Origin of the sequence: Microbacterium sp. NPDC064942, assembly GCF_049545525.1 — a bacterium.
GTDB lineage: Bacteria > Actinomycetota > Actinomycetes > Actinomycetales > Microbacteriaceae > Microbacterium > Microbacterium gawkjiense.
In genome coordinates, this window is sequence record NZ_JBMWDR010000012.1 from 1 (window position 1) to 53,590 (window position 53,590).

Here is a 53,590-nt window from a genome sequence, read left to right on the forward strand (position 1 = left end):
GATCAACGCCCAGTCCTCCAAAGTGATCACTCTCCAATCGTTGAGTGTTCACTTTTCAAGCGCCGCTACTGTCCAGTTTTCGAGCGCCGTCGACAGCCAAGGCCCGTCAAACGTACGATAGGCCCCTGAAGCTTTGTCCCCCTTTTGGTGGACAAAGCTTGCAAGAGGGTAAACAATTGTGGTGGGGGAGGGCGCAGGAGCGGTCCGTGTTTGGGGCCACGGCTGCTTCCTCGTAAGGGGGTAAAGATGACGGAAGCTGTGCAACGCGCGATAGACGCTGCCGAGCGAGCTGATCCAAACATCCGGATCGTCTACACAGAAGCGATCGCGGCCGACACGTATTACCTGCGGCCGCAACGGTCCAGCGCAACACTATTTGTGAACCTCGCGTACGCTCCGCCAGGCAGAGCTAGCTGACAGGTCGCATCCGCAAACTCTTCGCCGCTGGTGGTCCCAGCCTGGCGGCAGATCCCTAATCAAGCCGGCGCATCGCCACCCCATCCCCTCAACCCCCAAACCGCTCCCACCGTCCTCGCGGGCGGTGTTGGTCCGACGTTCCCGCTTCCGCCGAAACGCCCTCGACAATGGCGCCAGCGCGGCTGCAATGGCGCCGCCGGTGGTTGCACCGGCCGTTCAGCTCGTCATCTGGTGCGTTCGAGGCCGAGCCGGGGACCCACGATCGAAAGGAACGCAGCTGCAACGAGAACTGCTACTCCACCTGCCGTGGTCCCGCCAGGTAGCCCGGACGTGATCGGATTGTCCGCGAGCGCGGAGACGTAGATCACCAGGGCAGCCACAATCACTAGCAGTGTCAACAGCAAGCGCCCTATGTCCGGGCGCTCGTCTCTTGCCAAGACCGCGCGAGCGTCGACCCACGTGAGCACGATGATGAGCGAGGTCAGGGCAACAGCAAAGATCAAGCCTCCGACGACCAGCCACGGGGTATCTCCCGCGAACGCGGCCACCGCGATGTATAGGGCTAACCCTTCGGCCGGGATGTACCGCGCAAGAGAAGCGAGCGCATCTAACACGGGACGTTGCGGACCGCCAAGCTGTCGCGTTGTCGGTGGGTAGAAGGCGCGTTCGGCATAAGACAGTGCACTCATGAATCACCCCAAATTGATCCAGACGGCGTCAACTTTGACGCCTGCCATTTTGTATACCCCTATCTGCTGTCATCCATAACCCTCGGAGCGACCGGTGAGCGGATGCCGACCGGTTCGCGCGCAGCTCCGTGGTTGCGACCACGGCGACGCTCTCCGCAGAGGAGGAAGCTGTGCGTCGCGCTCAACGCGGACTCGTTACGTAAGAGACCCCGTCACTGCTGCCGACTACGCTCCCACGAAGCCCCGAACCACGTTCGACACGTCGCGTCAGCTCGACGGCCAAACAGTGGAGAGGAGGAGACAAGGATGAGGGTCGATGACACTGACGGCGTAGGCGAAACACCCTGCGGATCGCACTTACGGTCGGCGCCGCAATTCGGGAGCGCCCGCGACCCGCCTGCCGTTAGAGGTACTGGTCCCGGGCTGCCTGGCGGATGGAGTGATCCCGGATGTCCTCCCAGTCGAGGACCACGACGCCGTGCTGGCCCACCGGGTCATCGCACCGATCCAACAGACGCTCGGTGAGGATGGACACGTCACCGCACTCACTGACGTCGAGAAAAGTGACCGTGACATCGCGCGCGTTGTCGCGTTCGAGCTCGGCGTGGACGCGCGCGCCCAGCGACGAGGCGATGCGATTGAACGCAGATGCGTGCCGTGGAGCCAGCATGACGGCGAAGACGAGATGACGGATGCCGGTGTGCCGTTTCGTCTCGACGGCCGCCAGGGAAGCGATGGCGCGGAGCCTGTCCTTCCCACTCTGCCGAGTGTGGTCTCGCAGATCCGCGAAGGCGAGGACTGCACGAGGACGCTCGCTGCCGCGTCCGTCGAGAGCGTGCTGAGCATTGGTCAGCGCGGTGATTCCCCGGGCCACGGAGGTATCGGTGTCGCCGAGGGTGAGGACCGAGTGTTCCATCACGAGCTTTCGTTCGAAGGGAACGGTCGTCCGACCGCTGCCGACCAGACTTCCCGGCTCACCATTCGTTGCCCGAGAGACCCTACTCCGCTGTCCTCGGTTTCGCGTGAGGCGCGTCCTGGTAGATGTCCGGTGTGCCGTCGGCATCCTCATCGATCGTCTCTTCCGCCTGGATCTGGCGATAGCGACGATTGCGGGCGACCAGGATGGCGGAGGCGATCAGACCGGCGACGACCGACGCGATCATGATCGCGATCTTGGCATCATCGGCCTCGGTCGACCCGGCCGGGAAGCTGAGCTCGGCGATGAGGAGCGACACGGTGAATCCGATGCCGGCCAGCAGCGCAACGCCGAGCATGTCGATCCATCGCAACGCGGGGTGCAGGCGGATCTTGGTCACGAGGGTCAGGGTGCGGACCGCGAGGAGGATGCCGATGGGCTTGCCGAGCACGAGCCCCGCGACGATGCCGAGCGCGACCGGGTCGGTCGCGGCCCGGAGGATGCCGTCCGCGCCGCCCACGGCCACACCGGCGGCGAAGAACGCGAACACCGGAACGGCGAAGCCGGCGGACAGCGGACGGAACCGGTGCTCGAACTCATGCGCCAGGTCGGTGGCACGCGGGCCGTCGGTCGCGCCGCGCGCGGGCTTGACCGGGATCGTGAAGGCGAGGGCGACGCCCGCGATCGTGGCGTGCACCCCGGACGCGTGCAGGAACCCCCACGCGACGAATCCGATCGGGAGCAGCACGAGCCAGGCGGCGAAGGGGCGGTTCGCGAACAGCGACCGGTAACGCCGTGCGACGAACCCGTAGCTGGCGACGACACCGGCCGCCACGAGCAGCGGCACCACAGCGATCTCATCGGTGTAGAAGATCGCGATGATGCCGATGGCGATGAGGTCGTCGACGACGGCGAGGGTCAGTAGGAAGATGCGGAGAGGGCTGGGAAGGTGCGAACCGACGAGAGCGAGCACCGCGACGGCGAAGGCGATGTCGGTTGCGGTGGGGATCGCCCAGCCCTGGGCCAGTCCCTCCTGGCCGCGGACGACCGCCACGTAGATCAGTGCCGGCACCGCCACGCCGCCGATCGCGGCGGTGACCGGCACGACAGCCGTGCTGAAGCGTCGCAGGTCGCCGACGACGATCTCCCGCTTGAGTTCCAGACCCACGAGGAAGAAGAAGATGGCCAACAGGCCGTCAGCCGCCCACGCGCCCAGGGAGAGCTCGAGGTGCCACGGTTCGTAGCCGAAGCGGAAGTCGCGCAACGCGAAATAGCTGTCGGATGCCGGTGAGTTGGCCCACGCGATGGCCACGACCGCTGCGACGACGAGGAGTGCACCCCCCACGGCCTCTTTACGGAGGATCGCCGACACTCGCGCGGCTTCGGCATAGCCGCGCCACCGGGGCGCGCGCAGCTCGGTACGGTCAGAGCTGGGCGCAGTCACAGGAGATCCTCCGGAGGGTCGACGAATGGTGATGTCGACCAGGCTTCCCGACGCGCCGTTCCCCATTCTATCGGACAGGACCGGGAGAACTATGCGAGACCCATCCGCTGGGCTACGGTGAGCACCCATGACTCTCGGTCCCGATCCGCGCAGCGATGCCGCGCTTGCCCGCGGTCGGGCGAGGTCCAGCCTCCGAACTGTCGAGTCATTCCTCAGACGCTCTCCGGCCCAGGCCGCGGTCGCCATCTTCGTGGCGGCCGCCGTCATCTTCTCGTCGTTGCTCGCGCTTCCGATCGCGACCGTCGACGGCCGGTCGATGCCGGCGCAGGATGCCGTGTTCACAGCGGTGTCCGCCATCACCGTCACCGGTCTGACCACCGTGGACACCGCAGCCGTATGGTCGCCGTTCGGACTCGGTGTCATCCTCGTGGCCATCGAGGTCGGCGGACTCGGCGTCATCACCCTCGCTCTCCTGCTCGCTCGCGCCGTGACCCGGAAGCTGGGACTCGGGGGACGGGTCTTCGCGCAACAAAACATCGGGGCACCCGAGCTCGGCGAAGTGCGGAACCTGCTGACCATCGTCGTGGTGACAACACTGACGGTGCAGGGCGTCCTCGCCGTCGTGCTCGCGCCGCCGTTCATCGTCACGGAAGGATGGGCGGAGGGTATCTGGCACGCGGTCTTCTACGCGGTCTCCTCCTTCAACAACGCCGGCTTCACGACCCATGTCGGCGGTCTCGGCGTCTACGAGGGCAACCCGTTCGTCCTCGTCCCGATCATGGTCGGTGTCTTCGTCGGCTCCTTCGGGTTCCCCGTGTTCCTGACCCTCATCAAGAACCGGTGGGACCACTCACGCTGGACGCTCCACGCCAAGCTCACCCTGTCGACCACGGTCATCCTGATGCTGGTCGGTGCGGTGGCGTGGACCGTGTTCGAATGGTCGAATCCAGCCACCGTCGGCGGAATGTCGCCGGGGGAGAAGATCTTCCACGGCCTGTTCGCCTCGACGATGATGCGCTCGGGCGGCTTCGCTATCACGGACTCCGCGGCGTCGACGACGACCACCCTTCTCCTCAGCGACGCGCTCATGTTTGTGGGCGGCGGATCCGCATCCACCGCGGGCGGCATCAAGGTCACGACCCTGGCCGTCCTCTTCCTCGCGATCGTCGCGGAGGCACGGGGCACGAAAGACGTCCGGGTGGCCCGTCGCACGATCCCCGACAGCATCCTCCGGGTCGCGATCAGCGTGACGTTCCTGGGCGCCTCGCTCGTGCTGACGGCGACGACGCTGCTCACGCTGACGCACGACGCGCCACTGGACCGCATCCTCTTCGAAGTCATCTCGGCCTTCGCGACCTGCGGACTCTCCGTCGGGCTGTCGGCTGAACTCGACCCTTTCGGCAAGTACGTGCTGTCGGTGCTCATGCTCGCCGGCCGCATCGGACCGATCGGCCTCGCCGCCGCACTGGCCGTCCGGCATCGCAACGTCATGTACACCTATGCGAGCGAGCGACCCATCATCGGGTGATGCTCACGAGGGTGCGGTGAAGCGCTGCATCTCTTCGCCCGATCTCGCTTACGGTCAGCCGTCGGCGGTCGCCTCACGCCGACGCCGGAACGGCAACGGTCTGTGCGATCACGATCACCCCGGCGATCGCGACGGCCGCTGCGACGGCGATGGGGTCGTCACGGACCTTCACGATGGTGAAAGGAATAAGGATGATGAGCGCAGCGACGACACCACCGACCAGGAGCGAGAGGGGGAACCACGCACCGGCCAGGCCGGCGACCTGACCAATCAGGGCGAAGATGCCCGCACCGATCATGACACCGGTGCCGAGCGCGACAGACCCGGGGAGCGAGATTCGTGGAGTGTTCGAGGATGTCTTGGTCATCGGTTCCAATAGTCAGTTCGCGGCGTCCTCGAACAGGGCGCTGTTGTCGACGTGGCTGAGGGTGTAGGCGGGCGCTAGGACAGCGCCGACCGCACCGCGCGCCGGTCGGATCGGTTGAGCTCGGATGCTGCGCGGCTGAGCGCGTCGTGGGCCATACGTCGGAATGCGGCTGCCTCGTCGGGCGCCGTGTCGCGCAAAGCCCGTAGGCACTTCTGCAGTCGGATCTGCACCTCGACGAAGCCGGCACCGTCGCGCGCGATGGGACGGAAGGCATCCGTCACCAACTCGTCGACATTCGTTCGTGCGGTCCACACACGCGAATACTCGACGTCACGATTCTGCTCGCGTGCCTGGAGTGCGGCGGTGAGCACCCGCTGCAGAGCGGCGATCACCTCAATGGCGGTGCCGGGGTCGTTCGTCGAAGGCGACAGTGCCCGGCTGCCGATCTCGGCCAGGGCGATCACACCGAGGCGTGGGTCCTGGTCGTAATCCCGGTGGCGGCCCAGGATGAACGCGCTCCGAACTCCGCTGTCGACGTCGTCGGTGACGTTCCCGCGGATGTGTACGAGCGGATGCCGGACATCGGCAACCGTGCCGGGGATTGCGGTGACGTAGATCTCGCAGTTGTGTTTTGCGGCTAGGGCGTCGAGAGCCGCGACATCCACGTTGAGCACGTACTCGCCCTCGAGCGCGGTGATGGGGGTGGCGTCGGCGGGCATACTCCTGAGCTCACGGGCGCCATAGGTCGGGTGCTTCGCGAAGTCGACGAGGGTGCGTGTCGCGGCATCCTCGACCCGGTCGATGACGTCGGCCATGCGTCCGAAGCGGGCGAGGTGGCCGATCCAGCGGAGGAGTGTGACGACGATGATCGCGATGACGATGAGGGTGCCGAAGAAGAGGATCGTGCGTCCTTGCTCGGTGTAGTACCCCGTCGACAGGGCGATGATCCCGACAAGCGCGAAGACGAATGCGCCCACGAAGGTTGACAGCGCGTTCTGCGATGTCGGGTCGGCGATGAGAAGTTTCGTCGACCGGGGCGTGGCGATGGTGGTGGCCGACGAGTACGCCGTGACCATTGCCGTGATCGAGAACGTCGTCGCCGTCAGCATGGCGGTCGCAATGATCTGCAGGAGGGAGTCGACCGAGTTCTGCCCGAGCTCGACGCGTAGTTCGAAGGGGATGACAGATCCGACGACACCGGCGGCGAGGGCGAAGAGCATCGCCGCCACAGTGAAAACGACTGCCCGGACCCAGACGGTACGCATGAGCCGCCGGAGGAGCGTGAGGGCGGTGGGGGAGGACACGGTCATGGCGACAGTCAACCGTGTTTCAGTAGTCCCCGGTCGCGTCGTGCGGTCTGCTGCGGTGGAAGCGGCGCAGGTGCACGTGGCGTGTCAGTCGGATAACCGGGCGGATCATCAGCTGGATGCTGCCGAGCAGGAAGAACCAGGTGCCAGCCGTCGTGGTGTTCTCGGAGAAGAAGAGGATGCTGCCGATGACGAACCATCCTGCGACGAGGATGTCATTCAGGATGCTCGCCACCTCGTACTTCCGGCGGATGACGACCTCATCGGGACCCAGCGGAAGGCGAATCGTCCGGTCGTTCGAGGAGGGTTGCGAGGTCATCAGACAATGCAACCACCCCGGCCGATGATCACAACCGCCCGGCGTGAGCGATGGGGGTCATCAGTCTTCGGCCCCACTTCGGCCCCGATCGCGAAGCGCGCCGTTCCCGAATGATGGTTCGACGTCACCGAGTGCTGAGGCGTTCCCCATGTTCGCGCAGGGGATGACGCTGATGGTGCCGTTGCTTTCTAGGGTCACCGCACCGACGGATGCGAGGTCGCCTTGTCCGCTCGACCGGATTGCCTGAAGGACATCGGCTCGCGCGACGCGGTGTCGCTGGAGGGCTTCGTCGTCGATGACGCCGTCCTTCACGAGCTGGGCTGGCTTCGCGGTGACCATGCGCCGAAGAGCCGGGACCCGTTTGGTTGCGAACGCCACGATCACCTGAAGTGTCAGGAGGAGCGCGAGCGCCACTGCTCCGTCAACGAACGCGACATCGGACGACAGGAGGATGGTCGCGAGAGTGGAACCGAGTGCGACCGTGACGACGAGGTCGAACGCGTTCAGCTGCGCCAGCGCACGTTTTCCGGCGAGGCGGATAAGCGCCACAACGCTGACATAGGACGCCAGTCCCACCAGAAGCACACGGGCCACGCCCGGCCAGTCATCGAACCACATGGGCGTCTCCTCCATGGCACGACCGCTCCGCCTTGCGAGCAAATGCCGGTGTCTCGCGTTCGGCGGCCTCCGAGGCGGTGCGGGCCGGTCCGTTCGCGCGGATGTCGTCGATCAACCAGGACATCTCCAGGATCTCCTCGCGTTGTGTCTGACTGATCGACACTGCGAGCTCGCACACCCGTACATCCGCGAGATGCGCTCGTTCGGATCGCGTGATCGCGAGCGAATGATGGGGAATCATTCCGCTCATATAGGCGGTGTCGTCCACGGTGGCTTGTGAGCGGTCCAGGGCGACACCGCCGCCGATAAGAAGCACGCCGATCGCGACGAGGACGACGTTGGCTCGCGGGCTCCTGTACATCCCCGCCATCCACGCGAACATCACCAGCACCATCGTCCCGCCCATGGTGAGGGTCATGAAGATACGACTTTCGCTGAGGCGGACATGCCCCAACTCCCAGGTTCCCGCGAACATTGCCCAGTACATGACCACCATGCCGGTGACGGTCATCGCGGCAAACTTGAGGTAGGGCCTCCATCGCGAACTCCGGCTGGAGTCGGTGTGCGCGTTCTCGGGTCCCTGTCCTCGAGCGCTCATGCGCCTTGCACGTAGGGAGGAACCTCCACCCCCTGGGAGTCGACGTCTTCCGACGACTCGACGACGTGCGACGAACCGAGGTTTTCCGCGATGCGTTCCCCGTTCGCGACCGCCTGGGCAGCGTCGGTGAAGACCCACTTCAAGTCAAGTTCACCCTCGACGATGTTCTCCCACACGCCGTTGCGCTCTCGGGTGTGGACGTCGCCGACCGTCACTGTGAGATCTCCTCGACGGTCGCACCAGTCGCCGCGAACGAAAGAGCTCTGGCCACGTCCGCCTGCGCGATGATCCCGACGAGGTCGTGTCCGTCGATGACCGGCAGCCGGCGGATCTGGTGCTTTCGCATCGTCGCCAGTGTCTCCTCAAGGCTGTCATCAGCGCCGATGGTGACGGGCTTTCCTTCTGCGAGGTCTCCCGCGGTGGTGCGCGTCGGGTCGCCACCCCGCGCGACGCACATCACCACGATGTCCCGGTCTGTCAGCATGCCTTTGAGTCGCTGGTCATCCCCGCAGATGGGCAAACTTCCGACATCCAAATCCTTCATCAGCCGTGCCGCGTCGACGAGTGTTTGGTGCTCCCCGACACACTCGGGCGTCGTGGTCATGATCTCTCTTGCGGTTGCCATCATGGCCCCTTTCAACGGTGATCCTGTGACGAGTCGGCGACGATACGAGCCGTCCCCGGGACGCGGGAGGGGCCTTGACAAGCCGACAGATAGGTTGCTGGAGCCGCCTGACGTCTACGTCATCATCAACGAGCAGCCCATAGACCTTTCGCCGCGACGCTGTTACGGTCGAAAACCGTTTGCTCTGCTCACTACGGATCGTCCGGCACGTACCTGCCGGTGAAGGAGAAGAAACAATGGCGTCCGTCACGTTCGACAACGCAACCCGTCTGTACCCCGGTGGAACCCGCCCCGCGGTCGACAAGCTCAACCTCGAGGTCGCCGACGGCGAGTTCCTCGTCCTGGTCGGCCCGTCCGGCTGTGGTAAGTCCACCTCGCTCCGCATGCTCGCGGGTCTGGAAGAGGTCAACTCCGGCTCGATCCGCATCGGCGACCGCGACGTCACCGACGTCCCGCCGAAGGACCGCGACATCGCGATGGTGTTCCAGAACTACGCGTTGTACCCGCACATGACCGTCGCCGAGAACATGGGCTTCGCGCTCAAGATCGCCGGTGTCGGCAAGGAGGAGCGCGCCGCTCGCGTCCTCGAGGCCGCCAAGCTCCTCGATCTCGAGCAGTACCTGACCCGCAAGCCGAAGGCCCTCTCGGGTGGTCAGCGTCAGCGTGTCGCCATGGGTCGTGCCATCGTCCGTCAGCCCCAGGTCTTCCTCATGGACGAGCCGCTGTCGAACCTCGACGCCAAGCTCCGCGTCCAGACGCGTACGCAGATCGCGTCGCTGCAGCGTCGCCTCGGCGTCACCACGGTCTACGTCACGCACGACCAGACCGAGGCCCTCACGATGGGTGACCGCATCGCGGTCCTCAAGGACGGTCTGCTCCAGCAGGTCGGCACCCCGCGCGACCTGTACGAGAAGCCGAACAACGTGTTCGTCGCCGGCTTCATCGGCTCGCCTGCCATGAACCTGTTCCCGGCGAGCCTCGCCGAGGGCGGCATCCAGTTCGGCACCGAGGTCGTCCCGCTCGACCGCGACACGGTCGGCCGTGCCAACGGCAGCCAGGTCACCGTGGGTGTGCGTCCCGAGGACATCGAGGTCGGTCCCGCCGACGGTCGCGGCCTCGCGGTCCAGGTGGACCTCGTCGAGGAGCTCGGCGCAGACGGCTACCTCTACGGCCACACCGAGATCAATGGCAAGCGCACCGACGTCGTCGCCCGTGTCGACGGCCGCAACCACCCGAACGCAGGCGAGACGGTCACCCTGGCCGCCAAGCCGGGCCACGTCCACGCGTTCGACCTCGAGTCGGGCGACCGCCTCAACGACAGGTCCCAGGCCGGGCAAGTAACACGTTGAGGCGTTGTGAAGCCGTTGTCTGGCCCGAATCGGAGGGCGTGCTCGCCGGTTCGCAAGCGTTCCTCGGGCCAACCGGACACTTGCCCTAGCCGCTGCGAAGGGTGGAACCGACGCTACGGCCGCGATCGCGGCTTCAAGTAGCTCCCTACCCAATTACGCTCTCGAGGGAGAGGCTCGCTGACATAACGGTGATTATCGGTTGGTCGGGGAGTGGCGCGGAAGTGCCGAGTCGGTAGCGTGAGCGCAGGCATCACGGTCGCGCGCACATCCACGAAAACCCGCGCGGTGCGCTGACGTGAAAGCCACGCCGTTCGAGCTGGTCGCGCGCCGCCACGGCGAAGTCGAGACTGCACCTGGACTGCGAAGTCACTCAGTAGTACGAGGCCGTACATCGAAAAGGACGCCCGCAGAGGCGTCCTTTTCGGTTTCCATCTCATGGATCAGCTCTGGTCACCGATCTTCGAGTCGGCGGCGTCTTCGCCGGCGTTGATCTTGTCGTCGAAGTTCCCGCCGGACGCGGAGCTTGCCGCGTCGCCGGCTTTGTCGATCGCGGCGTCGGACGTTTGCTCGCCCTTCTCACTGTTGACGACGTCCTTCGCCTTGTCGCCGAGACCTCCGAGGTCTGCCATAGCGCCTCTCCTTCCTGAGCCCGGATATTGCTGAACAGCCGCAGTCTCGACTCCACCGTGCGCGAACGCGACGGGGGTTGACAACGGCACGCAGCCGGATGCAGCTCAGCGAGCGTCGACCCGAAGGCCGACAACCATGTCGCCCGAGCGGCGCGCGCTATGCGGCGTATCAAGTCGTGTGCGCATCGGACCGATGAGCTAACACGCCTTGTGGCCGTCTTGCGTTGCGGGTACAAACTAGGAAATGCAGGCTGCCGCTCCCCCGGGTGCGGTGGGTGAAGCGTCAGTCCCTCGACGTTTCACGTGATCTCGGGAGGTACCGAGGTCGCACTTTCGGGCAGGTCGTTTTCGGTGCGACCTGCCCGAACAGCCCGTTCGAACTCGGGGTCTTTGCGGTTGCCACCCGGGCGAACAATCTGAAGCGGTGACAGGAGATCTGGTGAGTCGTGAGCTGAAGCCTCACCCGGTAGCCAGCTCGGTGAGGCATCGGGTGAGTCACGCCGCGCGCGGTAGACGAAGAAGCGCAGCTGCGGCGTTCTTGCACCCGTGAGGTGAGGGCAAACCGTACTGCACGGTCACCAGTTCATGCAGGTCGCTCGCGAGTTCGTCGAGCGCCGGCTGGTGCTCCAAAGCGTTGACCAGAGGGGCAATGAGGTCGTCATATTCGCTACTGGGCCAGGCTGCGCTGATGGCTCGGACGCCGATGGGGTCCCAGTCCCACAGCACGGACCGTACGTGCGCCGCGGCGGGGTCGGTGTCGTGCGAGTCGGTCATCCCACCAGGGTGTCACCGTGCGACGACCGCTTCGTGAACGCGGAAGACGCGAACGTGACAGCTGGCTGAAGATTCGCCGAGCAAGCTGAGGAGTGGTCGTGCACAGGTGGACGGTTAGTTGGCGTCTTCATCTTCTTCGGCATTGAAGTGAGAGGGGGTGTCTGTGTAGCCCGCGGCGAGACCATCGGGATTGGCAGGAATTGTTCCGTCCTTGCCGAGCCCGTCGGGCTCGTTCGCGAGTGATGTTGGGGTTGCCGTGTTGGCGTTTTCGGACGCGGCAACGATCTTGTCTTTGAGGCTTTCGGCCGAGATCCCTGTGTGCGTGCGCGACGGCTGTGCAGCGTTTTCGTCAGTGGTGGCCAATTCGTGCTGACCTCTCATGGGTGTTCTGTGGATGCCAGGGATCATGGCTCTTGATGCGCGGGCGGGTCGTCGCTGCCACTGTCCGGGTCGGCGGTTTGCGCCCGTTCGGCTCTTCCGAAGAGGCGCCCTCCTAGGACCCAGGATGCGACCGCGACTGCGAACAAGACGGTCCCGGCAACTCGCCAGCCGACAGCATCGGGAACGATCCAGCAGTAGATGCCGACTGCTGCGGCTACGAACCCGGCGATCAGGACGATCACTGCTCGTCCGTGTGAGGTCATCGCGTGGGCTCCGTTCATGGTGGCGCCGGCCCACACCCGGACCGGCGCCGCACAGTTCTTTCCTGGGCAGTAGCCCCAGCCATGGTGCGCCGTGTGATGTCGGCGCGAGACCGCCTTACTGCGTAAGCATGGGCCACGTCGTGCTGCTCATGAACGGGGATTGACATGGGTGGGGGGCGCCCACGCGGGTAGGCTGCAGCGTTGCCGAGGCTAGCGACTCGGCAATACGATCGTCGCTACAGGCGGGCAGGGGGTTTGTGCTGGACAGGGTCAGGTCGATCTCTGTGACCGTCGCGCTACTCGGGGGGCTGACCCTTGGCCTGTTCTTCACCTGGTGCGGGATCTTCGGCCCCGATGGCCCTCAAGACGTGCAGTGGAACTGGGGCGTCATCTTTCCCGGGGCGGTGTTGACCGGGATATGCGCAGTGCTCCTCGTGCTTCTTCCGCGGCACCGGTAGCTTGTGCGGCGCCGTCGGGGCGCATCGTAGTGACCAGGGTCGCGTCGACGCTAGGGCTGCGGGGTCGCCAGCCGTGCTGCTCAGAATCTGGGCATGTACGCCCGGTACTTTCTCCAGGTGGGCCGCTCGACGGGGAGATGAGTCGGGTGTTGCCCGCGAATACGTCCTGACCGGGCGCCGCGTGCTCAGTGCCGGCTGCAACGGAGGGTTGTCTGTCGCGAAGTGGGGGGATATCGAGTTCGCCGCTCTCCTCATCGAGAAGAGCACGGCGCGTACCGCGTTCGAGTCACTGTTGGCCGAGCGCAGCCTGCCGGTGGATGCTGCGATCGACGCACTTCCCCTCGACATGGAGATGCGGCACGCGTTGTCGAAGTTCCGGTGGGCTGCTGCTCGGTACGAGCAGTGGTTGCGCCGGTGACGACTCGCCTGGTGGTGCTATTGAGACAGTTCCCCGTCGAGTCGGTCCAGCAGAAGCTCGAGCGCGATTTCGAACTCTTCCTTGCTGCGATCCTCGCTCAGCAGTGAGCGGAGGCGCCGGACCTCGGGGACGTCGTCGAGCGTCGCGCGGCCGTCCTGGTTCGGGATGGATGCGCCGCCTTCGTCGAGCGGGACGTCGTCGGGGCCGAACTGTGCTCCGCGGATGGTTGTTTCTAGGAGCAGCTGGCCGAGGAGGAAGCTGGTGAAGGCGCGGTACGCGCTGACGGCCTGGGCGTCCGTGAACCCTTGAGCGATGAGCGCACGAAGGAACGTGTTGACGACTTCCACGCTGCGAAGCGGTGGACGAAGCCACGGGGCGGCGGGATGGCGGGTCGCGATCAGCGGGAATGCCTTGGGGTGTTCCACGGCGATGTCCCGGATCGTGTGCGCGAGCTTCTGAAGGAATGCCTGCCAGTGCTGGTCGAGCTCGTCGTCCATCGTGGCGGCGAGGTCTGCCAGGAGCGAGGCGACGACGCCTTCGAGGAGGTCTTCTTTTCCGTGTACGTGTCGGTACAGCGACATCGCTTCAACGCCTAGTCGTTGGCCGAGGCTGCGCATCGACAATCCCTGCGGCCCGGACTGATCAACCAGCTCCAGGGCCGCGTCGATGATCACCTCGCGGGTGAGTTTGTTGGACGTGGTGTTGGACTGCTTGGTCATGTGAAGCCTCCGCCTCGATCCTCCCCCGTCTTCCTGGGTTCATGGTCACATTCGGGTACGCCAATACGCATGCTTACACCGTAAGCTAGTGCCAGCCCCGCGCCGTCTCGACGCCCAGAACGAAACGATGCAAAGCCCTTCCGCACCATTTCGAAACCCTTTTGCCCTTCCAGGAAGACGCGACGATGAACGGCACCTCTCTGAACGATCACGCCCGGAACCCTGCGACGCTGTCGACGGCGTCGGCAGCACCTGCTCCGGATCCCGCTCGTGATGGTTCCGGACTGGCGAGCACATCCGGAACGTCGTTTCACAGCCACGCCACACTGCAAGGGTGGCTCGCGGAATTCTTACTTCCCGCGGCGACGGCGACCTCATCAAGGTGGTCTTGCAGGACAGCTCCCGCGCGCTCACCGCGGAACTCGACACCGCGGCCCCACACGGAACCCCTGCCCCTCCCCTGAATAGTTCTCGCCGGTCGTTTCGACCCACGCCGGCGTCGGAAAGGAGTAGCAGCCGTGGGACGGTTGACCATCGGTACGGACGTCATCAAACTCGATGACCGCGTTCTCGCACACCTTGAAGCCGTGATCGTGACCAAGCTCCGCCGTCACGAGCCCTTCGTGTTCACGTGGCCGATCGACGTGAGCCTGGGCAGCGGTCGCGTCGCCAAGTGGGTGAGCGCGTCGACCAGCTGGGACATCCGGTTCGACAACCGACAGTCCGAGCCGCTGAACCAGGCGTGGCTGAAGCAGCTGATGTCGACAGCAAACTCGCCCGGAGGACTGAAACTGGTCCCCGAGCCCTCACAAGACCAAAATCCCGTCGACCGCTGACAGCGAGTTGTCGATGTCGGTCGAACAGTGACCGAGACCCCTCCTCCGCCGCACGACGACACCGACTCCGGACCGCCACATTCAAGGAGCATGCGCATGGCCTTCCACAGCAAAGAGACCCTCGAGAGCTGGGTTGCCGACTTCGTCGAAGCCCGGACCGCTGGCGACGAGATCCGGGTCGCGGTGCAAGATGGCTCCGACGGCGAGGACACGGGGTTGGTGCTCATCCCGCTGGAGAATGCGCCCAACGCGGTGTGGATCGAACCTCGCGACTCGGGCGACGAGCTCAGCTGGCACGTGTTCATCGAGCCATCCAACGACACCATCGAGCTGACCAGCTTCGAGCTCAACGCGCTGACGCACGAACTCCAGATCGCTGCCGAGCTGTGCGCCTTTCTGCAGGAGCGATCGCTGGGGCACTACGAACCGGCAGCGGAGGCGACAGCAACAGCGGCCGACTGACGTCGACCGCTGAGCCTCGTCCTCACCACTCGGCGCGTCCGCCTGGCGCCGGCTTAGATGTAGCCAAGGCCGAGATCAGGGTCGACGTCATACCTGATGTCGAAAGCAAGCGAAGAGTCCGAGTCGAGTCGCACAGGCTCTGCGCTGACGACCACACGCGACGCGGCCGTGATCAAGACGTGAATCAGACGGTCACCCAACAGGGCCAGTTCGACGAAGTCTCCGCCGGAGAGCACGGCGGCACGGACACGACCCAGCAACCGGTGCACCGTCTCCCCCTGTGCGAGCTCGAATCGGTCATCGTTGATCGTGATGACCGTGCGGATGATCGAGTGCGGCTCGCTCATCGCGGCATCGTACGAACCCGATTCCGAAGCATCAGGCGCCTTGACAGGGCGAGGAAGCAGCGACAGGAACCCACTCACAGCCCGGTCTCCGCCTCCCCGGAATCCGCGCCAGTGGTGAAGTCCCTGGAAATGTAAAGGCCGCCCGGCTGGCTCGCTTCAAGGACCATGCGCTCTACGCTCTCTCTGTTTACCGGCGGTCGCTGCTTGGCTCTGAATTTGAAGACGAGCGTGCTGGCTGCGTTCACCCAGATGCTGGTCTTCCCATCGCCCAGGGAAGCGTCGTTTCGCCACGTCAGCATGAATGCCTCTCCGCGCCGCAGCTTCATCCCCACCACGGCCTGCAGGTGAGCAAGCACATCATCGGTGAAGATGACGCGCGCTGACGCGTGGTACTGGAAGCGACCCACGACCCAGAGCCTACTCACCGGGCATGGAAGGTGGTTCCGCCGCCCAAGTCATCGGCGGAACCACCCGAGCTGCTGCAGCCCACCAACGACGGTAGGGCCCAGACCCGCCGACGCTGTGGGCCTTGCCGCAGGCACAGCTGTCAAGTAGGCGGCGACCGCCCCGATGCGGATCTCCGATCTTGCGCATGGCTTCGGCGCACGACCTGAGCGGCAACCTGAGAACTGGAATTGGTACTCTCACGCTTAGTTGTTCGTCTGTAAGAAAAGGACCGCCGTTTCGATGCCGTACCGTAGCCGCGCTCTCCTCGAAACCTGGCTCACTGAGTTCACCGCTGACCACGCGCTTGGCGGTCTCGCCAGGGTCATCCCCCAAGACGGCACCCTCGGAGGAGACACGGGACTCATCGTCTTCCCCCTCGGTGGCGGCACCACCAGCGTCTACATCGAGCCGGTCGCCGTCGGCGACCGCAGATGGCGCATACACTTCGAACCCCGCGAACAAGAAGCCGTCATGAGCAGCGCGCAGGTCCACACCATGGCAGCCGAACTCGAGATGTCCGCAGCACTATGCGACTTCATCGAAACGAAATCAGCGGCACACCTCGCCGGCGTGCACTCCAACTAATCAGCTTGGTGGGGTGCTCGGCGATATAAGGCTGATTATCGGCGTTGCGCTCAGTGCACGTCCAAGCTGCGCCATAGTGCTCCGACGCACCAGCACTCCTGCTTCTGCGGGCTGCGCGCCTAGGCGCCGCCCGCAGAAGGCCCACGTTCCGCGGGGCCCCACCGCTCGCTCAGCCCGGGGAGTAGCGATCGGTCACTCACGAAGTCAGTCTCACATCGGGAAACCAATTCTCGGGAGGCATCGTGTAGGGCAGTGGCTCACCGGGTTCGCACGAGTCCTTCGACTTCGCGAAGGGTCCGTCGGGGCTGAGCAGCAGATGCATGTGGTGGTCTGCGTGGTCACGCCACCAGACGCTCGCGCCGGTCGCCGGGTCTAGCCGCAGGTGCTCCCAGGACCGCCACAGACTTTCGAGGCGGGCGACCGCCTCCGGGTAGCGCCACCAGTCCGCCGCCCACCGGTAGCGGGCGTTTCCGGGACCGACAGGGCGCGTGTACATGTGGCGCAGGTACTCCCGCACGAACTCGTCGACGGAGCCGTAGACCAGCTCAGGTGTCGGCTCGTCGACGTCGTCGTCGCGGAAGTCATCGAGCAGGTCACTCATCGCGCGGCTCGCTTTCTTCGATCACGGCAGCTCGAGCAGGGGCGACCGTGGCGGGAGTGCTGTGCGAGGGATCGTGCGCGGCGATCGACGCGCGCAACGCGGCCGCATGTGGCCCGTTCATCCACGGGATCGTCTCGACGAGGGTTGCGGGGGCGCCGGACGCGAACACGACCGCGCGGCCGCGCGGCAGTGCGCCGAGATCCGCGACGTCGAGGGTGCGTTCGCGTTGCACTCCATGGGAGGTGGACCGGGTGCGGCGGCCGACGCTTGTGGAGATGGTGCGGCGGTCGTAGTCACCGATCATCTGCGAGAGCTCGTTGAGGAACTCCGGTTCCTTCACTCCCCCGCCGTAGACGGCGACGTTCGAGGCGCTCCACAGTTTCCGCATCCCGTCACGTCCCCACACCTGCACCCCTTGAGACCAGGACTGCAGGATCGTCATCAGGACGATTCCACGGGACCCGTAATGGCTGTAGAGGTCGGGGAGGTCGTACCAACGGCACACGTTCGCGGCCTCGTCGAGAACACCGAGCATCGGCACCTGCAGGCGACCGCCCGGCTGCGTGGTCGCGTACTCCTCGGCCGCTTCAACCGTCGCCGCTGTCAGCGCGGTCACCAGCGGGCCGGCCGTTCCGCGGCCCTCCTTGGAGAGGCTGTAGAGGGTGTCGCTGGAGCGCACGAACGCGTGCGGGTCGAACTGCGGCCGCGAATCGAGACCGCCCTGGGGTGTCACCCATTGCGCGATCGCGCGCACCTTGAGGCACGACGCCATCTGCGCGGCGGTGCCGTAGACACTGTCACGACGGCGGGACTCGCCGTTGACCTGCCCGGAGACGGCATCCGCCATTTGCTCGTAGCCGTGTCGGCGGAGGATCCGCACCGGCTCATCCTCGCCGGGCGTGGTTGTCCAGGTGAAGGCGGTCGTGATCGGCAGGCCCTCGAGCGCTGCGGCGAGCAGGAAGCCGGCGAGGAGATCCTGACCGGCGTTGTCGAAGTACGCATCCCCGCGGCTGTCGGCGGAGCGTGAGCCCGAGGCGAAGTGCGCGGCCAGTTTCGCGGCCTTCACGTCGTCGGTCACGTAGCTGAGGGGGTTCCACCACCAGGTGGGAGCCTCGAGGGCGATGCTCTGCGGGTCGAAGGCCCACACCTGCCCCTTGGTCGCGCGGAGCTCGCGAGTGGCGTCCAGGACGTCTCGCTTGTTCGACGTCGTCAGCACAGCACCGGGAGCGTCCGCGATCGCGGGAATGACGTATGAGGTGGACTTACCGATTCGTGGGCCGGCAATCAGCGTGATCATGTCCTCGGGAGAGGCGTAGATGCGTTGTCGGCCGGCGACGGTGATGCCGATGAGGACACCGACCCAGTCGCGGACGCCGAGACGCTGCGCGGTCTGGCGGGCGCCCGAGGCGGAGAGGGACTGCAGCTGCCGGCCCTTGCCCATGTGCGTCGCGGCGGCGTCGACAGACGACCGGCGCCCCCGTGCTCGAGCAGCCGCGACAGCGACAAGGATGCCGAGCGCAAGAACGGCGCCGACGAGCACCGTCACGATCCAGGTGGCGGATGCCGGCCAGACAACGTTGCCGCGGAGCACCCCGAAGAACACCTCGAAGGGGTCCGAGGTCTGCCCCTCATTCACGCCGTCGAGCCGCGAGCCGAGCGCAACAGCGCCCCACACGACTCCGAGCACCAGAAAGACGGTCACCAGCGTGATCAGAAGCGCGATGGTCGACCCGTCGACGCCCTGACCGCGCTTGTTGGTCGCACTCACGCGGCGCCCTCTTCCAGCTCATCGCGAACCTCTTGCACCGCGTGCGCGGCGTCGTCGAGACCGATCATCGGATTCGACTCGTCCGGTTCCGGGAACGCGGCTGTCGCGTGCCACAGCTTGTTGGTGTCGTTGATCGAGCGCTCCGCCTCGACGAGCTCCACCTTGATCGGGATGCCGGGGTGCCCGCCGACCTTGATGAGGAACTTCCCTCGCCCGGGAGGTTCCGATCCGGGGCCGGACTCCCACGTGCCGGGGTCCTGCCAGGACGTCAGGAGTTCTTGCTCCGCGTTAGACAGCGGCACCGCTGTCGTCAGCTGCGGCATCTCAGCCACGGGGAGTCCACCGCAGACCACCATCCCGGAGCGCTCAACGAAGCCGCGAGCCTTCATCCGGTCGTCCTCGCTGGGCAGTGCCAAGAGGTCGCTCATGGTGTGCGAGATCATCGCCAGACCGACGCCGCGCTGCCGGTTCAGGCGGGTGAGGGCGTCGACGCGGTCGACCATGCCCCGCCCGGCCCGCAGGGCGCGCCAGAGCTCGTCGAGGATGACGAAGTAGTGCCGACGGGGCTCGAGCCCGGCGTCTGCGAGAGCGTTCGCGACGTTGACGGTGCCGAATCCTGCGGACCAGCAGGCGAGCAAGATCGCCGCCTGCATGTCGGTGTCGGAGTCGTCGATCGACGAGACGTCGTAGACGACGGGACGGTCACGCAGCATTGGAACGTCGGTCGCATGGGCGAAGGTCTCACCGAGGCGACCGCCCGAGGTGAGACTGATCAGGGATGCCTCGAGGTTCTCCGTGATCGCCTTGTAACGGCCGAGGTCGCCACGGTCGAGGGCGACGTCACGGACCTCTTGCGGTGCCTCTTGGATGACTCGCAGCAGATCGCCTAGAACCGGCACGCCGTCGTGGTGCTCGTCGAGCACCCGGAGCGCGCGGTCGATGATCGACTCCTCGCGATCGGTGGGCGGCTCCTTGCGAAGGATCGTCAGCAGCGCCGACACCATCGTGTGCCGGCGGCCGTGAGCGTCCGCGAGGACCTGCGCGCGTTCCTTCTCTTTGCCGGCTTCACGGAGTCGTTCGGCGGCCTCGAACGCCTCGCCCGGGTCGAGGATGTTCAGGTGCCCGCGGCCGCGGCCGAGGGTGATGACCTGCCCGCCCAGAGCGCGGATCATGTCGACGTAGTCCGGCTTCAAGTCACCGAGCACCAAGGGTAACGTCCCCAGGCCCGCGAGACCGGCCGCGGTTCGGCGCGTGTACGTCGACTTGCCGAGACCGGGGAGGCCGAGGACGAACATCGACGGGTTGTTGATGAGATCCGCGTCCTGGAACCAGGAGATGGGATCCGCGCACACCGTCGCGCCGGTGAATAGCTGCAACCCCATCGGGACACCGATCATCGGTGTCCCGCTGCCGACCGAGAACGGGTGGAGACCGCACACCTGAACGGTCGTTCCGCGCCACTCGTCGACCGGGGCGACGACGTTGACCTCACCGCGGCCAGGTCCCAGCCACCCACGGGGGCCGGGACGCTTGATCGCGGGCTTCTTGTCCTTCTCCGTGCGCGTGTTCTTCGCGGTCGGAGCGAGCTGCTGCGGCTTCCGCTTCTGAGGCCGCCGGCGGCGCTGGTCATCGAGTGCGGGCATTACAGCTGCTCCCTAACCTCGTTGGGCACCTGCAGGTGCTTCGGCAGCACGAGACCGAGGGGCAGAGCCGCCGCGAAAGCGGAGTCCTGCGAGCCGTGCACCAAACGCAGACGGAGGCGCGCGGTAGCAGAGAGGTTGTCGATCGCCGCCCTCGCGTCCGCCTCCTGAGAGGCGTCGAGCACCGTCGCCGTCACGAGCATCCCGAACTGGACAAGGCCCGCGCCTGCGGCCTCCTCAGCCGCCGTCGCCACAGCCGCACGCGCACTGGTCAGATTCCGAGCCGTGGGCTTGTCAGAGCTGGCGAGATTGAACGAGGAAGCGCGCACGTCCGCTTCCACGATCGCCGCAGCCTTGGCCGCGTCGATCGGCCGATACAGCAGAGTCACCCGCTTCCGCGCGATATCGCGGTGCGGGGCAAGCAGACGGGACAGGATGCTCGAGGGCACGTTGCCCCGCGGGGCGCCGCTCATCATCCAGGTCACAGACAGCGCGGAATCGTGACGGTAGGTGTCCCACCCCGCCTGATGCGCCGTAGGGCCGACCTCAGGCCAGTAGAGCTCGGGCGGTTCGCCGGCCGCGTTCGCCTCGTCGATGAGACGTGCCGCCGCGGGGTCGTAGGCCACGCGGATCACTTCGCATAGTTGCTGAGCCGTGAGAGGGCGCGACGTGCCCGCGCCGGTCGCGGTCAGCCCCTGCGTGAGGCCGGGCAGACGGGATGCGAGTTCGCGCCCCATGTCCTCAGCGCTGCGCTTGCGCCCACCCACGCGAGAAGCCGCGTTGAAGGTGAGCGCCACATAGGCGCGAATCGTCGCGGAACCCGCAGGGTACTGATCCACCAAGTTCTCGAGCAGCTGCTTCGCGAACGCGGGCGCGTCGTCGTCGATACGGCTGGCGACCTCGCGCCGTAGCCGCGTGCCGGAGTCCGGGGCCGTCTCAATGGTCACCGAGACGGCTTCGATGCCGGGCTCGTTCCCCAGACCGGCAAGCCACATGCCCCACTCGGCAACCCATGCGTCGATCTGCTCACGGTCGACGAGAGCGGCGCCGTCAGGCTCCGTGCCGATGACGACCGTGTAGTGCGACGTCGACGGGATTTGAACCAGGGCGAACGGCCGGTTGTAGGAGTCGCGCCATTCGGTGAGGCGCGATCCGGCCGCGAGGCCCGGCAGCTGCACGGTTCCCCATTCGGCTCGACCAAGGGGGCCTGAGCGGTAGAGGTGTGCGCCCTTCGACTTCGTGAACATCCATCCCACCCTCGTTGCGGCCCGCGACAGCAGGCTCCGTCCGTGCTTGTCCTTCGCCGCCACAGTCAGGAGGAACAGCCCGAAGATCAGTCCTGTGATGACGCCGTTGCCGATGTTGGAGACCATCGTCACGACGACGGCGAACCCGGCGCCCGTGAAGAGGATCCCCGTGCCGAGTGCGCTCAGCCCGAGGAGCCCCGCGGTGGTCGGCTTCGTCCAGTTGCCGTAGCTGCGCGGCGCGCTGGTCGCCGTTTCGCTCGTCATGGTCATGTCCGATCGCCTCGCTTACTGCGACCCTGACGGGCCGTTGGTGGAATCGTCTGCAGCGGACTGTGCAGCCTGCTTGGTGGCTGCGGCGGCACCCTTCGCCGCCTTCACGCCGGACTCGGCGACAAGCACGGCAGCGCCAGCGGGGCCCGCGCCCGCAGCGGAACCGCCGCCAGCAGCGGCACCGCCACCCGCGGCGGCGCCGCCCCCGCCTGACGCGGCGCCAGCGGCGGCTTTCCCACCGGTCGGCGTGGCGCCGCTGGCAGCGCTGTTCGATCCGGCCGTTGGTGTCGCTCGAGGTCCGGTGTCGTTCCCCGACCCGGTGGGGGCAGATCCCGGACCGTTCGAGGGGGAACCTCCGCCGCCACCAGAGGACGAGTTGGACGAGCTGGACAGACGACGAATCGCGCCGGTGGCAATATCGCCGCCGATCGCGCCAGCGGCGCCTGCCAGTGCCATGCCCGCGCCCCCGCCGCCCGCGACGGCGCTGGTCATGGGAGCGACGAAACGCAGCAGTGCCGGCAGAGCGACGAGCGCCATGAGCATCAAGGCCATGCCGGTCAGAATCGACCAGAGTCCTCCACCGTCGTCCTGGAACGCATCCGTTCCGACGAGCTGGAATGCTGCGGCATAGATGAGCGCTGCAGCGGGCTTGTAGAGAACGAAAGCGATCGTCCAGCCGATAACGCGACCGAACCACTGCTTGCCCATCTGGGTGTTGGTGAAGCTGGCGGCGAGCGGCAGTACGCCGGCAAGGATGACGAGCAAGCCTGCGCGCACAACCATGAGGGCGACTTGCACGAACACCATCAGCATCGCGATCGCGGCCAGGATGAGCACCCCAATGACCCCGATGGGAGAGGCGGCGGTAAGCGCGATCATCGCAGCGACGTTTGTCCCGAAGCACTGCGAGTTCCCGCCGGCGGAGACGTCGCAGTCGGTCGCATTGTTGAGCACCCAGACAGAGAAGGCGTCTGCGGCTGTGACGGCGAGGGTCAAAATCGCGAGACCCGCGCCCGATACGGCGAGGAGTGTCAGAAGAGATTGGATCAGGTCTTTGCCGGGCTGGGCGCGCTGCTCCCACGCCATGCGGATGCCGCCCACGATGACAGACAGGACTGCCAGGCCGCCGACGTAGAACCAGAGGGAGTTCTGCAGGAAACCGACCGCCGACGACGAACCCTCCGGGGCGGAAGAGCTCAGGAGGCCGCCGACGAGTGCAGACGCCCCCGAAATGAGCATCACGGCGAAGAAGATGATTCCCAGAGCTCCGACACTGCGAATCCCCTCACCGCGACGGACGCGCACGGTGACGATCGCGCCGAGCGCGATGAGGGACAGCACGGCAACCGTCAGTCCGATGTACGTGACGTAGTTGAGGATCGTGCCGAACGCTTCACTCCCCGGCGGCGTCCCGCCCCCGGTCGTCGAGCCGTCGCCGGCCGTCAGCACGGGTGTAGGAACCTGCACCCACATGCTGCCCATGCTCGCGACAGCGGCGCCGAAGCCCTCAAGCGTGCGATTCATGAGTTCCTGGATCGCATCGTTCGACGCTTTCGACACGATCTCAGCGGCGCCGTCAGCGATACACGCGGCAGAGTGAGTAGCCCAGTAGACGGGGTTGTTGCACTCGCCGCCCGCGGTGGCGGCCTCGACGATGGTCATACTCCCGCCCAGGGGATATAACCCCCCAGGTTCTCGAGGGGCGACGGAGCGAATGGAGGGCCGTTGGTGCCAATGTCCACCTTCCAATCGCCGTCCTCCCACTTGAGGACGGTCGGGAAGCTGACGAGCGAGCCGCCTTGTGAGGTGATCGACCAGGCCACGTCGACGACCGCCTCTTCGGCGCTGTAGGAGTTGATCTTGAACCCGGCAACCTGCAGACGATCGGCGCCTGGTTCGGCAGGCATCGGCGTCGCCCTGAGCTGATCTTTGACCTCGCCATTAGCGAGGAGCTCGTAGAGACGGTCCGTGTTTCGCGCGTCCGAAGCAACGGCGAGATAGCTGACTGCGGCAAAGAGTGCACCCTCTGGGGTGTGCGCGTAGCAAGAACGGAAGCCGTTCGACTCCACCTTGCCCGGGCCAGCGCCTTCGGGGTCGGTGGGGGCTGCCACGGTGCCCAGGAGCTCCCATTGAGTCTGAGGAGGAGCCTCGATGGTGCCGGAGTCGGCGTAACCAGGGAGTCCGCAGATGCTCGCGGCATCCTCCGCCACAGGACTTGTCGATTCTGCGGGTGTCGAGGTGGGCGTGGGCGGTGTCGCGTCGTCGTCGCCGTTGAAAAGACCGGTGATGAGAGCGACAACGGCGATCACCGCGATCAGGCCCACCACGGCAGCCGCGACGATGAAGCCGCGGCTGCGGAACGGGCTAGGAGTGTCCGTGCTCACTTGAATCTCCCCCGAGGGTGCTTATGCGCCAGAGATGAAGCCGACGAGCGCGGTTGCGGCGCCGATGATCATGACGCCGATCAGGATCGACACGAACGTCTTGATGTGCTCCCCACCTTCACCGCGGCGGGAGTTGAACATGAAGAGGACGGCCACGAAGATCAGCGCGAGAACCGCGGCGATCAGACCCACCCACTTTGCCCACCCGAGGATCGTGCCCACGGCCTCGAATCCAGGAGGGGCGACCGGTTCCGGGTCCGGGAGCGCGTAGTAGACGACGTCGTGTCCGAGCTTCGAGAGCGACATGGGGTCCTTTCAGTTCTGAGCAGGGCTGCTCGAGTGCAAATGCAGGTCCGCGAAGAGCTCGCGGAATGCCTTATGCAGAGGGGCTGAGGGGTCTGCCGGGCCGAGCCGCCAGGCATCGACCCACGGAAGTGTCCATACGCGGGGAAGGCCACCGCTGAGAACCTGCTGCAGGTCGCGCAGAGGCTTCGGGAGTCGTCCGGGGGCATCCGCGATGAGCACCAGACCGGCAAGGGTCACCGAGTTGCCGAGGGTGCCGGATGCCCACTCGGTCGCGGCGCGCTGTGCAGCGGTGAGGCCCTGATAGTTCGAGCGTGCGACGAGGACGACGTTCGTTGCGATGTTGGGTGGGTCTGCGATCGGCCAGCCATGTTGAGCCGCACGGGTGCTCTCCGCCAGTGTTGCGAGAGTCGACTCCCCCGCGCCGCCGTGGACGCCCAACCACCACACCTTGGCAGGCCACGTCTGCGACCAGCGCGGCAACCGATCAGCCATGTCGGGCACCGGGACTCCGGCCTGAGGGGTGAGCGGTGCTCGACTGCGCCGGGTCCGCGAAGTGTCGGACGCTACTGGCGCATCGGTTGTTGCCTCCACCGGTGGGGTGATCCATGGATTTACGTTCGACATTCGTGCTCCCCTTGGGTGTTCTTCATCCTGAATGGCGTGCAGTGTGGCGACCGCACCAATCCTGAAGATGGGAAAACTCTAACGACGTAAACCTACCTAAAATGAGTCAGAACCGTCGATATAACTTCATTACATCCCTCTAATGAGTACCTTAAAGAGGGTGACGGACAGCTCGGGATGGTGCAGGCAGCGAGTAGCAGGAGCGTTGATCGTGGTTCTCGCGGCGGCGCTCGCGGGGTGCGGGGTAAGCTCCGCACCTTCCGAGGCAGGGAGCCCAAGCGCGGCGAGCACTGGCTCCGCGGCCCCTACCTCCCCAAACGACACGGGCGCTATTGTCGCGCCCGTCCCGGAGGCTGAGAGCGACAGTCAAGTCGCCGCAGTCGAAGCGGCCACGGCCGCTCTGACCGCCTACGCACAGCCTGAGCTCCCCTATCAGGAGTGGGTCAACGGTCTGTACCCGTATCTCACCCAGGCCGGCGCATCCGCCTATGAGGACACCGACCCCGCTCGCATTCCTGTCCGGGAAGTCACGGGACAGGGCATCATCCTCCCCGCCTCCACGGAGGTCGCGCTGATCGTCCAGCTTCCAACCGATGCCGGCAACTACAACGTGAGCCTCAGCCGCCCCAACGCCGAATCGGCGTGGCTGGCAGACCGGATCCGACCAGCAGACGGCTGACATGGCACAAGGGACGAAGAACCTCACCGGCGCGCTGATCATCGGCACGCCGATCATCGTCGTGGTGAGCATCTTCGCTCTCGTCCTGCTGTTCATGACCGGCGGTAGCGCGTCCGCCGCTTGCAGCGGCGGTGTCGGCACCGCCGACCCCGACAACGTGCCCGAGGAGCCTGTCGCCGGCTACTCCGGCGAGCAGCTGCAGAACGCCGCGCTCGTCATGAACGCCGCCGTTCCTCTCGGCCTGGATCGTCAGGCTCAGGTGATCGCCGTGATGACCGCAATGGGCGAGAGCTCGCTGCGCAACATCGACTTCGGGGACGAAGTCACCAACCCGGACGGGACACCGACGTGCTCCCTCGGGCTGTTCCAGCAGCAGTGGTGCATCGGCAGCTGGGGAACCAAAGAGCAGGTGATGGAACCCACCTACGCCGCCACCCAATTCCTCACCCGCCTCGCCGCCGTCGACGACTGGACGTCGCTCGAGCCGAGCATCGCCGCGCACAAAGTGCAGCGCAACGCCGACCCCTTCCACTACGAGAAGTTCTTCGACGCGGCCAACCAGGTCGTCACCGCCCTCGCCGGAGGCGGCGGATGCACAGGCGCCGGAGCTGTCCAGTTCCCCCTCTCGGAGGGCTACAACATGACGTCCGGCTTCGGCCCTCGCAGCGTCAGCGTCCCCGGCGCACCCTCCTGGCACGCCGCCGTCGACCTGCAGCGCTGGCCCAACCCCTGCGGTGACCAGATCTACTCCATCAGCGCCGGCACCGTCACCTACAAAGCCGGATACCAACTCACGGTCAAAGCGCCCGAGGGATGGAGCGTGTCGTACCTCCACATGAGGATGAATCAGGTCTCCGTCGACGTCGGGGACACCGTCACCGCAGGGCAGCCGATCGCCCTCGTCGGCAACGAGGGACCGTCCAGCGGATGCCACCTCGACTTCCGCATCAATCAGATCGGCAGCACCGACCAAGCAGTGTTTTCCCTGCCCGACGCGGTTTCGCTCGGGTCGCCTTCCCGCTACGCCGGCTTCGTCCACCCCGAAGAGTTCTACGAGCTGTTCGGCATGGAGCTTTGCGCGCCCTCATCGTGTGAAAGGCAGTGATGACCGCAGTCCCGCCCTACCCCGTCATTCACGTCACCGTCGCCGCTGACGGAAGTGCCCACGCCAACGTCGCCGGTCGCCACGACGACTTCCCCGCCGCAGAGCTCACCGACACCCGCCAGGCGGTCATCAGCTACGCGACGACAATCGCCGCCGAGCTACGCCGACCCGTCCGCATGAAGATCGTCGACCCCGACGGCGAGTGGAACGTCGCCGTCGAACCGACCGGCAACGTCATCGAGGATCCACACGCGGCCGCCCGCCGCTCGCGCCCCCGGAAAGCGCCCACCACCGCGGCAACACCGACGCAGCAAATCCCGCGAGGACCGGTGCCACCCACCCCGCCTGCGGAGCCGGTGGCATCCGCGTGGGCGGCGCCGAAGGCACCGGACGAATACGACGAGCCGGACCCCTACACGCGACTCTCGGAGCGCAAGCGCCCCGCCGTCCCGACCGCGCGCATCCACGCCAGCACAGGCGAGTCCGGGGCCTTCACGACCACGGCGCTCATCGGCCGGCGGCCTGCCCCTGAGCCCGGCGAGGCCGTCGAACTCCTGCTCACCACCGACGACGGCACCCGCCAGGTCTCCCGCACTCATCTGCGCCTCGAATGGGATGAGGGCGCACTCTGGGCGACCGACCAGGCAGCCGCGAACGGCACGCTCATCGAACGCACCGGAGCCGTGACCGTGGAGCTCACACCGTGGAAGCCGTACCGGCTGCAGAGCGGCGACGTCGCCGTTCTCGGTGACGTCCGGCTGACGATCGCGCTCTCAGGCGTCGAGGACGGAAACCTCGCATGAACGTCGCCGCTTGGAATACTGGTCCCTCAACAGCTCCACCTTCCGAACCCGATCGGAACAACTATGAGGACCACCCCCCGTTGAGCGAAGAGGACTACTGGGCGCAGTTCCCCGACACCCTCACCACTGCGGACGTCGCCAAGATCATCCGCACTGGCGCTCCCGCCGTGCGCGCACGCCTGCGTGACGGCATCATTCCCGGCCACCGGATCGCTGATTCGTGGGTCATGTTCAAGGCCGAGATCCGCGCATGGCTGGCCGCGACCAGCAACCGACCCATCCCGGCCGGCGAGCCCGTCGACGTCCTGGCGGACTATCCCGACGAACTCAGCTACCGCGACCTAATGCGGCTGTTCCGCGTCAAGTACAAGGGCACCATCTACATTTGGCTCGAGCAGGGGCACATCCCCGGCTCCTTCGTCGGAAACCGCTGGATCGTGCACAAGTGGCGCCTCCGCGAACTCCTCGACGAGACGAGCAATCAGCGCCGCAGCGGTGAGGACGTCGAATGACTCCGACACGCCGCCGCGCCTCACATTTCGTTAACGCAAACGCGGTTAGCGTTCGAGGCATGGCACGCAACGGCATTGGCCGCCCCAGCAAGGGCGAGCGCGACGCGATCCTGGCGAAGCCTCCCGTCACCTTCGGCGCGATTCTCAAAGAGAACGCCGACAAGGAGGGGCTGAGCTACGGCGACTACCTGCTTCTTCTCGCCGCCGAACAGCTCAACATGCCGCAGTACGCCCCTAAGCCCCCGCGCGATCGCGCGGCCGAACTCGATATCCCCCGGGAGGCCAGTTCCGCCGCCGCATAAACGAAAGAGCCCGCCGTTTCCGGCGGGCCCCTCAAGGATTCGTTGCTCTGAGTCCAGGTCGCCAAACTCACGACTCGAGAGCTTCCACATTCCAAGTCCGGTGAAGCCGGAGGCTTCGTCGTTCCCAGAAGGAGTTGGGACTGACTATACCAAGCGCGCGCCTCGGCGCCAGCGTTTCCCTCGCACACACCCGCGTGTCGGAGCCCGATCGGGCCTCCGCGTGGGCGACTACCCGCGCCCTCACGCTGCGCGACGTCGTGCGCGCAGCAGCGCAGGACGCGGGCGGCGAGATCCTGAACGACTACAGCCGCGACTGGTCCGTGAACGCGATGCCCCCACGGACCACCTGGGCGATGTACCTCTCGGCCGACAGCCGCACGTACACGTACCTCTGCTTCGACCTCGACAGCAGCCGCGGTAACGCGCCCTACGACGCCGGCAGACTCTCCCTCTGGCTCGATGAACTCAATGTGCCCCACCTCGTCTGCGAATCCGGCCCAACCGGCGGCCGTCACGTCTGGATCGGCCTCGCAGCGGCCGTCGACGGCGCAGCCGTCCGCGACCTCGCCCTGCTCGCCACACAGCTGCTCCCCTCCCTCGACCCCACTCCCCTGCTCAACCCCGCCACAGGATGCGTGCGGCCGCCCGGAGCCCCCCACCGCCTCGGCGGTGTATCCGTGGCCCTAGGGCCGCTCGCACCGTTCACCACGCAGCCCGTCCCACCCGAAGCGGTCACCGACCTCGCCGCATTCCTCGTCGACGCCGGCGCCGAACTCCCCACCGTGGAGCTCGCAGCCCTGCACGGCATGGCCGTCGACCAGGACGGCCACCCCTACATCGCAGGCCCCAAGCGCGCCCTCAGCCCGCGAGTGGCCGCACTCATCGACGAGACCCCCGCCCCGGATGCGTCCTACACACTGGCATCCGTCCTCGCCGGCTGCGCGCACTCCCGCTGGCGGTACGCCGACGTCCTCGAGCTGGTCGACTCCCCCGCGTTCGAGCACGTCCGCACCATGCGAACCAAGCGAGGCCAGGAACGCACGCCACGCACCGCGACAGGCCGCGTCCGCACGCTCACGAACGCATGGGACAACGCCGTCCGCTACGTCGCCTCCCACCCCCTCAACGGAGCCGGCGACGACGTCGACTACCTCGCCCGCTCCAGCCGTGCCGTCGCGGCCGTAGAACGCGCTCAGGAGCGCGCAGACGCCATGCCGGGGCTTTGGGGCGCAGACCGCGCCTCATCAGCGGCACGACGCCGCACCGGGACGCACAGCACCCGCGCCGTCCTCGACGCCCTCTGCCTCTACATCGCGCAGTCCGCGCAGCTGATCGTCGAGACCGACGTCCGACGCCTCTCCGCCGACACCGGCTACGGGCGCACCACCGTGCACACCGCCCTGCAGCGGCTCTCACAGCCCGTCACCGAAGACCCCGACTCAGCGTGGATCGTCCGCGTCGGAGATCCCGAAGGACCCCACGGACAGCGCTACCGCCTCTCCAAAAAGTTCTCCACAGAGAACCACCCTCACGACCGGACACAAGTGCCTGCACGCCCCGCCGGCGACCCTCCCACCCCCACACGCGCCTACTGGCTAAGCCACCTCCACAACCGCCTGCGCCCCCTTCGCCACGACACCTTCGCTGCCCCCCGCAGCCTCGGCCGCACTACAGGGATCATCTACGCCGCGCTGCACCCCGACGCGATCGCCACCGTCGACGAGCTCCGCACAACCACCGGCCTCGACGCCGGGCGGATCAGGAAAGCTCTCGACCGCCTCTCCTTCCACGGACTGGCCCACCGTGGATCGGCCGGATGGATTCGAGGCGAACACGATTCCCTCGACCAGGCCGCCGACGCCCTCGACGTCGCCGGCTACCTCGAGCGGCGACGCGCCGCCTACGGCAACGAGCGAGCCCGGTGGGAATGGTGGAACGCCGAGCTGACGTGGATGAGGAAACCCAACAAGAAGCGCCGAGGGCGTCGAGCGACCACGGGCGTCGCACTCTTCGCGCAGAACGATCGTCCCGACTACGCGCGATATCCACGAGGCCCTGACGGTCGAGGCGACCACAAACAGGCCCTCCAACTCGTGCGAGCCGGCGTCCTCTCCCCCGCTACCGTTCTAGGCGCAGCTTGACGTCATCAACGAGTCCGCACAAGCGCGAAGTGCTCGGATACGAACATTTTCGAGCGCTGTGGAAACGTGGGACCGGGCTTGAGCCCGCGCAACTGGACCACGACGACGTGGCAGAGTCCGGTGTTCGACAGCTCGTGAAGCGTTTCGTCGACCTTCAACCGGTCGGTTTCCTCTCCGTAAGGACGAAGATCCACTGCCGCGCAGATCGCATCGAGTAGCTCCGCAGAGATCCGTATATCTTCCTTCCTCGAGGGCAGGACGCCGCTGCGCACTCCCCTCAGCTCGACGGTGCCGGCGGGGCGCTCGCTCTCTTCCCCATCGTCTTCACTCCACTCCCAAACCTGCGCTCGTAGCGTCCATTCGACTGTCATGCGGTCATACTGCCGGGCCTCATGAGCCGACGTCGATACAGGCTCAGCGGAGCTGCGCTTCGGACGGTCGAGCCGCTCCGCGGCCGGCTTTCTCGTTGTCCGTCTGCCTGGCCGCCGAATCGTAGTTCGCTCCCACGGCTGCTGTGCGGGGCTTTCGCGGCATATCCTCCCTCGCTGCGCTCAGTCCGGTATTCCACGACCCCGCACTCTCGCCGCTCCGCTCTCAAACGATCCTCTTGCCAGACAGGCGAACAAAAACAGTTGATCGGGAGAGAGAAGATCATGGCTGAGACCACCGCCCACACCGGGACTATCGAGCACATCGACCCGCAGAGCCTCGTCATCGAGGCCAACGTGCGCCCCAGTGCACCCATCACCGCCCCCTTCGTGCAGAGCATCCGGGAGAACGGCGTCCTCACGCCCGTCCTCGCCCGACGCGACGACCACGGCAACGTCCTGGTCCGCGCCGGTCAGCGACGCACCCTCGCCGCCCGCGAGGCAGAACTGAGCACGATCCCCGTCTACGTCGTCGAGGCCGCAGAAGCCACCGCCGAGCGGATCATTCAACAGATGGTCGAGAACGACCAGCGCGAAGCACTCACCGAAGGCGACCGAGCCGCCGCGTTCCAGCAACTCGCATTCGAGGGCATGAGCGTCACCGCAATCGCCAAGCGCACCGGCACCAAGGCCAAAGAGGTCAAGACCGCCCTCACCGTCGCGGAAAACCCCGTCGCGACAGCGGCGATCACCGAGCACCCGCTCACCCTCGACCAGGCAGCCGTACTCATCGAGTTCGACGACGACGCCGACGCCCGCGCCACCCTGATCGAGGTCGCCACCACCAACCCCAGCCAGTTCGAGCACGCCGTACAGCGCGCCCGCGACGAGCGCGAACGCGCACAGATCAAGGCCACCGCCGAGGCCGACCTGACCGAACGCGGCTACACCGTGCTCCCCCAGGAACCCGGATACTACGACACCGAATACACCGCGATCCGCGACCTCGTCACCAGCGACGGCGACCGCGTCACCGTCGAGCACATCGAGAACCTTGAGCGGTTCGCATCCGTGCGCGTCTACTACGGCGGCGAGCCGACCACGACGTACTACCTCCGCGACTACAAGAGCGCTGGGTTCCGCAAGGACAGCGGCGCAGGAGCCAACAGCGGCCCCATGACCGACGAGCAGAAAGCCGAACGCCGGACCCTGATCGCCAACAACAAGGCATGGGCATCCGCCGAGGTCGTGCGGCGCGAGTGGCTAACCACGTTCCTCGCACGAAAGACGCTCCCCAAGGACACCGCCGCGGTGATCGCCCGAGGACTCACCATCCACCGGAACGCCGTCAGCACCGGCACGCGCGACGGGAACCGGCTCGCACACGAACTCCTCGGCCTGGAACCCTCCGGCTACTTCGAGGCCGACAAACTCGCCACCCTCGTCGAGCAGAACCCCGCCAAGGCCACCCACGTCGCCCTCGCGATCATCCTCGGAGCCGTCGAGAGCATCACCAGCAAGCAGACCTGGCGCTCACCGTCCCGCACCGACCGGGACTACTTCACCCAACTCGCCGCATGGGGATACGGGCTCAGCGACGTCGAGCAGATCGTCACCCACGATCCCGCAGACACCACCGAGACCGACACCCAGGACTGAACCGCGCGGGGGCCGCACAGCGGCCCCCGCCACTCCCCCAGGAGGACGAACCATGCTCACCCTCACCACCGACACCGGCCACACCTTCACCGCCAGCACCGACGTCGAGCTCGCAGCCCTCTGGGCCGATCACGACAACGGCGAAGGATGGGACGACGATCTCAGCCCGTTCGACGAGCACACCATCATGGGCGAATACATCGACGCGATCCACGAGGCGAAAGCCGGCCCGATCGCAGGGTGCACGGTCAGCGAGGGGTGACCCCCTCGCGCTCCCCCGGTGATATCAACTCGATAGCACCAGGAATGCCATCCAGTACCCACCGCTCGGGGTGCTTTACTCGTCGTTCCGTGCGCTTCGCAGCTCGTTTCGCGGCCCGTTTCGCCCGTCCTTCGACCCACATTGCGGTTAGCCGAGCTGCCCACCAACGCCACAATCTGATCCAGTGAACCGCTCGGATGTGCCACGCGCACGCTGCGAACGCGCAGAAGACGACGAACCAGCCCAGTCCTGCCATGATCTGCTGCCACAGGAAGCCATCGACACTGGAGGAGGTCGCCATCACCGCAAACATGAAGGCGGAAGTCGCGAGCAGCTTGCCTAAGAAGTCGACCGCTTTCCATCCCTCTTGGCGCCCATCCGCCAGCGCTCGAAACACGGTGCCGATTCCAGCGATGATGATTCCCACGACGGCTACCGCACTGATATGGACAGTTGTCCTCGCAGTCGCGGCCGCGTCCGCAGCAGCCTGAGCCGAAGCCGCCGCGGCCCTTGCAACCGCTGCGTCAGCGGCATTCGTCGCGGTATTCGCGGCATCCGCCGCCTCCGCCGCCAGTGTCACGAGCGCTGTTTCTTGTGATCGATCGTTCTCTGCGGTCAGGCCGAAGAAGAGGGCTGTGAGCACCCCGCCCACGATGCCGAGCAGTAGGGCCATGACGGTCCAGAACGTTCGAATTTTTCCGACGGACTCGCTATTACCCACGCAACGAACCTATTCGACCGGCTACGCCGGGCTGTCACCCCTTCGGGACCCTTTTTGCCGTGAAGCCTTCGGCAGCATCCGGTCGGCCGTCCTCCGCGCAAGTGCTTTCGCGGCATATCCTCCCTCGCTGCGCTCCGTCCGGTATTCCACGGTCACTTGCACTCCGGTTGGCGCTCCCTCGCGGCGACAAGTCGCCTTCACGGCAAAAAACGAGAGGGAGAGAGAACCCAACATGCTCACGATCACGCACACGCACGAGGCCGGGACCATCATCGAAGGGACCGCCAAGGGCGACGGCACCGCCGAAATCCTGAAGGCCAACCGCTGGCGCTGGGGCCGGAGCATCGGCGCGTGGTACGTCCCCAACAGCCGCGATCGGCTCCCCCAGGACCACATCATCACCCGCACCGCCGCCGCGCTCGAGGCCGCAGGCTTCCCCCTCGCGCCCCTGCAGATCGACCGCACCAGCCGGAGCACTGCAGAGGTCGAGGCAGGCAAGATCGCACGCCAGGCGGACCGCGTCGACGCGCTCGACGCCAAGGCCGACCGCAAGACAGCCACCGCCGACGCGCTCTGGGGCGCGCACATGCGCGACGTGGCACGCCTTCCCGAAGGTGGCGAGCCGATCAAGGTCGGTCACCACTCCGAGCGCCGCCACCGGAACGCGATCGACAAGGCGCACAACAGCGCCCGACGCGGCATCGACGCCCACCACGAGGCCGAGGAAGCCGTCAGACGCGCCAACGCGGCCGCTCTGACGACCGACGCACGCTACAACCCCGTGACCGTCGCCAACCGCATCGAGAAGATCGCCGCCGAAATCCGGTGCGTCGAGCGGCGCATCGAGGACGACGTCTACGACTCCGAGACCGGATACCGCCCCGCAACCGCAGAGCAGAAGGCGAAGCGGGCAGCGCACTACGCGCCGCAGCTCGACGAGCTGCGCGACCAGCTTGCCTACTGGGAGCAGGTGCGAGCCGATCAGATCGCAACGGGTAAGGCCACCGGCTACTCCCCCGCCACCGTCCGCAAGGGTGATGCCGTGAAGATCCGCGGCCACTGGCGGCGCGTGGCCCGCGTGAACACCAAGACCGTCAGCGTCGAAACCGGCTACAGCTGGACCGACCGCGTCGCCTACGCCGAGATTCAGGACCACCGAACCGCAGACGCGACGGCCGAGGAGGTCGCACGATGAGCCAGCGAATCGCCGTCATCGAGAACCGCGTCGGCAAGACCGGCGACGTCGTCGCCCAGGGGCGACAGATCGGCTACCGCTCGCAGGAACTCGACGCCTACGCCCAGCGCGGCTACAGCCTCGCGCACACCGCCACCATCGACGGCCCCGATTACGTGACCTTCGTGGACACCCTCACGGTCCACCACCCCCAGTGACAGGGGGAGGGGCGGCTACGGTCGCCCCTCCCCCACACGGATTGCGCCGGCCTCCCTCCGGTCGGCCGGCCGGCGAGGGGCGATCCCCTCGCGCTCCCCCAGTGATATCGCTTTGAATGCGACTTGATAGCGAACAGTGTTGATGCCATAGTGATATCATTACGGTTTCACTATGAAACCGATAGCACATCGACACCATTCCAATACCGGTGCGATATCACACTGAAAGTAGAGTGAAACCATGATCATCCTCATCGGGAGTCAGAAGGGCGGCCCCGGCAAAACGACCATCGCCGTCAATCTCGCCGTCGAGTTCGCCCGCGAGGGCAAGGACGTGTGCCTCGTCGACGCCGACCCGCAGCGCTCCGCCGCCCGCTGGCACGCCGACCGCGAGGAGCAGCGGCACACGCCCGCGATCGCGTGCGTCGAGAAGCTCGGCAACATCAACCAGACCCTGCAGGACCTCGCCGGCCGCTACGACGTCGTCGTGGTCGACGTCGCCGGTAAAGACAGCAGGGAGATGCGCACCGGCATGGTCGCCGCAGACACCCTCGTCGTCGTCGTCCGCCCCAGCCAGCTCGACCTCGACACTCTCGGCCACATGAGCGAAGTGATCGACCAGGCCGTCGACCTCAACCCGAGCCTGGACGTGCGAGGGCTCATCACGCAGGCGCCGTCGAACCCGAGCATCACCGAACGGCACGACGCGGGGGAGTACCTGGCCGACTACCCGCGCATCCGTCCGCTCGACACCGTCATCTACGAGCGCAAGGCATACCGCGACGTGATCGGGGAAGGTCTCGGCGTCGTCGAGTGGAACAACCCCAAAGCCAAGAACGAGATCCAGGCCCTCGCAGCAGAGTTGGTGTCCTAATGGCGATCAAGAAGCGCACCCCCATCGACCCCGCCAAAATCGAAGCGTTCGGCGCAGCCGCCGACGCGCCCACGCAGGAGGTTGAGACGCCAGCACCGGCGCCCAAGGCGCAGCCGGCATCCCGGCCCGCCACGCGAGCGACAAGCGCGGGGGAGTGGCCCGAAGGCACGTCCAAGACCTTCCTGCTCCGATGGGGCAAGAACCCCGAACTTCCCGCCCTGCTCGCAGAGGTCGCAGAGCTCGAGGACCGCACCCAGCAGAAGACCGCGCTCCGCGCGCTGCAACGTGGCCTCGAGGTCATACGAGCAGAGCACAAAGCCTGACGCTCACCGTGGCTCGCTTTCAGAGTGATATCAACATGAAAGCACGCCGCCCTACGGGCAGTTCCCGCCGGCACGGAGACCGACGCTCAAGAGGCGCCGCTACGCGGCCTGCACCATATCCCGCAGTCTTTGACCTGTCCGGCTGTCGAGGATACGTCGGCTCCACGTCGGGCCAACGGCTTTCGCGGCATATCCTCCCTCGCTGCGCTCACTCCGGTATTCCACGTCCGTTGCTCCCTCCCGCTCCGCTCGCCGTAAATCCCTCGATTGCCGGCAGGCAAAGAAAAACGGTTGGTTGAGGGAAGGGCAGAGCAATGGCTGAGCGGATCACGGTCTACACCACAGGCCCCAGCTGCGCGCGCTGCACGCTGACCAAGAACGTGCTCACCAGCAAGGGAATCGAGTATGACGAGGTGAACATCCGAGACAACGAGGATGCCCGCGCCTACGTCGTCGATGACCTCGGCTACACCGAAGCACCCGTCGTCGTCACCGACGAGGATCACTGGTCCGGGTTCCGTCCCGACCACATCAACCGCATCGCAACCCACTGAGAAGGAGAACGACCATGTCCATCCGCACCATCACCGGAAACCTGGCAGCCGATCCCGAAGTTGTGCAGGCGGGAACCATCCAGATCACCAAGCTCCGCGTCATCGAGAACACGGGGGAGTACCGGCAGGGCAAGTACCAGCCCCACGACACCCCCACCACCCACTTCGTCGAAGCCCGGTTCGAGCTCGGCCAGAACGCCGCCGCCTCACTCCACCGAGGGGATGCCGTCATCGTCATCGGACGCGAGCACACCACCAGCTGGGGCGACGAGGGTAACAAGCAGTACGGCCGCGTCATCGACGCTGACAGCATCGGCGCCGACCTCACCCGAGCAACCGCCGCGGTCACCCGCAACGCGCGCGACGACCAGCCGCAGTGATGTCCGCGACCACTGGGAAAATGGGGCGGCAATCTGGCCGCCTCGCCAACGGGTTGACCATAGGAGGGAACTACCAATGACTACGCGCACTGCCACCGCTGTCATCGTCCGAGTGGCCATGCTCACGAACGAAGGCGACGAGAGGGCGGTTCACTACGGCCCGTTCCTGCCCCACGTGGGCAGCGCGACGACCTCTTTCATGAACAGGATCGAGCGCGAGCTCGAGGAATCGGGCCGCTACAGGCACTGGGACGTGACGGTTGAAAGTGTGTTCATTGCGGAGGACGAATCGGACTGCGAGGTTCGCGCGACACGATAACTGGCCCGACACTGACGATGCCCCGAGCCGACCTCTCCCGGCCCGGGGCATCGCTGTGCCGGGAGAATGAACACATGCTCGGGAATTCGCACACCGCCCCCGCGATGTCGACGAGTCCACGCGCGTGGAGCTCGAGGCGTCGTCCTCCGGCGTCGCGATCCAACAGCTGCGATCAAGGGCCAAGGCCCGGTCGCACACACCACCGCGAAGGGCGGGGTCATCGCGATGACGAAGTCACTCGCTGCGGAGGGCGCCCGCTACGGCGTCCGCGCGAACTCGATCTCGCCTGGCTTCGTCAGCACCCCGGCGACGGACAAGGCGGTGGACGCGGAGGGCAAGGCCTGGCAGGTCGGCAACGCGCTCATTCAACGCCCCGGCGCGGGCGAGGACATCGCGTACATGGCGCTCTACCTGGCCTCCGACGAGTCCTCTTGGGTGACCGGACAGAACTACAGCGTCGACGGCGGCGCGACCGCCGGGTGGCGGAACGACAGGGAGACGGACCGACTGGCCGCGAAGAACGGCTGACACGCGGGTCGCGGCGCGACCGGTGACGGACGGGAGGCACGGTGCCAGCTGACACCGTGCCTCCCGTCCGTCGTGGCCACCTCGTCTAAATCGCGAGGTACCCGCCGTCGACGGCGAACTGCGAGCCGGTCGCGAAGGCGGCCGCGTCGGAACCGAGCCACGCGACCATCTCGGCGATGTCGTGCGGCGTGCCGAGTCGGCCGATCGGGTGCTTCGTCAGCAGCGCATCCTTGAAGCCCGGGTAGGTCTCCTCCAGCGCGTCTATCATTGGCGTCTGGATCACCCCGGGCAGCACTGCGTTCACGCGGATGCCTTTGTCGGAGTACTCCACCGCGGCGGCTCGGGTGAGGCCGATGACGCCGTGCTTCGACGTGACGTAGGCGGACTGGTGAGCGATGGCGGCCTGCCCGAGGGACGAGGCGGTGTTGATGATGGATCCGCCGCCCTGCGCCAGCATCTGCGGGATCTCGGCCTTCATGCTGATGAACACTCCGGTGAGGTTGACGGCGATCACCCTGTCGAACTGCTCCACCGTGACGTCGGCGAGGTCGGGGCCGGTGATCTCGATGCCGGCGTTGTTGTGCGCGATATCGAGTCGGCCGTAGCGGTCCACCGTGGCCTGGACCAGGTGCTGCATCGACGCGAGGTCGGTCACGTCCGCCCGGACGAACGCCACGGCGTCTCCGCCGTCGATGTACTCGAGCGTCCCGTTGCCGGCATCCTCGGACAGGTCGGCGACGACGACCCGTGCGCCGTGGTCGACGAGGACCTTCGCGGTCTCGCGCCCGATCCCTCCGCCACCACCGGTGACGAGTGCGACCTTGCCATCGAGCGAGTTTGACATTGTGTGCTTCTTTCTCTGGGAGCGGCGTCGGTCGGCGTCGCTCGTTCAGTGCGGGAGCTGCGACGCGGTGTCGGCTGTGAGCCGGCGGACGTCGCTATCCAAGGTGGGGCGGTCGATGCCGAAGAAGGCGAATGAGATCGCACCCATGAACGCGAGCCTAGTGCCCGGTAGGCGACGAGAGGGCGGTTCACTACGGCCCGTTCCTGCCCCACGCGGGCAGCGCGACGACCTCGTTCATGAACAGGATCGAGCGCGAGCTCGAGGAATCGGGCCGCTACAAGCACTGGGACGTGACGATTGAAAGTGTGTTCATTGCAGAAGACGAATCGGACTGCGAGGTTCGCGCGACACGATAACTGGCCGACACTGACGATGCCCCCGAGCCGACCTCTCTCCCGGCCCGGGGCATCGCTGTGTCGGGGGAATGACCACATGCTCGGGAACTCGCACACCGCCCCCGCGATGTCGACGAGTCCACGCGCGTGGAGCTCGAGGCGCCGTCCTCCGGCGTTGCGATCGAGCAGTTGCGGTCGAGGATCCCGGCAGATGAAGTCATCCTCTTCGTGCGCCAGATCGGCTAGAACACGCGCACCAGGCCGCAATTCGGGCACCGCCAGACCGGGGGAGTCGGCGGGTTCCACGACGGTTGCAGCTGCACCAGGCAGCGCTCACAGGTAGGGGAGAAGCCCGGCCACTCGTCGTCATCCACGACGCCAGAAAACCAGCAGGCCGGCGGCGTCGCAGAAACCGTCCACAGGGACGTTCAGCGTCTTCCAGGAGAGGCCGGCGTGACCGCCGAGGCCCATACCCATGCCTTCCTCTCCGTCTCGCCCACGCGGAACCTGATGGCGCAGGCATCCGCTGTCCACCGGCAGACCTCTGCGTCGACGAGCGCCGGCGTCGCGCCGAAGCGCACCCACGCCTTCGCAGGCTTCGGCCGCGGGTCGATAGTCACCGGTTCCACGTCTAAGCGCAGCTCAGCGCTCGAGAGCGACTGCAGGGGGCCGGCCTCCGCGGCGATCCGCTCGAGGATGCGCGTATCCATCAGGTGATCGACCGCCGCGGCGTAGCGCTTGTTCGTCCCCACGGCGACCTCCTCCTGAAGGTGACACGCTACCCAACATCGAAGATACGTTCTATTCTCGGATGCCATGACCCACACCGCCGCCGCCACGGAAGTCACGCTCTGGCTCGTCGACGAGGCGCCGGCGCGCATGTACTACGCGGGGCAGAGGTGGACGGTCACGGACACTCCAACGCGGCTCCGGGGCTCAGTGTGGTCCGTCGACCCCGACGACGTCGGCGGTAGGCGTGGGCTGTTTGGTTGGCGATTCCAGGCCACGAACGAGACGCATGAGTCCATCGTGTTCGACGTGACCGGCGGCGCTTGCGAGCGCAAGCGGCGCGCTACTCGCCGCTGATTCGCACAGCCGCGTTGGTTGGCACAGGGCCGCGCTGACGACCACAGTCGTGACGCTTACCCCTTTGCGGTACCGGCTCATCATCAAACACATCAACTCAAGGCGAGCCCCTTGACACGTGGTTACTGCGGGCGTTCGCTGTCACGCGGAGGGCCGGCGTTGTCGTGGCCCTGCCGAAGAAATATCGAGCAACACATCGGATCGGAGTGGACATGAAGGCAGTGGTGTACGAGGGGCCCCGTCAGGTCAGCACGAAGGACGTTCCGGACGCGAAGATCGAGCGCCCTACCGATGTGCTGGTCAGGGTGACGACGACGAACATCTGCGGCTCGGACCTGCACATGTACGAGGGGCGGACGTCCTTCGAGGTAGGCCGGACGTTCGGTCACGAGAACATGGGGGAGGTCATCGAGGTCGGTAGTGGCGTGGAGAAGGTCAGGGTCGGAGACCGGGTTGTGCTCCCGTTCAACATCTCGTGCGGATTCTGTAAGAACTGCGAACGCGGCCTGACCAACTACTGCCTCACCACCCAGCCCGACCCATCATTCGCCGGTGCGGCCTATGGGTTCGCCGATATGGGTCCCTATGGCGGTGGCCAAGCGGAGCTGCTCCGTGTGCCGTTCGGTGACCACAACGCGCTGCGCTTGGGCGAGGATGCGGAGGAGAAGGAGAACGACTACGTCATGCTCTCTGACATCTTCCCCACTGGCTACCACGCCACCGAGATGGCCGGCGTGGTCCCGGGCGACAGCGTTGTGATCGCCGGTGCAGGTCCGGTCGGGCTCATGGCTGCCCTGTCCGCGATGATCAAGGGCGCCGCGAAGGTGATGGTGGTCGATCGTCACCCTGACCGGCTCGCGTTGGCCGAGCAGATCGGCGCGATCGCCATCGATGACTCCAAGGTCGATCCCGTGCAGGCCGTGCTCGACGAGACGATGGGGCTGGGAGCTGACCGGGGCTGCGAATGCGTGGGTTACCAGGCCCACGATCCTCAAGGCAACGAGGACATCGCCGCCACGATGAACATGCTCATCAACGCGGTGCGTTTCACCGGAGGAATCGGCACCGTCGGCGTGTTCGTCCCCCAGGACCCCGGAGCCAAGGACGACCTCGCCAAGCAGGGAAAGGCGGCCATCGACTTCGGAACGCATTGGTTCAAGGGTCAGACCCTGGGGAGCGGTCAGGCACCGGTCAAGCGGTACAACCGCCAGCTGCGGGACTTGATCGCCGCCGGCAAGGCGACCCCTTCGTGGATCGTCTCCCACGAGATCTCGCTGGACCAGGCTGCCGATGCCTACAAGAACTTCGACGCCCGGTCCAAGGGTTGGACCAAGGTCCTCATCAAGCCCGGGATGTCGACCGAGAAGAAGGCGAACTGATATGGCCGCCCAGGAAGAGGTGACGTCATGAGCGTGACGAAGGGACTGCTTGTCAGGCTGGAGGCCCTGCCCGGCAAGGAAGACGAGGTCCAGGAATTCCTCGGCATCGGGCGAGGACTCGTCGAGGAGGAACCGGCCACCGTCGCGTGGTTCGCGATCCGTCTCGGCCCGTCCTCCTTCGGGATCTTCGACGTGTTCCCCGATGACGCCGGCCGCGACGCGCACCTGTCTGGCGCGGTTGCGACCGCTCTCGGCGAGCAGACCGGCAAACTGTTCAGCGAGCCGACGATCGAGAAGCTCGACGTCCTGGGCTCCAAACTCCCCGCCTGACACCACAGACCGGGAGTACTGGCCCAGAAAGGAGGGGTCGCTGCGCGCGGTGACTTCGGGCTTACACAGCCCGCTGACGTCGTGGCAGCGGCCCCTTCTCTTGCGCCTATCGCTAATTGTGATGTCCGGGGACGTTGTTGAGTCTGCTGAGGGGCGCGCCGCCGATCGCGGAGTGGTGTCGGTGATGATTGTAGAAGTGCAGCCAGCCCGGCAACGCCGCTGGACGTTCGGCCTCTGACGGATAAAGCCTCGCGTAAGCCCAACCATTTCTGGCTCCAGCTGTCGTAGTTGCGTGGCCCCACTGTGATCGACCGATCGCTGATGGAGCTGAACCCGGTTCGGTGGAGACGGGTTGTGTGTTGAATTATGCCGGGGTTGCATCCAGACAGAGTTGGGTACCGCTCTCCAGCGGGACCAAGACCAAGCCCGTGTCGTCACCACCGGAACCGTCCTGAATCGCCACGCGGATCTCCTCTCCGCCGCTGCGAGCTTCGATGAAGCCGGCCACCCAGTGTTCGAGCGTTTTCCTGCTGTGGAAAACCATGCTTGTTGTCCTGTCCGTGCTGTCCCCAGGTCGGCCTCGGGATCTGGCCCCCATTGTGGGTGGTCTTGCCGGCCTGTCTTACGGTGTAAACCTGTTTGGTGTGGGACGTCTGATCTACGGGAAAGAGTTTGCTGTCGAGCTGGAGGACCGGACCCTCGCGCACGTGGAAGCAGCAATTGAAACAAAGCTGCGCCGCGGTGAGCCGTTCATGTTCACCTGGAAGATCGATACCGCTGAGGGCAGTGGGCGAACGTCCGTGTGGGTGAATCGAAGCTCGACCCTCGTGTGCAAGTACCGGCAGCCTCGCCAGCAGATCAACGGCGCCTGGGTGAACGCGATGCTCTCGACAGCAAACACACTCACGGGGTTGTACGTCGTGCGTGAGCCTGAGTGAGTGTCATCTAGCCGACGGGGGCGGCTCAGCGTGTGTCATCGATTTGCGTTCGAGGAACTCACACAGATCCGCCGCGATATTCAGCTCTGCCGTCAGCGCACGGGTCTCCTCGTGCGCTAGGAGTGTTTCTTCCGGCTGCGCTTCGAACACCACCCGCCATTCTCTTGACCTGCATACGTCCCCACCGAAGACGATCGTTTTCGACGGCACCCCACCTGGCTCTTCCTAGGTCGTGTTCCTGAACCTCGGTGGCGCGTATATCGAGGCCAGCGTGTAGACGTTGCGTCCGCGGAGACGCGTTGCGGTCGCTCCGGTCTCCTTGCTGGTTCTTTCGTTGGCGAGCACCCCAATCTCGACAAGGTTCCGGAGGCCGACCTTTCGGGTGGACTCGCTGATACCGTATTCCGTGGCCTCGCGGGCGGGTTGAGGGAAGACCGCATCTGGGCCGCCGCGACCTGTGATTGGGTCACACCATGACATCCCACCGCTCGGCGCGCGTCGATTACACAAGCCAGTGCACCGTGATCATCACCTACCTCGACGGCGACCGCCAGGACCGCATGGTTTATGAACGGCCGCAGACGCAAGTTCCCGACGGTCCACTCAGCATATTCGATCGCATTCGCATCTCACAGTTTCCGACCGACGATGAGCTCACTATCGAGGCTCGTCGAATCTTTGCCGACATGAAGCTCAACCTCCGCATCGGAGAGGGCGCATCGTTGAGCTCGGTATTCATCGCTCGCACCGCCGCAGCGGCCCTCGAAATGGAGGTATAGCCCCAGCCAAAAAACGATCGCTTCCGGCGGAGGGGTCTCTCACGACTAGCGTGACGACATGATGAGAATCCTCGTTGACACGTCGACCTGGCTTGACCTCGCCCGACGTCGCAACGGCCAGCGCTGGATCGTGGCCCTACGCGTCCTGGTCCATCAGGGCGACGTCGAGCTGATGGTGCCTCCGCTGATCGTCGACGAATTCGACCGCAACCGCGAACGAGTGGAGGCAGCAATGACGTCGAGCGTCGCCTCTCGTTTCAAAGCCCTCCGCCAAGACCTGCTGCTCTACGCCGACGATGACGAACAGTCGATGAGAGTGATTGATGATTTGAGCCGACACGTGCCCCTCGTCGGCGCGATGACTCTTCGGAACTTCACTGACATCCGTGAGCTTCTGGTGGGTGCACGGACCATTGTCCCCTCCGATCGTGCCGAGCGTCGCGTTATAGAGCGTGGACTGCAGAAATCTGCTCCGTTTCATCGAGGACGAAACTCGGTAGCTGATGCTCTACTCATCGAGGCTTACGCGGATGAGGCCCTCGATACCCAGGAGCCGGACGTGTATGCGTTCGTCACTAGTAATAGTGACGACTTCTCTCTGGCAACCGGGGACAAGCGACTCCCACACGACGACATTTCAATGGTGTTCGACGGCGTGAGGTCGATCTTCGCACTCGGCGTGGATGGCCTGGACGCTGTGATGAGAGGCTATTTTGGCGACGAGGCCGAGGAGTTGTTCAACGAGGTGGACTTTCGCGAGGAGCCACGTCGGCTTGACGAGATCCTCGCTGCTGAAACCGAGATGTTCGATCGGATCTGGTATCACCGCTCCTTGCAACATGACTACCGGCTCGAAAAGGCTCGTGATGACCAGGCGCTTGCTGAGCACCGCCGCGTCGCTGACTCTGGTCGTCGACGCGTCGAGGCGACATATACGGCGCTCGGGCAACTCGGGCCGTACACAGACTTCGAGCTTGGGATGCTCCACGGAAAGATGAGCGCGCTCCGTTGGGTTCTTGGAAGTGAGTGGGACTTTCTCGACACGTGAGGCCAAGCGGCACGCTCTGTTCGTTACCGAATCGCGGGTGCGCGTAGAGCGGCGACGCCGCACCGAAAACGATCGTTTCTGGCGATTTCTCGCGACGCTCTCATAGGGCGCGCCTGTGACCGTTCTTCCAATGTGGCGGTGTTCTGTTCAGCGGGTTGGCGGCATTAGCCGGTGACGAGGACGCTGGCGGCGGCTTCGATCACGTCGTCGGTGATGGTTTCGAGTTGGTTGATGCGTAGGACTCGTTGGATTTGGGGGAAGAGGCGTTCGAGGAGGCGGAAATTGCCGCGGGTGATGCGTTCGATGGCGGCGATGGCTTGGGCGTCGGTGAAGTCGTCGGGATCGAGAGCTTTGCCGAACCGTTTCCAGTGGCGGTCGAGGACGAAGAGGAGTTCGTCGCGGCCGAGGGCGCGGTAGCGGTGGGCGAAGCCGAGGCGGCTGTAGAGCTGGGGGTAGTGGCGGAAGCGTTGGTCGATGCCGGGCATGCCGATGAGGATGACTGCGACGTGGGTGCGGTCGTGGTGGTCGCGGATGAGTTCGAGTCCGGTGGGGGTGAGTCGCTCGGCTTCGTCGATGATGAGCAGTTCGACCCAGCGTGTGACGTCCTTGCTGCTGTTATCGACTTTGCCAAGGCTGAGCTGGTGGTCGTCGATACAGACGCCGACGCGCACGCACCAGCGCTCGATCTGGTAGATGAGCTCGCGGGGCTTGTTGAGCACGTCGGGGGTGTAAAACACGGTACGAGATCGGTTGGCGTGTGCGCTGTGGCGGGCATCGTCGTCGGATCGCGGTGGTGGGTGTTCGAGGTACGGGCCGAGGGTGTCCCAGTGGGCGTATCGGCGGGCGGAGTTGGTCTTGCCGACTCCGGCGTCGCCGTGACAGATGCCGATGGTGTGCTCGGTACGGACGGCGTTGGCGAACTCCACGAAACGGCGGTGTTCTTTGGTGATGATGAAGGTGCTGGGCATCATTCCTCCTCGTAGGTGCGAAGTTGCCGACGTCGGTGGACTGCGGGGGATGCGTCGTTCGGGTCTGTGCGTATGGCGGTTGTCGGAATGCGGTCGTTGATGGCCTTGCGCAGTTGGTGGCGGCGGGCTCGGCGGGCGCGTTCAATGTCGTTGAGGCTGAGCCGATCGTTGGGGTGCGCCTCGTCTACGGCGATACAGACGAAGGTGTCGTGGTCGTAGACACGGATCTCGGATAGATCGCGAGGGTCATAGCGGATGGTGACGGTGTGTCCCACAAACGGAGCCAGAGTGGGCGCGAGGTAGCGCAGGCCTTGGAAGTGGATGCCGTCGCGTTGCACCGTTCGCAGTTTCGGGACGGTGAGGAGGAGCCCGTCGAGCTGGTCCAAACTTTCAGGCATTCGCGGCAGCCAGCCTTCGCTCACCCACGTGTCCCGTGGCGATGCGCCAACCTCTCGGTGAGTCCGATGGTTGTACGCGGTGATGAAGGAGCCGAGTGCGAGGTCAAGTTCCGGCAGGGTCAAGGTGGGTGCTGGCTGGCGTGCGCCGGAGGCGATGTGCCCGGGCAGGGCAGCGAGCAGTTCGGTGTTGACGGTTCTGAAGAACCGCTCGATCTTGCCGCGGCCTTGGGGGCGACCGACGGTCGAATGGATGATGCGGATTCGCAGGGCGATGGCGGTGTGTTCAAGGTGGCGGCTGGTGAAGTCGGAGCCGTGATCGACGTGCAGGATGTCGGGGATGCCGCACATGACCCATGTCGGGTCGGGTTTGCGCCAGATCGCTTGCCTCAGCGCGAGTGCCGTGTTCATCGCAGAGGGGGATCCGAGGAACACGGTGTAGCCACAGATGGCGCGGGAGTAGTCGTCGAGGATCACCGTTAGCCACGGCCGATCCGGCTTCGCGGGCTGCGCGCCAATGGTGAGAATGTCGAGCTGGGTGTGGTCGGCCTGCCAAATCGCGTTGGGTCGATCGGCTCGTCGACGCAGAACGAGTTCGTGCCGGTCCCGGTACGACGCCGGCCCTTCCAACGCCAGGGTGACCATCGCTGGGTCGAGTGCGGCGACGATTCTCCTGACGGTGGCGTAGGACGGTGCCGGCTGGTGCGTCCGGCCAGCCTCGGTCGCTACGAGTCGATGGAGGGTCGCGATTGATGGTCGAGGCCTGGTCAGAGCGAGTCGTTCAGTGAACGTGACGAGGGCAGCTGCGACGCGCCGGGTGGCGATTGCTGCGGGTGCGGGTGGGGTGGGGGTGCCGTCGCTCTTGTAGCGGTGATGCCAGCGTTCCAGGGTCCGCAGACCTATCCCCGTCTCGCGAGCGAGAGCGGCGAGCGGTATCCCGTCCTCGACGTGCAGCCGAAGAATTTGCCACCGCTCGCTCGCGTCCATCCGAGACCTACATCCTGGTGGACTCCACCGCGGTTACCGCGGCCTGGTGCCGATACAGCGTGGCTCGACTCCACCCCACCAAACGCGCCGCTTCAGCTGCGGTGCGGCCCTTTCGGCGCGCGTCCGCAACGATCGCGAGCTTTTCGCCTATGTCCTCGGGCTTCACGGGTGGGCGGCCGAACCGGGTGCCGTTGGAGCGGGCGGCGGCGATACCGGCATTGACGCGCTCAACGATCAGTTCCCGCTCGTATTCGGCCAGCGTGGCGAGCATGTTCAGCATGAGGCGGCCGGTCGAGGTGGACGGGTCGATCCCGTCCGACACCGATCGCACCTGCACACCCTTCTCTCTCAGAAGGGTGACGGTGTTGAGCACATCGATCAGGGAGCGTCCCAGCCGGTCCACCCGCCACACCACCACGGTGTCGCCGTCCTGGGCGTACTCGAGCAGGCGCTTCATGCCGGGCCGAGTGATTGCGCTCTTACTGCCTGAGGTCACGTCCGCGAACACGTCGCGAGGCTGCACCCCCGCAGCGACTAGCGCGTCCCGTTGTAGCTGCGCATCCTGCGTTGTCGTACTCACCCGCGTGTATCCCAGAAGCCTCACGCCGCCATTGTGACTCGCAAACCCCATCCAACGCTAGAGACGAGACAAAATACGGCGAGACACCATTGTGGGACAGCGCGATCCGCGTCACGACGTGCCTCCAGCATGCAATGGCGACGTTCCCTCGGGTGTCTCTTTTAGCTTCAGCTTTCCGAGACGAGCAAAATTGATGAGAATCACGTCGTCGGTGGAGGCTCTTGCGGACATGTGTGTAGGGAAGGACCTTTATAGACAGGAGCTCACAGAATGATTGACCAACCCAGCGAGCTGGGCAACGAAGAGAACGTCGATGTTCTCCTTCGCCTCGCATCTCCACCCACACCCCTCTCTGACGACGTTGACGATGCGACCCTCCGGCTGATGGTGCGCTCAGCCACCCGCCCGCCGAAGGCTGACACACGTCGTTCTGTGCCGAGACTTGCCGTGCTGGGGGCGGTTGCCGCGATCGTCTTGGGCGGGGCAGGCACGGCCGCCGCCGCGACGTTCACAAACTGGTTCTCGGCGTTCGAGAAACCTGACACGGTTTCTCGGTTCACACTGCCCAGCGGCCTGTCATGCGAATTCCGCACCATCGTTCGGCCCGGCACTGGCACGGCTGCTGAGGAAGAGGCTGTTGCCGCGTTCCTGAAAGATACCGATGTGCTGGCGCTCGCTGACGTGGATGCGGAGCTCGCTCGCATGAAAGCGCGCGACGTCGTGACGCAGGGTCCTGACGGAGATGTGGTTACTCCAGCGACGCAGCTGTACTCGCAAGACCAGTTGTACTACGACGCTGTCTGGGGTGCGATTACCAACGTGATCTGGGACCACCTCGAAGACACCGGAGTGGTCGACCCCGTCGCAGGCAGCAACCTCTCATTCGCCGCTCAATCTGACTGCGGGGACAAAATCAGGTGACCGCCCGGCCAAATCGCTCAAACCGCGTCATCACCCTGCTCGAGAACAATGCGCGCAGCCTCTTGAGATACCTGGAACGTCGGGTCGGTGCCGATGACGCGCAAGACGCTCTCTCGGAAACCATGACCACAGTGTGGCGTCGAGCCTCCTCGATACCGGACGACGATGACGGAGCACGTCTATGGATGTTCGGAGTCGCCCGCAACGTCGTTCTCAACACCACGCGCGGGCAACGACGACGGACCCTCCTGACCGAGCGGCTGCGTCACGTCGTCTACTCAGCCCCCGAAGTCGACCCCGTGTCCGAAGACGTCCTCGACGTCCGCGCAGCGCTCTCCAAACTCAGCCCCGACTTAGCCGAGATCGTTCGACTGGTGCACTGGGACGGGTTCAGCATTTCCGAGACAGCCCAAATCATGGGGCTCCCCGATTCAACCGCTCGCAGCCGTTACGGACGAGCGAAAAGACACCTCGCGGACGCCTTGGCGACCCACCACGCCACCACATAGACCGCGACAACCCGCCCCTCCGTAGTTAGGAGTGCCACATGCATCTCATCCATCCCGCGGCGATTACCTTGCCGAGCACCGTGCAGATCGCGATCCCTGTCCCCGCAGAACCATGCTTGCCGACAAACAATGGCACGACCCAAATGACTTCCCCTACCCGGCAGGCATCTGAGTGAGCAATCACTAACAACCCGCCAGACAACCCCGTCACTTGCACTGCGCAGAACGCCGCCACACCGGATGAAAGATCACAACCGAAAACCCCCACCGAAACCCAAACGCACCGAAACCTGTGCGCTACCGTTTTCGGTGAGCCCCGTCGACGAGCGACGGCGGATACCGGGGGGAGTGGCGTGTGAACATCGTCGGCTATGCCCGAGTCTCGACGAGGGATCAGAACCCCGCCGCCCAGGAGGCCGAGCTGCGTGCAGCCGGCGCCGGTCGAGTATTCGTCGACCACGGGGAATCGAGCCGAGTGAGCGATCGCCCGCAGTGGATCGCTTGCCTCGACTATCTCCGACCGGGGGACACCCTTGTCGTTCGCGCTCTCGACCGTGTCGCCGGCAGCGAGGTCATGGCGATCGAGCTCATCCGGGATCTCGCCCGCCGCGGCATCCGCCTGCGCAGCCTTACCGAGCCATTCCTCGACGTCGACACGTCGACGCCGATGGGGGAGGCGATCGTGGGCATCATGGCCGTTCTCGCGCAGTTGCGGGTTTCGACGATCCGAGACAACACTCGCCGCGGCCTCGAGCACGCGCGCAGCCAAGGGCGGGTCGGAGGCCGGCCCTCGGTCATGACTGACGAGCGCACCGCGGCCGCGGTGCAGATGCGCGACAACGGTGACAGCGTCGCGAAGATTGGGCGCACGCTAGGCGTCGGCGCATCTAGCGTCGCTCGCGCTCTCGACCGGTACTACCGCGAACAGCTTCAACAGACGACGACGAAAGAGAGTGAGACCACACGATGAACCGTGACGCAGCAGACCAGGTGGTCCAATCCACAGGCGTCCTCGCCATGGCCTACTACCCGGAGATCCATGCGGACGATGCGGACTACTCGATCGGTGACGACGTCGACTTCGTGCTGTCCGATGCCGGCGAGCTCGAGCCCGCCGACATTGCGGCGCTGCGCGACCTGGTCGCGCGGACGATCATCGACCCGACGAATCACCGCGAAGCACTGATCGAGTACGTGTTCGGGCTGGTGCCTGACGGGGGAGAGAACTCCTGAGCTCCGACGACGCTTCCGAGGACGCCGCCGCACGTAAGCGTGCCCAGGACCGGCGTTGGCGCGAGGCGAACAAGGAGCACGTTGCCGCGCTGCGAAGAGCCTGGCGCGCCAACAACCTCGAGCGACACCGCGAACTTAATCGCCTCTCGGAACGCCGGCGGTGGGCTCGCAAGCGAGCGGCTGAGGCGCGGCGGGAGAAAGGCCGACGCTGGTATGCCGAGCATCGAGAGCAGGAGCGGGCGCGTCAGCGCAAGTTCCGGCAGGAGCATCCCGAGAAGGTGCGCGAGTATCAGGCGCGCTACAAGGAACGGCATCCCGAGCGTGCGGCCGAGGGCGCTCGGCGCCGCTCCCAGGCGCACCGTGACCGATACCCGGAGCAGACTCGCGAACGAGAGCGCGCCGATGCTGCGCGCCGTCGCGAAGCGGACCCTGACCAGTTCAGGCGCTGGTACCAGCAGAACCTCGAGCGCGAACGAAAGCGAGGCCGCGAAGCGGCGCAGCTGCGCCGCCGGCTGACCAAGCTCGGACTCCCGCCGCGGAAGATCCATAAGACCTACGCGGCGGACCGTCGCAAGAACGAGGCCGCCGCTGATGCGTTCTTTTCACGTCACTGGCGGATCAACGATCAGATTCGGATTCGGGCTGAGTCTTTCGAGGCTCTACCTGGACACCGCGCGGCCGTCGAGTTCCGCGCCCGGTATCTGGCAGCCGGCGCTATCGAGAAGGCCGACGCACGGGACCGTGAGGCGCGCGCTCGCGCAATCGTCGATGCCGCCCGGCGAAGGCTTCCCGCTAAACAGCTCGAGCAGATCACCGAGGACGTCCGCATGGACTCGGTCGCGCGTCAGCTGCGCGGTGCCGCTGCCTTCGACGTCGACGCGGAGGTGCAGCGACGAGTACACGACCTCGTGGTCGAACGGGCGTTGCGTACGCCGATCGACGCACACGAGCGCGACGAGATGCACCGGCTCATCCGAGCCAGCTTTCCCACCCACGCGCAGCGCCGGACACAACCGCCTTCAACCCAGGAGCGCCCGCAACGACTACGCGCGGGACCGCAGGACCACGGGTACGAGCGCTAGCCGGCTCCGAGCGTTTCCCGGTGCGTCGATATGCTGTCGGCGTGACCGACGATCGAGTGAACCTCCGCACACGGCGCGAGATTTTGGCGGGCTACATCGCTGTGCTCGACCGCCCGCAGAAGCTCATAGAACTCTGCTCAGTCGCTTCAGATGATCCGACTGAACTTCAGCTGGCTGTGGCGAGGGCGTTTGATTTCAGCCCGCTGGTGGCTGAGGCCGTTCTGTCTATGCAGGTTCGACGCTTCACGCCGGCCGAACGGCGGAGGATTCTGGACGAGCTTGCCGGCGTTGACGCCCAGCTTGGGCAGTAGCGAACACCGCGAAGGACGACGTCAGCTGGATAGGTGGCCCTCCGTTCGACCGTTCAAATGTCCCCCAGAAGGCCTACAGAGAAACCTTTGTGTGACGCCTAGGGTGAGGGCAAATCACATGGAATAGGACGGGAGTCCAATGCCCAAAACAAAGCGCGCCGGCTTCGGGGCGGTGCTCGCGGCTGTCTCACTAGCGGTGGGTGGCATCGCGATTGGTGCACCTGCGACGGCCTCGACCAACGCCGAGGTGACAGGTGATGTCGCGGCCCGTGCAGTGCTTAGCGCTTCAGGTACCCAGACCTGTCCGGCAGGGCGCCACGTCTACGTCAGAGCGACCCTCAGCTCTCCGGGCACCCTGACGTACTACACGTCTCGGGGCCGAATTCACCAGGCCTATGCCAGCTTCCACTATTGGACGTACCCGGGCGACGGTGGTCAGACCCTCAACTGGCGAATCACGTCAGACGTGAACATCGAAGAGGTGGCGGACGGATGCACCACCAATTGACCGTTTGAGCAATGAGGGGGACCGATCACTGGGCCGGTCTCTTTCGTTGTTGCGCTCAGTGGCCCAGACCTCGACGCTTTCTCGCACGTATCGGATGAGCCCGCGGCCCACGTCGTAAAAGTCCGGCCCCGAGCCCGTGGTGCGCATCGTCCGAAGTTCGGATATGTCGACTCGCAGCGCCTCTGCGGCCTCCGCAGGCGTCAGCAACAGCGGACCGTCGGCGACCGTTCTCGCGCTCATCGTGCAGCTCGCTTCTTCGCGACGTCGTCGATCTTGTCGGGCCGGAATCCCGACCACGACTGATCGCCTGTTTCCACGACGGGCGCCTGCAGATACCCGGTTGCCTTCAGCCTCGCGAGCGCTTCGGGATCGGTCGACAGGTCGATGACCTCGAACTCGATCCCGGCGGCTTCGAGTGCTCGGATCGTGGCCGTGCACTGCACGCACCCCTCGTTCGAGTACACGGTGAGCGGTTCATTGTTCATCGCAGTTCTCCTTTTCACACCTCATTGCCTTTCGGCGAAAGTCGAAACACTGCGGTGGGGGAGTGCAGGCAAGGGTCCGTGGAATACCGGACTGAGCGCAGCGAGGGAGGATATGCCGCGAAAGCCCTTGCCGGAGCGAGGACAGCGCGTACGATCCAACGGCCGAAAGGCAACGAAGTTGCCCCATGCAAACGGTCTCCGTCGCGCAGAGCGCGGAGGGGACCGTTTGGAGGTACTGCGGCCGAAGGCTGCTACTCAGAAGAACCGAAGTCAGCGGTGGCGGTGCGCCGCTTTGCGCGAGGTTTACGCGTCGGCTGACCGGGTGCGCGCGCACCCGTGGCGCGCAGATCCTTCTCGCTCCATCCGGCGGCGAGAGCCGCTTTCCAAGCCCGGTCGTGGGCGGCCGTCGCGTCGTTCAGGCGCGCCTCCGCAGCATCTGCTTCGTTCACCGCGGCGGCCAGCTCGCGCACGGCGTCAACCTTTGCGTTGACGTCTGCTTCGATCAGCTCGCGTGCGCGTTGGGCGGCTCTATCTGGGTTCAAGTTCGCGTCGCTCATGCGACCGACTCTATCGAGCGGATCAAGAGCCGATCCAGGGACAGTCTGCCCTCTAGC

General features: G+C 65.6%; 66 protein-coding genes and 2 pseudogenes. 34 read left to right on the plus strand and 34 right to left on the minus strand.

All coding sequences use genetic code 11. The features are described 5' to 3' along the window. Positions 1-641 precede the first annotated feature (641 nt). The 3 genes from ACPEH2_RS15050 to nhaA form a co-directional block, all read right to left on the minus strand. Positions 642-1,106: a hypothetical protein gene (locus ACPEH2_RS15050; RefSeq protein ID WP_359921033.1), complete on the minus strand. Its 465-nt coding sequence runs from the start codon at positions 1,104-1,106 to the stop codon at positions 642-644. Positions 1,107-1,509: 403 nt separating this feature from the next. Further along, entirely contained in the window at positions 1,510-2,022 is a 513-nt protein-coding gene (locus ACPEH2_RS15055) for a hypothetical protein (RefSeq protein WP_359921035.1), read from the minus strand. Positions 2,023-2,104: 82 nt separating this feature from the next. Then, positions 2,105-3,466, minus strand: a complete 1,362-nt coding sequence (gene nhaA / locus ACPEH2_RS15060; RefSeq protein WP_359921036.1) for a Na+/H+ antiporter NhaA — start codon at positions 3,464-3,466, stop codon at positions 2,105-2,107. A gap of 127 nt (positions 3,467-3,593) precedes the next feature. Here nhaA and ACPEH2_RS15065 point away from each other — a divergent pair, with 127 nt between their 5' ends. Beyond that, the gene (locus ACPEH2_RS15065; protein ID WP_359921038.1) at positions 3,594-4,994 is read left to right on the plus strand and encodes a TrkH family potassium uptake protein; all 1,401 of its coding nucleotides are present in this window, start codon (positions 3,594-3,596) and stop codon (positions 4,992-4,994) included. A 199-nt stretch (positions 4,995-5,193) separates the two neighbouring features. On the opposite strand, the pseudogene ACPEH2_RS15070 reads toward ACPEH2_RS15065, so the two are convergent. The 7 genes and pseudogenes from ACPEH2_RS15070 to ACPEH2_RS15100 all read right to left on the minus strand — a co-directional run. Continuing rightward, a pseudogene (locus ACPEH2_RS15070) lies at positions 5,194-5,361 on the minus strand (amino acid permease); the annotation flags it as partial. Between the two features lie 74 nt (positions 5,362-5,435). Next, positions 5,436-6,671, minus strand: coding sequence for a DUF2254 domain-containing protein (locus ACPEH2_RS15075; RefSeq protein ID WP_359921041.1), 1,236 nt, complete (start codon positions 6,669-6,671; stop codon positions 5,436-5,438). Positions 6,672-6,690: 19 nt separating this feature from the next. Then, positions 6,691-6,987: a YrhK family protein gene (locus ACPEH2_RS15080; protein ID WP_359921043.1), complete on the minus strand. Its 297-nt coding sequence runs from the start codon at positions 6,985-6,987 to the stop codon at positions 6,691-6,693. Positions 6,988-7,047: 60 nt separating this feature from the next. Then, positions 7,048-7,605 carry a DUF421 domain-containing protein gene (locus ACPEH2_RS15085; RefSeq protein ID WP_359921045.1) on the minus strand — a complete coding sequence of 186 codons (558 nt, stop codon included), beginning with the start codon at positions 7,603-7,605 and terminating at the stop codon, positions 7,048-7,050. Then, positions 7,592-8,116 carry a DUF305 domain-containing protein gene (locus tag ACPEH2_RS15090; RefSeq protein ID WP_359921047.1) on the minus strand — a complete coding sequence of 175 codons (525 nt, stop codon included), beginning with the start codon at positions 8,114-8,116 and terminating at the stop codon, positions 7,592-7,594. The genes ACPEH2_RS15085 and ACPEH2_RS15090 overlap by 14 nt, the downstream gene beginning before the upstream one ends. A gap of 83 nt (positions 8,117-8,199) precedes the next feature. Continuing rightward, positions 8,200-8,418, minus strand: coding sequence for a hypothetical protein (locus tag ACPEH2_RS15095; protein WP_359921050.1), 219 nt, complete (start codon positions 8,416-8,418; stop codon positions 8,200-8,202). Further along, positions 8,415-8,828: a CBS domain-containing protein gene (locus ACPEH2_RS15100; protein WP_359921100.1), complete on the minus strand. Its 414-nt coding sequence runs from the start codon at positions 8,826-8,828 to the stop codon at positions 8,415-8,417. The genes ACPEH2_RS15095 and ACPEH2_RS15100 overlap by 4 nt, the downstream gene beginning before the upstream one ends. Positions 8,829-9,064: 236 nt before the next feature. On the opposite strand from ACPEH2_RS15100, the gene ACPEH2_RS15105 reads away from it, so the two are divergent. After that, positions 9,065-10,177 carry an ABC transporter ATP-binding protein gene (locus ACPEH2_RS15105; RefSeq protein ID WP_359921053.1) on the plus strand — a complete coding sequence of 371 codons (1,113 nt, stop codon included), beginning with the start codon at positions 9,065-9,067 and terminating at the stop codon, positions 10,175-10,177. 440 nt (positions 10,178-10,617) lie between these two features. Here the strand turns inward: ACPEH2_RS15105 and ACPEH2_RS15110 are convergent, their stop codons facing one another. From ACPEH2_RS15110 to ACPEH2_RS15120, 3 genes are all read right to left on the minus strand, one after another. Next, positions 10,618-10,806, minus strand: coding sequence for an antitoxin (locus tag ACPEH2_RS15110; RefSeq protein ID WP_423719025.1), 189 nt, complete (start codon positions 10,804-10,806; stop codon positions 10,618-10,620). Positions 10,807-11,301: 495 nt separating this feature from the next. Continuing rightward, positions 11,302-11,580: a hypothetical protein gene (locus ACPEH2_RS15115; protein WP_423719026.1), complete on the minus strand. Its 279-nt coding sequence runs from the start codon at positions 11,578-11,580 to the stop codon at positions 11,302-11,304. Between the two features lie 114 nt (positions 11,581-11,694). After that, positions 11,695-11,961 carry a hypothetical protein gene (locus tag ACPEH2_RS15120; protein WP_423719027.1) on the minus strand — a complete coding sequence of 89 codons (267 nt, stop codon included), beginning with the start codon at positions 11,959-11,961 and terminating at the stop codon, positions 11,695-11,697. A 929-nt stretch (positions 11,962-12,890) separates the two neighbouring features. Here ACPEH2_RS15120 and ACPEH2_RS15125 point away from each other — a divergent pair. Beyond that, positions 12,891-13,100, plus strand: coding sequence for a hypothetical protein (locus ACPEH2_RS15125; protein ID WP_423719028.1), 210 nt, complete (start codon positions 12,891-12,893; stop codon positions 13,098-13,100). Positions 13,101-13,117: 17 nt separating this feature from the next. Here the strand turns inward: ACPEH2_RS15125 and ACPEH2_RS15130 are convergent, their stop codons facing one another. Then, positions 13,118-13,819, minus strand: coding sequence for a TetR/AcrR family transcriptional regulator C-terminal domain-containing protein (locus ACPEH2_RS15130; protein ID WP_253035144.1), 702 nt, complete (start codon positions 13,817-13,819; stop codon positions 13,118-13,120). A 518-nt stretch (positions 13,820-14,337) separates the two neighbouring features. On the opposite strand from ACPEH2_RS15130, the gene ACPEH2_RS15135 reads away from it, so the two are divergent. After that, on the plus strand, positions 14,338-14,655 hold the full coding sequence (locus ACPEH2_RS15135; protein ID WP_366214657.1) for a hypothetical protein: 318 nt from the start codon (positions 14,338-14,340) through the stop codon (positions 14,653-14,655). A gap of 96 nt (positions 14,656-14,751) precedes the next feature. Continuing rightward, on the plus strand, positions 14,752-15,117 hold the full coding sequence (locus tag ACPEH2_RS15140) for a hypothetical protein (protein ID WP_253035147.1): 366 nt from the start codon (positions 14,752-14,754) through the stop codon (positions 15,115-15,117). Positions 15,118-15,170: 53 nt separating this feature from the next. Here ACPEH2_RS15140 and ACPEH2_RS15145 read toward each other — a convergent pair whose 3' ends face one another. Beyond that, on the minus strand, positions 15,171-15,464 hold the full coding sequence (locus ACPEH2_RS15145; protein ID WP_253035148.1) for a hypothetical protein: 294 nt from the start codon (positions 15,462-15,464) through the stop codon (positions 15,171-15,173). Between the two features lie 74 nt (positions 15,465-15,538). Beyond that, on the minus strand, positions 15,539-15,871 hold the full coding sequence (locus ACPEH2_RS15150; protein WP_253035149.1) for an ATP-dependent DNA ligase: 333 nt from the start codon (positions 15,869-15,871) through the stop codon (positions 15,539-15,541). A 280-nt stretch (positions 15,872-16,151) separates the two neighbouring features. Here ACPEH2_RS15150 and ACPEH2_RS15155 point away from each other — a divergent pair, with 280 nt between their 5' ends. Continuing rightward, positions 16,152-16,496: a hypothetical protein gene (locus ACPEH2_RS15155; protein ID WP_423719029.1), complete on the plus strand. Its 345-nt coding sequence runs from the start codon at positions 16,152-16,154 to the stop codon at positions 16,494-16,496. A 196-nt stretch (positions 16,497-16,692) separates the two neighbouring features. Here the strand turns inward: ACPEH2_RS15155 and ACPEH2_RS15160 are convergent, their stop codons facing one another. From ACPEH2_RS15160 to ACPEH2_RS15195, 8 genes are read right to left on the minus strand one after another with little or no spacing between them, the layout of a single operon-like run. Further along, positions 16,693-17,097, minus strand: a complete 405-nt coding sequence (locus tag ACPEH2_RS15160) for a DUF4913 domain-containing protein (protein ID WP_359921063.1) — start codon at positions 17,095-17,097, stop codon at positions 16,693-16,695. Continuing rightward, entirely contained in the window at positions 17,090-18,865 is a 1,776-nt protein-coding gene (locus ACPEH2_RS15165) for a type IV secretory system conjugative DNA transfer family protein (RefSeq protein ID WP_423719030.1), read from the minus strand. Before ACPEH2_RS15165 ends, ACPEH2_RS15160 begins: the two co-directional genes overlap by 8 nt. Then, positions 18,862-20,508: an ATP/GTP-binding protein gene (locus ACPEH2_RS15170; RefSeq protein ID WP_423719031.1), complete on the minus strand. Its 1,647-nt coding sequence runs from the start codon at positions 20,506-20,508 to the stop codon at positions 18,862-18,864. The genes ACPEH2_RS15165 and ACPEH2_RS15170 overlap by 4 nt, the downstream gene beginning before the upstream one ends. Continuing rightward, a complete protein-coding gene (locus ACPEH2_RS15175) occupies positions 20,508-22,016 on the minus strand; it encodes an SCO6880 family protein (protein ID WP_423719066.1) in 1,509 nt (502 codons plus the stop codon). Before ACPEH2_RS15175 ends, ACPEH2_RS15170 begins: the two co-directional genes overlap by 1 nt. A gap of 21 nt (positions 22,017-22,037) precedes the next feature. Then, entirely contained in the window at positions 22,038-23,684 is a 1,647-nt protein-coding gene (locus ACPEH2_RS15180) for a hypothetical protein (RefSeq protein ID WP_423719032.1), read from the minus strand. Next, a complete protein-coding gene (locus tag ACPEH2_RS15185; RefSeq protein ID WP_423719033.1) occupies positions 23,681-24,406 on the minus strand; it encodes a hypothetical protein in 726 nt (241 codons plus the stop codon). The genes ACPEH2_RS15180 and ACPEH2_RS15185 overlap by 4 nt, the downstream gene beginning before the upstream one ends. A 21-nt stretch (positions 24,407-24,427) precedes the next feature. Further along, positions 24,428-24,712, minus strand: a complete 285-nt coding sequence (locus ACPEH2_RS15190; RefSeq protein ID WP_423719034.1) for a hypothetical protein — start codon at positions 24,710-24,712, stop codon at positions 24,428-24,430. 9 nt (positions 24,713-24,721) lie between these two features. Next, entirely contained in the window at positions 24,722-25,204 is a 483-nt protein-coding gene (locus ACPEH2_RS15195) for a DUF6668 family protein (RefSeq protein ID WP_423719035.1), read from the minus strand. A 343-nt stretch (positions 25,205-25,547) separates the two neighbouring features. On the opposite strand from ACPEH2_RS15195, the gene ACPEH2_RS15200 reads away from it, so the two are divergent. The 6 genes from ACPEH2_RS15200 (at position 25,548) to ACPEH2_RS15225 (ending at position 30,878) form a co-directional block, all read left to right on the plus strand. Then, a complete protein-coding gene (locus tag ACPEH2_RS15200; protein ID WP_423719036.1) occupies positions 25,548-26,015 on the plus strand; it encodes a hypothetical protein in 468 nt (155 codons plus the stop codon). A 1-nt stretch (position 26,016) separates the two neighbouring features. Continuing rightward, on the plus strand, positions 26,017-27,120 hold the full coding sequence (locus tag ACPEH2_RS15205) for a M23 family metallopeptidase (protein ID WP_423719037.1): 1,104 nt from the start codon (positions 26,017-26,019) through the stop codon (positions 27,118-27,120). Continuing rightward, a complete protein-coding gene (locus tag ACPEH2_RS15210) occupies positions 27,120-27,923 on the plus strand; it encodes an FHA domain-containing protein (RefSeq protein WP_423719038.1) in 804 nt (267 codons plus the stop codon). Before ACPEH2_RS15205 ends, ACPEH2_RS15210 begins: the two co-directional genes overlap by 1 nt. 80 nt (positions 27,924-28,003) lie before the next feature. After that, on the plus strand, positions 28,004-28,435 hold the full coding sequence (locus tag ACPEH2_RS15215) for a helix-turn-helix domain-containing protein (protein ID WP_423719039.1): 432 nt from the start codon (positions 28,004-28,006) through the stop codon (positions 28,433-28,435). A gap of 59 nt (positions 28,436-28,494) precedes the next feature. Continuing rightward, entirely contained in the window at positions 28,495-28,737 is a 243-nt protein-coding gene (locus ACPEH2_RS15220; protein ID WP_423719040.1) for a hypothetical protein, read from the plus strand. A 194-nt stretch (positions 28,738-28,931) separates the two neighbouring features. Then, complete coding sequence (locus ACPEH2_RS15225; protein ID WP_423719041.1) at positions 28,932-30,878, plus strand: hypothetical protein; 1,947 nt, start codon at positions 28,932-28,934, stop codon at positions 30,876-30,878. Between the two features lie 5 nt (positions 30,879-30,883). Here the strand turns inward: ACPEH2_RS15225 and ACPEH2_RS15230 are convergent, their stop codons facing one another. Next, positions 30,884-31,249, minus strand: a complete 366-nt coding sequence (locus tag ACPEH2_RS15230; RefSeq protein ID WP_423719042.1) for a hypothetical protein — start codon at positions 31,247-31,249, stop codon at positions 30,884-30,886. A gap of 282 nt (positions 31,250-31,531) precedes the next feature. Here ACPEH2_RS15230 and ACPEH2_RS15235 point away from each other — a divergent pair, with 282 nt between their 5' ends. Beyond that, a complete protein-coding gene (locus ACPEH2_RS15235; RefSeq protein ID WP_423719043.1) occupies positions 31,532-32,905 on the plus strand; it encodes a ParB/RepB/Spo0J family partition protein in 1,374 nt (457 codons plus the stop codon). A gap of 52 nt (positions 32,906-32,957) precedes the next feature. Continuing rightward, positions 32,958-33,167 carry a hypothetical protein gene (locus ACPEH2_RS15240; RefSeq protein ID WP_423719044.1) on the plus strand — a complete coding sequence of 70 codons (210 nt, stop codon included), beginning with the start codon at positions 32,958-32,960 and terminating at the stop codon, positions 33,165-33,167. Here the strand turns inward: ACPEH2_RS15240 and ACPEH2_RS15245 are convergent. Beyond that, entirely contained in the window at positions 33,154-33,888 is a 735-nt protein-coding gene (locus tag ACPEH2_RS15245; protein ID WP_423719045.1) for a hypothetical protein, read from the minus strand. The two genes, ACPEH2_RS15240 and ACPEH2_RS15245, sit on opposite strands and share 14 nt — an antisense overlap. A 232-nt stretch (positions 33,889-34,120) precedes the next feature. Here ACPEH2_RS15245 and ACPEH2_RS15250 point away from each other — a divergent pair, with 232 nt between their 5' ends. The 8 genes from ACPEH2_RS15250 to ACPEH2_RS15285 all read left to right on the plus strand — a co-directional run bounded on the left by ACPEH2_RS15250 (position 34,121) and on the right by ACPEH2_RS15285 (position 38,258). Beyond that, a complete protein-coding gene (locus ACPEH2_RS15250; protein ID WP_423719046.1) occupies positions 34,121-35,083 on the plus strand; it encodes a DUF3560 domain-containing protein in 963 nt (320 codons plus the stop codon). Beyond that, the gene (locus tag ACPEH2_RS15255; protein WP_423719047.1) at positions 35,080-35,280 is read left to right on the plus strand and encodes a hypothetical protein; all 201 of its coding nucleotides are present in this window, start codon (positions 35,080-35,082) and stop codon (positions 35,278-35,280) included. Before ACPEH2_RS15250 ends, ACPEH2_RS15255 begins: the two co-directional genes overlap by 4 nt. 241 nt (positions 35,281-35,521) lie before the next feature. Continuing rightward, complete coding sequence (locus ACPEH2_RS15260) at positions 35,522-36,154, plus strand: AAA family ATPase (RefSeq protein ID WP_423719048.1); 633 nt, start codon at positions 35,522-35,524, stop codon at positions 36,152-36,154. After that, positions 36,154-36,477 (plus strand): hypothetical protein, encoded by a 324-nt coding sequence (locus tag ACPEH2_RS15265; protein WP_423719049.1) that lies wholly within the window; start codon positions 36,154-36,156, stop codon positions 36,475-36,477. The genes ACPEH2_RS15260 and ACPEH2_RS15265 overlap by 1 nt, the downstream gene beginning before the upstream one ends. 314 nt (positions 36,478-36,791) lie before the next feature. Further along, entirely contained in the window at positions 36,792-37,031 is a 240-nt protein-coding gene (locus ACPEH2_RS15270; protein ID WP_423719050.1) for a glutaredoxin family protein, read from the plus strand. Between the two features lie 14 nt (positions 37,032-37,045). Continuing rightward, a complete protein-coding gene (locus ACPEH2_RS15275; protein WP_423719051.1) occupies positions 37,046-37,411 on the plus strand; it encodes a single-stranded DNA-binding protein in 366 nt (121 codons plus the stop codon). A 76-nt stretch (positions 37,412-37,487) separates the two neighbouring features. Then, a complete protein-coding gene (locus ACPEH2_RS15280) occupies positions 37,488-37,730 on the plus strand; it encodes a hypothetical protein (RefSeq protein ID WP_423719052.1) in 243 nt (80 codons plus the stop codon). 66 nt (positions 37,731-37,796) lie between these two features. Then, positions 37,797-38,258 (plus strand): SDR family NAD(P)-dependent oxidoreductase, encoded by a 462-nt coding sequence (locus tag ACPEH2_RS15285; protein WP_423719053.1) that lies wholly within the window; start codon positions 37,797-37,799, stop codon positions 38,256-38,258. An 85-nt stretch (positions 38,259-38,343) separates the two neighbouring features. Here ACPEH2_RS15285 and ACPEH2_RS15290 read toward each other — a convergent pair whose 3' ends face one another. Together ACPEH2_RS15290 and ACPEH2_RS15295 are read right to left on the minus strand one after the other, a co-directional pair. After that, complete coding sequence (locus ACPEH2_RS15290) at positions 38,344-39,102, minus strand: glucose 1-dehydrogenase (protein WP_423719054.1); 759 nt, start codon at positions 39,100-39,102, stop codon at positions 38,344-38,346. Between the two features lie 763 nt (positions 39,103-39,865). Continuing rightward, positions 39,866-40,189, minus strand: a complete 324-nt coding sequence (locus tag ACPEH2_RS15295; RefSeq protein ID WP_423719055.1) for a hypothetical protein — start codon at positions 40,187-40,189, stop codon at positions 39,866-39,868. A 64-nt stretch (positions 40,190-40,253) separates the two neighbouring features. Between ACPEH2_RS15295 and ACPEH2_RS15300 the strand changes: the two genes are divergently transcribed. The 3 genes from ACPEH2_RS15300 to ACPEH2_RS15310 all read left to right on the plus strand — a co-directional run bounded on the left by ACPEH2_RS15300 (position 40,254) and on the right by ACPEH2_RS15310 (position 42,232). Beyond that, positions 40,254-40,523 carry a hypothetical protein gene (locus tag ACPEH2_RS15300; RefSeq protein WP_423719056.1) on the plus strand — a complete coding sequence of 90 codons (270 nt, stop codon included), beginning with the start codon at positions 40,254-40,256 and terminating at the stop codon, positions 40,521-40,523. A gap of 212 nt (positions 40,524-40,735) precedes the next feature. Continuing rightward, positions 40,736-41,902 (plus strand): glutathione-independent formaldehyde dehydrogenase, encoded by a 1,167-nt coding sequence (locus ACPEH2_RS15305; RefSeq protein WP_423719067.1) that lies wholly within the window; start codon positions 40,736-40,738, stop codon positions 41,900-41,902. Between the two features lie 27 nt (positions 41,903-41,929). Further along, a complete protein-coding gene (locus ACPEH2_RS15310) occupies positions 41,930-42,232 on the plus strand; it encodes a putative quinol monooxygenase (protein WP_012397129.1) in 303 nt (100 codons plus the stop codon). A 112-nt stretch (positions 42,233-42,344) separates the two neighbouring features. On the opposite strand, the pseudogene ACPEH2_RS15315 reads toward ACPEH2_RS15310, so the two are convergent. Continuing rightward, positions 42,345-42,545: pseudogene (locus ACPEH2_RS15315) on the minus strand (hypothetical protein); the annotation flags it as partial. A 181-nt stretch (positions 42,546-42,726) separates the two neighbouring features. Here ACPEH2_RS15315 and ACPEH2_RS15320 point away from each other — a divergent pair. The 3 genes from ACPEH2_RS15320 to ACPEH2_RS15330 all read left to right on the plus strand — a co-directional run bounded on the left by ACPEH2_RS15320 (position 42,727) and on the right by ACPEH2_RS15330 (position 44,997). Next, complete coding sequence (locus tag ACPEH2_RS15320; RefSeq protein WP_423719057.1) at positions 42,727-43,170, plus strand: hypothetical protein; 444 nt, start codon at positions 42,727-42,729, stop codon at positions 43,168-43,170. A 473-nt stretch (positions 43,171-43,643) separates the two neighbouring features. After that, positions 43,644-43,949 (plus strand): hypothetical protein, encoded by a 306-nt coding sequence (locus tag ACPEH2_RS15325; protein WP_423719058.1) that lies wholly within the window; start codon positions 43,644-43,646, stop codon positions 43,947-43,949. A gap of 58 nt (positions 43,950-44,007) precedes the next feature. Then, positions 44,008-44,997 (plus strand): PIN domain-containing protein, encoded by a 990-nt coding sequence (locus ACPEH2_RS15330; protein ID WP_423719059.1) that lies wholly within the window; start codon positions 44,008-44,010, stop codon positions 44,995-44,997. A 164-nt stretch (positions 44,998-45,161) separates the two neighbouring features. Here the strand turns inward: ACPEH2_RS15330 and ACPEH2_RS15335 are convergent, their stop codons facing one another. The 3 genes from ACPEH2_RS15335 to ACPEH2_RS15345 are packed head-to-tail and all read right to left on the minus strand — an operon-like array spanning position 45,162 to position 47,951. Beyond that, the gene (locus tag ACPEH2_RS15335; protein ID WP_359921437.1) at positions 45,162-45,965 is read right to left on the minus strand and encodes an AAA family ATPase; all 804 of its coding nucleotides are present in this window, start codon (positions 45,963-45,965) and stop codon (positions 45,162-45,164) included. Then, positions 45,965-47,347, minus strand: coding sequence for a Mu transposase C-terminal domain-containing protein (locus ACPEH2_RS15340; protein ID WP_423719060.1), 1,383 nt, complete (start codon positions 47,345-47,347; stop codon positions 45,965-45,967). Before ACPEH2_RS15340 ends, ACPEH2_RS15335 begins: the two co-directional genes overlap by 1 nt. A 7-nt stretch (positions 47,348-47,354) precedes the next feature. Further along, positions 47,355-47,951 carry a recombinase family protein gene (locus ACPEH2_RS15345; RefSeq protein ID WP_366214632.1) on the minus strand — a complete coding sequence of 199 codons (597 nt, stop codon included), beginning with the start codon at positions 47,949-47,951 and terminating at the stop codon, positions 47,355-47,357. Positions 47,952-48,197: 246 nt separating this feature from the next. Between ACPEH2_RS15345 and ACPEH2_RS15350 the strand changes: the two genes are divergently transcribed. The 6 genes from ACPEH2_RS15350 (at position 48,198) to ACPEH2_RS15375 (ending at position 51,983) form a co-directional block, all read left to right on the plus strand. Further along, positions 48,198-48,848, plus strand: coding sequence for a hypothetical protein (locus ACPEH2_RS15350; protein WP_366214631.1), 651 nt, complete (start codon positions 48,198-48,200; stop codon positions 48,846-48,848). Continuing rightward, on the plus strand, positions 48,845-49,357 hold the full coding sequence (locus tag ACPEH2_RS15355) for an RNA polymerase sigma factor (RefSeq protein WP_366214630.1): 513 nt from the start codon (positions 48,845-48,847) through the stop codon (positions 49,355-49,357). The genes ACPEH2_RS15350 and ACPEH2_RS15355 overlap by 4 nt, the downstream gene beginning before the upstream one ends. A 355-nt stretch (positions 49,358-49,712) precedes the next feature. Beyond that, positions 49,713-50,327 carry a recombinase family protein gene (locus ACPEH2_RS15360; RefSeq protein ID WP_366214676.1) on the plus strand — a complete coding sequence of 205 codons (615 nt, stop codon included), beginning with the start codon at positions 49,713-49,715 and terminating at the stop codon, positions 50,325-50,327. Next, entirely contained in the window at positions 50,324-50,590 is a 267-nt protein-coding gene (locus ACPEH2_RS15365; RefSeq protein WP_121061278.1) for a hypothetical protein, read from the plus strand. The genes ACPEH2_RS15360 and ACPEH2_RS15365 overlap by 4 nt, the downstream gene beginning before the upstream one ends. Before the next feature lie 278 nt (positions 50,591-50,868). Continuing rightward, a complete protein-coding gene (locus ACPEH2_RS15370) occupies positions 50,869-51,672 on the plus strand; it encodes a hypothetical protein (RefSeq protein WP_423719061.1) in 804 nt (267 codons plus the stop codon). Positions 51,673-51,713: 41 nt separating this feature from the next. After that, entirely contained in the window at positions 51,714-51,983 is a 270-nt protein-coding gene (locus ACPEH2_RS15375; RefSeq protein WP_423719062.1) for a hypothetical protein, read from the plus strand. Positions 51,984-52,727: 744 nt separating this feature from the next. Here the strand turns inward: ACPEH2_RS15375 and nrdH are convergent. Next, positions 52,728-52,976 (minus strand): glutaredoxin-like protein NrdH, encoded by a 249-nt coding sequence (gene nrdH / locus ACPEH2_RS15380; RefSeq protein WP_423719063.1) that lies wholly within the window; start codon positions 52,974-52,976, stop codon positions 52,728-52,730. 251 nt (positions 52,977-53,227) lie between these two features. Next, entirely contained in the window at positions 53,228-53,533 is a 306-nt protein-coding gene (locus tag ACPEH2_RS15385; protein WP_423719064.1) for a hypothetical protein, read from the minus strand. Between the last annotated feature and the right edge of the window lie 57 nt (positions 53,534-53,590).

Coding starts and splice junctions, on each gene's coding strand:
- ACPEH2_RS15270 (WP_423719050.1), top strand. CDS start 36,792: ATGGCTGAGCGGATCACGGTCTACACCACAGGCCCCAGCTGCGCGCGC.
- ACPEH2_RS15120 (WP_423719027.1), bottom strand. CDS start 11,961: ATGAGAGGTCAGCACGAATTGGCCACCACTGACGAAAACGCTGCACAG.
- ACPEH2_RS15240 (WP_423719044.1), top strand. CDS start 32,958: ATGCTCACCCTCACCACCGACACCGGCCACACCTTCACCGCCAGCACC.
- ACPEH2_RS15190 (WP_423719034.1), bottom strand. CDS start 24,712: ATGTCGCTCTCGAAGCTCGGACACGACGTCGTCTACTACGCGCTCCCG.
- ACPEH2_RS15170 (WP_423719031.1), bottom strand. CDS start 20,508: ATGCCCGCACTCGATGACCAGCGCCGCCGGCGGCCTCAGAAGCGGAAG.
- ACPEH2_RS15080 (WP_359921043.1), bottom strand. CDS start 6,987: ATGACCTCGCAACCCTCCTCGAACGACCGGACGATTCGCCTTCCGCTG.
- ACPEH2_RS15275 (WP_423719051.1), top strand. CDS start 37,046: ATGTCCATCCGCACCATCACCGGAAACCTGGCAGCCGATCCCGAAGTT.
- ACPEH2_RS15085 (WP_359921045.1), bottom strand. CDS start 7,605: ATGTGGTTCGATGACTGGCCGGGCGTGGCCCGTGTGCTTCTGGTGGGA.
- ACPEH2_RS15250 (WP_423719046.1), top strand. CDS start 34,121: ATGCTCACGATCACGCACACGCACGAGGCCGGGACCATCATCGAAGGG.
- ACPEH2_RS15090 (WP_359921047.1), bottom strand. CDS start 8,116: ATGACCGTCACCGGCATGGTGGTCATGTACTGGGCAATGTTCGCGGGA.
- ACPEH2_RS15050 (WP_359921033.1), bottom strand. CDS start 1,106: ATGAGTGCACTGTCTTATGCCGAACGCGCCTTCTACCCACCGACAACG.
- ACPEH2_RS15210 (WP_423719038.1), top strand. CDS start 27,120: ATGACCGCAGTCCCGCCCTACCCCGTCATTCACGTCACCGTCGCCGCT.
- ACPEH2_RS15075 (WP_359921041.1), bottom strand. CDS start 6,671: ATGACCGTGTCCTCCCCCACCGCCCTCACGCTCCTCCGGCGGCTCATG.
- ACPEH2_RS15310 (WP_012397129.1), top strand. CDS start 41,930: ATGAGCGTGACGAAGGGACTGCTTGTCAGGCTGGAGGCCCTGCCCGGC.
- ACPEH2_RS15260 (WP_423719048.1), top strand. CDS start 35,522: ATGATCATCCTCATCGGGAGTCAGAAGGGCGGCCCCGGCAAAACGACC.
- ACPEH2_RS15280 (WP_423719052.1), top strand. CDS start 37,488: ATGACTACGCGCACTGCCACCGCTGTCATCGTCCGAGTGGCCATGCTC.
- ACPEH2_RS15130 (WP_253035144.1), bottom strand. CDS start 13,819: ATGACCAAGCAGTCCAACACCACGTCCAACAAACTCACCCGCGAGGTG.
- ACPEH2_RS15325 (WP_423719058.1), top strand. CDS start 43,644: ATGACATCCCACCGCTCGGCGCGCGTCGATTACACAAGCCAGTGCACC.
- ACPEH2_RS15140 (WP_253035147.1), top strand. CDS start 14,752: ATGGCCTTCCACAGCAAAGAGACCCTCGAGAGCTGGGTTGCCGACTTC.
- ACPEH2_RS15110 (WP_423719025.1), bottom strand. CDS start 10,806: ATGGCAGACCTCGGAGGTCTCGGCGACAAGGCGAAGGACGTCGTCAAC.
- ACPEH2_RS15055 (WP_359921035.1), bottom strand. CDS start 2,022: ATGGAACACTCGGTCCTCACCCTCGGCGACACCGATACCTCCGTGGCC.
- ACPEH2_RS15305 (WP_423719067.1), top strand. CDS start 40,736: ATGAAGGCAGTGGTGTACGAGGGGCCCCGTCAGGTCAGCACGAAGGAC.
- ACPEH2_RS15205 (WP_423719037.1), top strand. CDS start 26,017: ATGGCACAAGGGACGAAGAACCTCACCGGCGCGCTGATCATCGGCACG.
- ACPEH2_RS15365 (WP_121061278.1), top strand. CDS start 50,324: ATGAACCGTGACGCAGCAGACCAGGTGGTCCAATCCACAGGCGTCCTC.
- ACPEH2_RS15265 (WP_423719049.1), top strand. CDS start 36,154: ATGGCGATCAAGAAGCGCACCCCCATCGACCCCGCCAAAATCGAAGCG.
- ACPEH2_RS15220 (WP_423719040.1), top strand. CDS start 28,495: ATGGCACGCAACGGCATTGGCCGCCCCAGCAAGGGCGAGCGCGACGCG.
- ACPEH2_RS15330 (WP_423719059.1), top strand. CDS start 44,008: ATGATGAGAATCCTCGTTGACACGTCGACCTGGCTTGACCTCGCCCGA.
- ACPEH2_RS15155 (WP_423719029.1), top strand. CDS start 16,152: ATGCCGTACCGTAGCCGCGCTCTCCTCGAAACCTGGCTCACTGAGTTC.
- ACPEH2_RS15175 (WP_423719066.1), bottom strand. CDS start 22,016: ATGACGAGCGAAACGGCGACCAGCGCGCCGCGCAGCTACGGCAACTGG.
- ACPEH2_RS15255 (WP_423719047.1), top strand. CDS start 35,080: ATGAGCCAGCGAATCGCCGTCATCGAGAACCGCGTCGGCAAGACCGGC.
- ACPEH2_RS15320 (WP_423719057.1), top strand. CDS start 42,727: ATGAAGCCGGCCACCCAGTGTTCGAGCGTTTTCCTGCTGTGGAAAACC.
- ACPEH2_RS15340 (WP_423719060.1), bottom strand. CDS start 47,347: ATGGACGCGAGCGAGCGGTGGCAAATTCTTCGGCTGCACGTCGAGGAC.
- ACPEH2_RS15115 (WP_423719026.1), bottom strand. CDS start 11,580: ATGACCGACTCGCACGACACCGACCCCGCCGCGGCGCACGTACGGTCC.
- ACPEH2_RS15290 (WP_423719054.1), bottom strand. CDS start 39,102: ATGTCAAACTCGCTCGATGGCAAGGTCGCACTCGTCACCGGTGGTGGC.
- ACPEH2_RS15235 (WP_423719043.1), top strand. CDS start 31,532: ATGGCTGAGACCACCGCCCACACCGGGACTATCGAGCACATCGACCCG.
- ACPEH2_RS15180 (WP_423719032.1), bottom strand. CDS start 23,684: ATGACCATCGTCGAGGCCGCCACCGCGGGCGGCGAGTGCAACAACCCC.
- ACPEH2_RS15285 (WP_423719053.1), top strand. CDS start 37,797: ATGAACACATGCTCGGGAATTCGCACACCGCCCCCGCGATGTCGACGA.
- ACPEH2_RS15105 (WP_359921053.1), top strand. CDS start 9,065: ATGGCGTCCGTCACGTTCGACAACGCAACCCGTCTGTACCCCGGTGGA.
- ACPEH2_RS15160 (WP_359921063.1), bottom strand. CDS start 17,097: ATGAGTGACCTGCTCGATGACTTCCGCGACGACGACGTCGACGAGCCG.
- ACPEH2_RS15230 (WP_423719042.1), bottom strand. CDS start 31,249: ATGACAGTCGAATGGACGCTACGAGCGCAGGTTTGGGAGTGGAGTGAA.
- ACPEH2_RS15335 (WP_359921437.1), bottom strand. CDS start 45,965: ATGCCCAGCACCTTCATCATCACCAAAGAACACCGCCGTTTCGTGGAG.
- ACPEH2_RS15300 (WP_423719056.1), top strand. CDS start 40,254: ATGACCCACACCGCCGCCGCCACGGAAGTCACGCTCTGGCTCGTCGAC.
- ACPEH2_RS15195 (WP_423719035.1), bottom strand. CDS start 25,204: ATGGCTGATCGGTTGCCGCGCTGGTCGCAGACGTGGCCTGCCAAGGTG.
- ACPEH2_RS15100 (WP_359921100.1), bottom strand. CDS start 8,828: ATGGCAACCGCAAGAGAGATCATGACCACGACGCCCGAGTGTGTCGGG.
- ACPEH2_RS15350 (WP_366214631.1), top strand. CDS start 48,198: ATGATTGACCAACCCAGCGAGCTGGGCAACGAAGAGAACGTCGATGTT.
- ACPEH2_RS15065 (WP_359921038.1), top strand. CDS start 3,594: ATGACTCTCGGTCCCGATCCGCGCAGCGATGCCGCGCTTGCCCGCGGT.
- ACPEH2_RS15385 (WP_423719064.1), bottom strand. CDS start 53,533: ATGAGCGACGCGAACTTGAACCCAGATAGAGCCGCCCAACGCGCACGC.
- nrdH (WP_423719063.1), bottom strand. CDS start 52,976: ATGAACAATGAACCGCTCACCGTGTACTCGAACGAGGGGTGCGTGCAG.
- ACPEH2_RS15145 (WP_253035148.1), bottom strand. CDS start 15,464: ATGAGCGAGCCGCACTCGATCATCCGCACGGTCATCACGATCAACGAT.